Raw genomic sequence first — 57,671 nt, forward strand, 5'->3', positions numbered from 1 at the left:
TCGACAGGCCGGGGTATCAACATATCTGGCGTTGACTTTTGGCACGCTGTTGAGTTCTCAAGGAACGGACGCTTCCTTCGAAACCGTCTCACCGGCTTCTCCGGACGTTTGCCCTTTCGGTGTTTCCAACCTTACCAGAATCCTTTCCCGACTCGTTTCCGAGCTGATTTCGGATTCCTGGCAATCGATCGTCCCCAGGCAGTAGAGCGCCCGGGCTCCCGATGCGGTGGAGATGTAAACGTACTGGAGCGGGGCGCCTGGAGGCAAATCGAGGCGCCCCGCTCACCCGCGGGCCCTCACAGGGGCCCTGACGGAAGGTCAGACCTCGACGACCACCGGGAGGATCATCGGGCGACGGCGGTAGGTGTCCGAGACCCACTTGCCGACCGTGCGGCGCACCAGCTGCTGGAGCTGGTGGGTCTCCGCGACGCCGTCCTGCGCGGACTTGGCGAGTGCCTCGTCGATCTTCGGGAGGACCGCGGCGAAGTCGGCCTCGTCGATCCCGGAGCCCCGGGACTGGAGGTGAGGTCCGCCCACGATCTTGCCGGTGGTGCTGTCGACCACGATGAAGATGGAGATGATGCCCTCGTCACCGAGGATGCGGCGGTCCTTGAGGGAGGACTCGGTGACGTCACCGACCGAGAGGCCGTCGACGTAGACGTAGCCCGCCTGGACCTTGCCGGTGATCTTGGCCTTGCCGTCGAGCAGATCGACGACGACGCCGTCCTCGGCGATCACGATGCGGTCGTGGGGCACGCCGGTCGCCGCACCCAGCTCCGCGTTGGCGCGCAGGTGGCGCCATTCGCCGTGGACCGGCATCAGATTCCTGGGCTGGCAGATGTTGTAGAAGTACAGCAGCTCGCCCGCGGAGGCGTGCCCGGAGACATGGACCTTGGCGTTGCCCTTGTGGACGACGTTGGCTCCCCAGCGGGTCAGGCCGTTGATCACGCGGTAGACGGCGTTCTCGTTGCCCGGGATGAGGGACGAGGCCAGGATCACCGTGTCGCCCTGGACGATACGGATCTGGTGGTCACGGTTGGCCATCCGGGAGAGGGCGGCCATGGGCTCGCCCTGGGAGCCGGTGCAGACCAGCACGACCTCGTCGTCCGGCAGATCGTCGAGCGTCTTGACGTCGACGACGAGGCCGGCCGGGACCTGGAGGTAGCCGAGGTCACGGGCGATGCCCATGTTGCGGACCATGGAACGGCCGACGAAGGCGACGCGGCGGCCGTGTTCGTGGGCGGCGTCCAGGATCTGCTGGATGCGGTGCACATGGCTGGCGAAGCTGGCGACGATGATCCGCTTCTGGGCGCTGGAGAAGACCTGGCGCAGCACCGAGGAGATCTCGCGCTCGGGGGGCACGAAGCCGGGGACCTCGGCGTTGGTCGAGTCGCTCAGCAGCAGGTCGATGCCCTCTTCACCGAGGCGGGCGAAGGCCCGCAGGTCGGTGAGGCGGCCGTCCATCGGCAACTGGTCCATCTTGAAGTCGCCGGTGTGGACGACCATGCCCGCAGGGGTGCGGATCGCGACGGCGAGAGCGTCGGGGATGGAGTGGTTGACCGCGAGGAACTCGCAGTCGAAGGGGCCGATGCGCTCGAGGTGCCCTTCCTCGACCTCGAGGGTGTAGGGCCGGATGCGGTGCTCCTGGAGCTTGGCCTCGATCAGGGCGAGGGTCAGCTTGGAGCCGATCAGCGGGATGTCGGCCTTCTCCCGCAGCAGATAGGGCACGCCACCGATGTGGTCCTCGTGGCCGTGGGTGAGGACGATGCCGTCGATGTCGTCGAGGCGGTCCCGGAGGCAGGTGAAGTCGGGGAGGATCAGGTCGATGCCGGGTTGCTCCTCCTCGGGGAAGAGGACGCCGCAGTCGACGATCAGAAGCCTGCCGCCGTATTCGAAGACGGTCATGTTGCGGCCGATCTCACCGAGGCCGCCCAGAGGGGTGACGCGGAGGCCACCCTCGGGGAGCTTCGGCGGTGGGCCAAGCTCGGGATGCGGATGACTCAAAAGACACTCCTTACCACGCGCGCCACGCACCCGCCTGGGCACGTGGCGCGCGATATTCATGATGCGCACGCAGACGCACGTGTCGTCCGTACGTGTCGTGCTTGTTCCAAAGGGTCATGCACTGTCGTGCACTGCTGCCGTTGTCCGGCGGTATGCAGTTGTTGAAGTCTGGGACCTACAGATGTACCCCGCCGTGGGCGAGATCGTGCTTGAGCTGCTCCAGCTCCTCGGGGGACAGCTCGACCAGCGGAAGGCGCAGCGGCCCTGCCGGGAGGCTCAGGCGGGCGAGCGCGGCCTTGGTGGTGATGACGCCCTGGGTGCGGAACATGCCGGTGAAGACCGGGAGCAGCTTCTGGTGGATCTCGGTCGCCTTGGCGACGTCGCCGCTCAGGTGCGCCTCCAGCAGGGCGCGCAGCTCGGGCGTGACGACGTGGCCGACCACGGAGACGAAGCCGATGGCACCGACGGACAGCAGCGGGAGGTTGAGCATGTCATCGCCGCTGTACCAGGTGAGGCCGCTGGTCGCGATGGCCCAGCTCGCGCGGCCGAGGTCGCCCTTGGCGTCCTTATTGGCGACGATGCGCGGGTGCTCGGCGAGACGGACGATCGTCTCGGTGTTGATTGGGACCCCGCTGCGGCCCGGGATGTCGTAGAGCATCACCGGAAGATCCGTGGCGTCCGCGATGGCGGTGAAGTGCCGGTACAGACCCTCCTGCGGAGGCTTGCTGTAGTACGGCGTCACCGCAAGGAGGCCGTGCGCGCCGGCCTTCTCCGCACCGCGGGCCAGCTCGAGGCTGTGTGCCGTGTCGTTGGTGCCGGCCCCGGCGACGACATGCGCCCGATCCCCTACGGCCTCCACGACCGCCTTGACGAGCTGGGCTTTCTCCGCATCGGTGGTGGTCGGGGACTCGCCCGTGGTGCCGTTGACGACAAGGCCGTCGTTGCCGGCGTCCACCAGGTGGGCGGCGAGCTGCTGCGCGCCGTCGAGGTCGAGCGCGCCGTCCGCGGTGAACGGCGTGACCATGGCGGTCAGGACCCGCCCGAAGGGCGTCTGCGGTGTGGAGGTCGGAGCCATAGGGTCCACGCTACTCGCAGCGCACCCCGCGACGCTCCCTCGGGGCTGCCGAGGCGGCGCCGATCCGCCGGGGAATCCGCCGGGAAAGCGGTGAGGTGCCGGTATCGAGTGGGCGGTGAAGAGGGGCCCCGGCACTGCCTGCTCGGGGGTTCAGGCAGTGCCGGGACCGCACAATCACCCTAAATGAACTTCTTCAAACGCCGCAATGTGGACACCTCCCGCACCCCGCCGACCGGCGGGTAGGGGCGCGGTAGGGGTGAGGCCCAGCTTCTCCGGGGCAGCGGCGCCCGCGGCGCCCGCCGCACCGCCGGGGTGAGCGTCAGGGCGCGATGCGGCCGTTGGCGTTGAACGCGGCGTGGGTCAGGGGCATCAGCTTGGCCCACTGCGCCTCCATCAGCTCCCCCACCATCTCGATCTCGCGCTGCGGGAAGCTGGGCACCTTGGCCTGCTCGTGCTGGGTGCGCAGGCCGAGGAAGTGCATCAGGGAGCGGGCGTTGCAGGTTGCGTACATCGAGGAGTAGAGCCCCACCGGCAGCACCGCACGGGCGACCTCGCGGGCGACACCGGCTGCCAGCATCTCCTCATACGTCTCGTACGCCTTCCGGTAGACGTCCGCCATGGAGCGGCTCGTCAGCTCGTGCTGTTCCTCGGTGCCCGGCACGAACTCGTACTTGCCCGGGCGGCCCTGCTGGACGAGCTTGCGGGATGCATCCGGGATGTAGAAGACGGGTTGCAGCCGGCGGTAGCGGCCCGACTCCTCGTTGTAGGACCACCCCACGCGGTGGCGGTGGAACTCCCGGAAGACGAAGAGCGGGGCGCTGATGAAGAACGTCATGGAGTTGTGCTCGAAGGGGCTGCCGTGGCGGTCCCGCATCAGGAAGTTGATCAAGCCCTTGGAGCGCTCCGGGTCCTTGGTCAGCTCCTCCAGGGACTGCTCGCCCGCGGTGGAGACCCGGGCCGCCCAGAGCACGTCGGTGTCGGATGCGCTGTGCTTGACCAGCTCGACCGTCATATCGCTGCGGAAACTGGGGGCGGGCGAGGCGGGGGTTTCGGTCACCGGCTGGTCCTTCCACGTACATCTGCCAGAGCGGGGCCAGCCTAAGGGGAGGGTCCGACAGCCGGAGTTGCGCGGGGAAGATAGCCCGCTTTGATCATGCTTAACCGGACAAACGAGTCTCATGGCGAAGAAACGCGACCCCGGTGACATACCCCTTGGTCCCGGTTGATATTTTTCACATGCGTCCATCGACAGCGGGCACTCTGCCGCCGACCCGGACGTTCACTCCATAACCAGCCCAGAACGATCACGCAGGAGCACACCTTCATGTCCCGCCGCGGAGAGTCAGTCCCGTTCAGCTTCATAGCTGAGGCCGATCGGTTCCGCAGCAATGTCACCCCGCCGCCCCCTGCCCGTCGAAGCTTCCGCCAGGTCGCAGGCAGCGCCCTGGTGGGGCTGACCGTCGTCGCCGGGCTCGTGGGATCGGTCCTGCTCGGACTGCCGGCACTCAGCGACAATCAGAGCCCGTCGCATGAGCCTCCGGCAGCGGCCGAGGGCCGCTGACCCTTACAGCCACCCCCGGGAACGGCACCCGGGGGTGGCCGGGTCCATCCGGCCTCGCTAATGTCACCGCTCACACCGCTGCGGCGAGCAGCCGCGGGCCAAGCCCCTGTCGTGAGCGAGCGAGGACCTTGCCGTGCCCCTGCCCTTTGTGACGGCCGACCGCGAAGACGCCGTGCATGCGGCCCAGTCGGTGACTCTCGCCGAGGCCGACCGTGATCTGTGGCGGCGCCCCTACCGCCCGGGCCCCTGGCGGGTCGGTGGCGGCGCGCTGCTGTTGCTTCTCGCGTCCTATGTGCTCTTCTCCGCGCTGATCATCACCCTCGCCGGCGGATTGCCGAGCGGCGCGATATGCGCCGGTTGCGGGGTGCTGCTGATAGCCCTCGCGGTGCGGCTGCTGCGCGCCGGGGTGTGGGTCAGTTCGTACGGGCTGCGTCAGGTCGGGCTGCTCCGTACGACGACGCGGCGCTGGGCCGAGGTGGGCACGTTGCGCACCGTGCAGCGGCCCGTGCGGTGGCTGGGGCTGCCGCGTACTGTGCAGGGGCAGGCGCTGGTGCTGATGCCTGCGGGGCAGGCCGCTGGCCAGCGCGACGCTGCGGTTCCCGACGACGCTGAGCGGGCCCTGCTGACCAGCCACAACGCCGACTTTCTTTCCCGGCCGCAGGCTTTCGATCGCGCGGCCGATGTCATCGAGGGCTGGGCTGCCGAGTCGCGGTAGACGGAGAAACTTACGTCTTGCGGGTGCTTGCCGCGTGCAGGGCGATCGCGTGCTGCATCGCCTTACGGGCCCGGGGAGTGTCGCGGGCGTCGTGGTAGGCGACGGCGAGGCGGAACCAGGAGCGCCAGTCGTCCGGGTTCTCCTCCGTCTCGACCTGGCGTCGGGCGAAAACCGCGTCCGCCGAGGCGCGGTCGATACGTCCGGAGGGCGTACGTTCGAGCTCGTCGACGGGCAGCCCGCCCTCCGCCTCCAACAGCCGCGCCAGCCGTCCGGCACGCCGTGCGAAGCGCGTGGTGTGCCACAGGAACCAGCCCCCGATGAAGGGCAGCACCAGCACGGCGATGCCGAACGGGACGGTGACGGCGGTGCCCTGCTCGATCAGCAGCACGCCCCGGCTGCCGACCAGGACGAAGTAGACGACCAGGACGGCGGCCAGGAGGAAGTAGGTGATCTTCGCGCGCATGCTGCTGTGCTCCGTCGGTGCGGTCAGTCCAGATCGAGGAAGTGTTCGAGGCCGAAGGTGAGCCCCGGGGCGCCGGGAACCTTGCGTACGCCCAGCAGGACGCCCGGCATGAACGAGCTGCGGTGCAGGGAGTCGTGGCGGATGGTGAGCGTCTCGGCCTCGTCGCCGAAGAGGACCTCCTGGTGCGCGACCAGGCCGCGCAGCCGTACGGCGTGCACGGGGACCCCGTCCACGTCGGCGCCCCGGGCGCCTTCCAGCGACGTGGTGGTGGCGTCCGGCTGGGCGGGCAGTTCCGCGGCCTCGCGGGCCTCGGCGATGAGCTGGGCGGTGCGGACGGCGGTACCGCTGGGGGCGTCGGCCTTGCCGGGGTGGTGCAGCTCGACGACCTCGACGGACTCGAAGAAGCGGGCCGCCTGCTGCGCGAAGCGCATCGTCAGCACGGCACCGATACCGAAGTTGGGGGCGATGAGCACGCCGGTGCCGGGCGACTCGGCGAGCTGGGCGCGTACGGTCGCCAGCCGCTCGTCCGTCCAGCCGGTGGTGCCGACGACGGCGTGAATGCCGTTGGCCAGGCAGAACTCCAGGTTGCCCATGACGGCGTCCGGGCGGGTGAGGTCGACGGCGACCTGGGTGCCCGCCTCGGTCAGCGCCCCGAGCGGGTCGCCGCTGCCGAGGGCCGCGACCAGCTCCATGTCGTCGGCACCCTCGACGGCCCGTACGGCCTCGGAGCCCATCCGGCCCTTCGCGCCGAGGACGGCTACCCGCAGCTTGCTCATTGTGCTCGTTCCTTACGTGTCAGAGAGGGGGGAGGGGCCGGGGACCGTCAGGCTCAGGCCACGGCCTCGTGCAGATGGGCGGTCTGGCGGTCGGTGAGCCGCCCGATGGCGGCCACCGAGGGGCGCCGGTCCAGCACGTCGCGGGCCACGTCGCGGACGTCGTCGGGGGTGACCGCGGCGATCTTGGCGAGCATGTCGTCCGTGGACATCTGCTCGCCCCAGCACAGCTCGCTCTTGCCGACGCGGTGCATCAGCGCTCCGGTGTCCTCCAGGCCGAGCACCGTGGAGCCGGAGAGCTGTCCGACGGCGCGGCGCACCTCGTCGTCGCTCAGCCCGTGGCGCGCGACACTGTCGAGCTCCTCGCGGCAGATCTTGAGTACGTCGGGCACCTGGCTGGGACGGCAGCCCACATAGACGCCGAAGAGGCCGCAGTCCGCGTAGCCGGAGGTGTAGGCGTAGGTGCTGTAGGCCAGGCCGCGGCGCTCGCGGATCTCCTGGAAGAGCCGGGAGCTCATGCCGCCGCCGAGCGCGGTGCTGAGCACCGCGAGTGGCCAGCGGCGTTCGTCGTGCCGGGAGACGCCGGGCATGCCGAGCACCAGGTGGGCCTGCTCGGTCGGCCGGTCGAGGAAGTCGACGCGGCCACCGCTGCGCAGCGTACGGCTGCCCGAGCGGGGTCCGACCGGATCGGCACCGGCCGTGCGTTCCAGGGCGCCGGCGCGGTCGAACGCGGCCCGCACCTGCCGTACGACCTTCTCGTGGGAGAGGTTTCCGGCGGCGGCGACCACCAGCCGGGTGGGGTCATAGTGCTTCCTGTAGAAGCGGGCCACCTGGTCGCGGGTCAGTGCGTTGACGGTGTCGACGGTGCCCAGCACGGGGCGGCCCAGCGGGGTGTCGCCGAACATGGTGTGTGCGAACAGATCGTGGACGCAGTCACTCGCGTCGTCCTCCGTCATCGCGATCTCTTCGAGGATGACGCCGCGCTCGGACTCGACCTCGGCCGGGTCGATCACGGAGCTGGTGAGCATGTCGGAGACGACATCGATGGCCAGCGGCAGATCGGCGTCCAGGACCCGCGCGTAGTAGCAGGTGAACTCCTTGGTGGTGAAGGCGTTCATCTCGCCGCCCACCGCGTCCAGCGCCGCGGAGATCTCCAGCGCGCTGCGCCGCTCGGTGCCCTTGAAGAGCAGGTGCTCCAGATAGTGCGTGGCGCCGCTCAGCGCGGGCGTCTCGTCGCGGGAGCCGACGTGCGCCCAGATGCCGAACGTTGCGGAGCGGACCGTCGGCAGGGTCTCGGTGATCACCCGGAGCCCGCCTGGCAGCACGCTCCTGCGGACGGTTCCCGCGCCGTTCTGCCCCGGGATCAGGGTCTGGGTGCGGGTCTTTTCGCGGGTCTTGGTACGGGCGACGGCCCGCCCTGCCGGGATGGCGGGGCGGGCCGTCGTACGGAACGTACGCGTCACTTCGCGGTCTCGTCCTCGGTGTCGGGGGAGCCGGCCTCGGACGCGTCGGAGCCGCTGTCGGACTCGGACTCGTCCAGGACGGGGATCAGCGAGAGCTTGCCGCGCTGGTCGATCTCGGCGATCTCGACCTGGACCTTCTGGCCCACGCCGACGACGTCCTCGACGTTCTCCACCCGCTTGCCGCCGGCCAGCTTGCGGATCTGCGAGATGTGCAGCAGACCGTCCTTGCCGGGCAGCAGCGAGACGAAGGCGCCGAAGGTGGTCGTCTTCACGACGGTGCCCAGGTAGCGCTCGCCGACCTCGGGCATCGTCGGGTTGGCGATGCCGTTGATCGTGGCACGCGCTGCCTCGGCGGCCGGGCCGTCGGCGGCACCGATGTAGATGGTGCCGTCGTCCTCGATGGTGATGTCGGCGCCGGTGTCCTCCTGGATCTGGTTGATCATCTTGCCCTTCGGGCCGATGACCTCACCGATCTTGTCCACCGGGATCTTCACCGTGATGATCCGCGGCGCGTTCGGGGACATCTCGTCCGGGACCTCGATGGCCTCGGTCATCACGTCGAGAATGTGCAGCCGCGCGTCGCGGGCCTGCTTGAGGGCCGCGGCCAGCACGGAGGCCGGAATGCCGTCCAGCTTGGTGTCGAGCTGGAGCGCGGTGACGAACTGCTTGGTGCCGGCGACCTTGAAGTCCATGTCGCCGAACGCGTCCTCGGCACCGAGGATGTCGGTCAGCGTCACATAGTGCGTCTCGCCCTCGATCTCCTGGGAGATCAGACCCATGGCGATACCGGCGACCGGGGCCTTCAGCGGCACACCGGCGTTCAGCAGCGACATCGTGGAGGCGCAGACCGATCCCATGGACGTCGAGCCGTTGGAGCCCAGCGCCTCGGAGACCTGCCGGATCGCGTACGGGAACTCCTCGCGGGTCGGCAGCACCGGCACCAGCGCGCGCTCGGCCAGCGCACCGTGGCCGATCTCGCGGCGCTTGGGGGAGCCGACGCGGCCCGTCTCACCGGTGGAGTAGGGCGGGAAGTTGTAGTTGTGCATGTAGCGCTTGCGGGTCACCGGCGAGAGGGTGTCCAGCTGCTGCTCCATGCGGAGCATGTTCAGCGTGGTCACGCCCAGGATCTGGGTCTCGCCGCGCTCGAACAGCGCCGAGCCGTGCACCCGCGGGATGGCCTCGACCTCGGCGGCCAGCGTACGGATGTCCGTGACGCCGCGGCCGTCGATGCGCTTCTTCTCCTTGATGACGCGCTCGCGCACCAGGGTCTTGGTCAGCGAGCGGTAGGCGGCGGAGATCTCCTTCTCGCGGCCCTCGAACTGCGGGAGCAGCTTCTCCGCTGCCAGCGCCTTGACGCGGTCCAGCTCGGTCTCGCGCTCCTGCTTGCCCGCGATCGTCAGCGCCTGCGCGAGCTCGTCGCGGACGGCCTCGGTCAGGGCATCCAGGACGTCGTCCTGGTAGTCCAGGAAGATCGGGAACTCGCCGGTGGGCTTGGCGGCCTTCGCGGCGAGGTCGGCCTGCGCCCTGCACAGCACCTTGATGAACGGCTTCGCGGCCTCCAGACCGGCGGCCACGACCTCCTCGGTCGGTGCCTCGGCGCCGCCCTTGACCAGCTCGATGGTCTTCTCGGTGGCCTCGGCCTCGACCATCATCACGGCCACGTCACCGTCGGGCAGCACACGGCCCGCGACGACCATGTCGAAGACGGCCTCCTCCAGCTCGGTGTGGGTCGGGAAGGCGACCCACTGGCCCTTGATCAGAGCGACGCGGGTGGCGCCGATCGGGCCGGAGAAGGGCAGTCCTGCCAGCTGCGTGGAGCAGGAGGCGGCGTTGATGGCGACCACGTCGTAGAGGTGGTCGGGGTTGAGCGCCATGATCGTCTCTACGATCTGGATCTCGTTGCGCAGGCCCTTCTTGAACGAGGGGCGCAGCGGCCGGTCGATCAGCCGGCAGGTGAGGATCGCGTCCTCGGACGGGCGGCCCTCACGACGGAAGAAGGAGCCGGGGATCTTGCCCGCGGAATACATCCGCTCCTCGACGTCGACCGTCAGGGGGAAGAAGTCCAGCTGGTCCTTGGGCTGCTTCGAGGCGGTGGTGGCCGACAGCACCATGGTGTCGTCGTCCAGGTAGGCCACGGCGGAACCGGCGGCCTGCTTGGCCAGCCGGCCGGTCTCGAAGCGGATGGTACGGGTACCGAAGGAGCCGTTGTCGATGACGGCCTCGGCGTAGTGGGTCTCGTTCTCCACCAGGAAAATCTCCTCGTCTGCGTCCGCAGCTCGTTGTCGCGGCGGACTGTGTACTCAGGAGCGCTCCCGGTGCGGGCCGGTCTTCGATCGAAGCTCCCGGTGCCTCCGCGGGTGTTCCACGGGTCCGGGGGCCACTACCGAGGACCGGCGTCTCGGGTGCGCTCCCTTCTCATGCTGTCGGTGGTGTCTTACTGCTTTGTCTCGCGACTTTGTCTCGCGTGACAAGACTACAAAGGTTCTACGTTCCGCGAGATGCTGTCGTACTGCGATACGGCGAGCGGCCGTACTGCGATACGGCGAAGGGAGCGGCCCCCGGGTCCGGGAACCGCTCCCTCCGTCACGTTCTAGCGGGCGCCCGCCGCGCCGCGGCGGATGCCGAGGCGCTCGACAAGCGCACGGAAGCGCTGGATGTCCTTCTTCGCCAGGTACTGCAGCAGGCGGCGACGCTGGCCGACCAGCAGCAGCAGACCACGGCGCGAGTGGTGGTCGTGCTTGTGGGTCTTCAGGTGCTCGGTCAGGTCGCTGATGCGACGGGAGAGCAGCGCCACCTGGACCTCGGGGGAGCCGGTGTCACCTTCCTTGGTGGCGAACTCGGAGATGATCTGCTTCTTCGTCGCGGCGTCGAGAGACGACACTCGTACTCCTCGGGGTTCTGGCCGCCGAGCGCCCCTGGTCTGCATCACAGGGGAGTCTTCGATACTCGGGAGGCCGGTACAGGGTATCAGTGGCTAGCTGGTGAGACTGCGGGCCGCCGAGTAGACGTTCATCACCGCCAGGCACAGCGGTACCAGCGTGAGCAGGACGAACGTCTCCAGGATCTCCACGAAACGGCCCCAGAAGGGGGTCACGCCCTTGCTCGGAACGGCCAGACCGATGGCGACGGCCAGCACCGCGGCACCGGCGAGCGCGGCGCTCAGCCACACGGTGCGCAGCGCGTCACCGCCGGTGGGAAAGTCCCCCGCCAGTCCGACGCCGAGCAGCAGCAGCGCCGCGAGACCGGCGATCAGGGAGCTACTGACCTGCGAGGTGTAGCGGAAGAGGCGGGCGCGCAGCAGCATCGCGATGCCGGTGGCGAGGGCGAGCAGCTGCCCCCAGCCGGACGTGGAGAAGCTGAGCACCGCCGTGGAGACGACGACCACGGCGGCGCAGCCGCCGACCAGACCGACCAGCAGCTCGTGACCGCGCCGCGCCTGCGCCGCGATCCGCTCGGCGTCGATCGCCCCCTGGGTCTCCGGCGCCGCGTCCGGGTCGGCGTCGTAGTCGCTCATCTGGGGCCGGGTGGCCTCGAAGCCGATCGGCAGCCGCGCGAAGCGGGTCGAGAGCCCCGGCAGGAACGCGAGCACGCCGACGGCGAGGGGCGCGCAGATGGCGGCCGTCTCCACCGGGGGCAGGTCGGACACGATCGCGATGAAGGTGATCAGGGTGCCGATGGTCGAGGTGAAGGCGGCGGCGACGAACGGGCCGTCCCCGTTGGGAGTGAGCGCGATCAGGATGGCGGACGCCAGCAGCACGGTCACACAGCCGAGCAGGAACTGGAGCCTGCCGATGCCCAGCCCCTCTTCCAGGGGCAGCAGGCCGCTGCCCGCCACCATCAGATGCGGCATGGCCGCAAGGCCGAACGTGACGGCGGTGGGCCGGTCGTCGTAGACGCGGGCCCGTACGGCGGACAGCGCCATCAGCAGCACACCGGTGACGGCCGCCAGAACGCCCGCCAGTCCGTGCATGTCGTGACCGGCCGGGTCGGAGAACCACAGCACGACCGCCATCAGCGCCAGCAGCACACCGCCGCCGATCAGTCCGGCGGCGCGCATCATGCCGTCGCCCCACAGCCGGCGGTCACGGGTGACGGCGGAGGCGACCGCGTCGGAGACGTCGTCGAAGACGGCGGGCGGCAGCGACTCGGCGAACGGGCGCAGGCTGAGCACCTCGCCGTCGAGAATGCGCTGGGCCGCGAACGAGCGGGAGCTGTCCAGGACCGTGCCGTCACGGCGCACCAGGTGGTAGCCGACGGGCGCACCCGCCGCCGGGCTCTGGCCGGAGAGCCGCAGAATCTCCGGGTAGAGGTCGGCGACCGGAATGTCCTCGGGGAGCGCGACGTCGATCCGGCTGTCGGGCGCGACGATGGTCACCCGGCTGAAGCCGGTGTCCAGGGCCGACCCGGCCGCCCGGCCGGACGGACCGGCCGCACCTCGGGCACCGCCGGAGCCCGGCTGCCCGCCGGATCCGGTGGCCGCGGCGGAAGCCGTCGTACTCACCTGTGTGTCCCCCTCGAAGAGCCTGCTGGGCGGCTGCCACGGTCACGGCGGCAGCGCGCGACACCCTACCGCTCCCGGTCAACTCACTGTGCCACTAGGATCGCCAGCCGCGGAGGGGGACCGTCCAGGAGGGGCCGTCACCACGGGGGTGCCCGCACCGAACCGTTCCTTCCGCCCAGGGACTCAGGGAACCTAGATGCAGGGAACCTAAGGGAACGCAAGGGAAATTGGTGCGCGAGTGACCCAGATCGTCGTCAAGCGTCCGCCTCGGGCGTTGCCTCCCGAAGTGCCCGGCGAGGAACTCCGGCTGGAACCGCCGCCCGAGCTGCCCAAGGGGCAGCAGGAGGGCATGTGGATGCAGGTTCTGCCGATGCTCGGCATGGGCGGCTCCAGCGTGTACTTCCTCATGCCCGGCATGAACTCCCACCCGATGATGAAGATCATGGGTGTCCTGATGCTGTTCTCGACGCTCGCCATGGTCATCGCCATGATTGTCCGGATGCGCCGAGGCACCCAGGGGGAGATGGCACAGTCGCGGCGGGACTACCTCAAGTACCTGGCACAGACGCGTCGCGCGGTCCGCAAGACGGCGCTCAAGCAGCGGGACGCCCAGTTCTATCTGCACCCCGCGCCCGACCAGCTGTGGTCCCTGGTGGCCGAGGGCAGCAGGGTGTGGGAGCGGCGTCCTTCCGACGTGGACTTCGGGCAGGTGCGTGTCGGACTGGGCGTACAGCAGCTGGCCACCCCGCTGATCAGCCCGGAGACGGCGCCGGTCGACGAACTGGAGCCGCTCACGGTCGGCGCGATGCATCAGTTCATCAACACCCACGCCACTGTCGACGGGCTGCCCATGGCCGTGTCGCTGCGGGCCTTCTACCACGTGACCGTCAGCGGCGACCCCGACTCGGTGTACGCCTCGGCACGCGCCCTGCTGTGCTCGCTCGCCGCGATGCACTCCCCCGAGGATCTGGTGATCGCCGTCGCCGCGGGCCGCGAGTCCTACGGTGCCTGGGACTGGGCCAAGTGGCTGCCGCATGCGCAGGTCAAGGACCAGGCCGACGGCGCGGGTACACGACGCCTGATCGTCGGCGACACGATCGAGATGGAGGAGCTGCTCTCCGCCCGGCTGGAGGGACGGCCCCGGTTCAGCTCCGCCGCCGAGCCGGTCATGGAAGCGCCGCACATCGTCGTCGTCCTGGACGGCACCTCGGTGCTGCCCAACTCGCTGCTGGCCGCACCGGAAGGGCTGCAGGGCGTCACCATCGTCGAGATCGTCCCCGGCGACATCGACGTGGCTCGCGGCGGCCTGTCGGTCGTCGTCGACCGGCGGGCCCTGCGCCTGGAGTCGGGCCAGGGCATGGTCTACGAGGGAACCCCGGACGCCCTCTCCTACGAGGCGGCCGAGGCGGTGGCCCGGCAGCTCGCTCCGCTGCGGGTCGGCTCCGGCGACGACGGCGACGAACCCCTGCTGGCCAAGCTGGAGTTCACCGACCTGCTCAGCCTGGGCGACGCCGCCTCGGTGGACGTCTCCCGCACCTGGCGGCCGCGCTCACAGGCCGAGCGGCTGCGGGTGCCCATCGGTGTGGGCGAGGACGGCCAGCCTGTGATGCTCGACCTCAAGGAGGCGGCGCAGGACGGTATGGGCCCGCACGGGCTGTGCGTGGGCGCGACCGGTTCCGGTAAGTCGGAGCTGCTGCGCACCCTGGTGCTCGGCCTGGCCGTCACCCACTCCTCCGAGACGCTGAACTTCGTTCTCGCGGACTTCAAGGGCGGTGCAACCTTCGCCGGTATGGCGCACATGCCGCATGTCGCCGCCGTGATCACCAACCTCGCCGACGACCTGACCCTCGTCGACCGGATGGGCGACTCGATCCGCGGCGAGCTCAACCGGCGCCAGGAGATGCTGCGCGACGCGGGCAACTACGCCAACATCCACGACTACGAGAAGGCGCGCGCGGCCGGCGCCCCGCTCTCCCCCATCCCGTCGCTCGTCCTGGTCATCGACGAGTTCAGCGAGCTGCTCACCGCCAAGCCGGACTTCATCGACATGTTCATCCAGATCGGCCGCATCGGCCGCTCGCTGGGTGTGCACCTGCTGCTGGCCTCGCAGCGGCTGGAGGAAGGCCGGCTGCGGGGGCTGGAGACCTATCTCTCCTACCGGGTCGGTCTGCGGACCTTCTCCGCCGCCGAGTCCCGCGCGGCGCTGGGCGTGCCCGACGCCTACCACCTGCCCTCGGTGCCCGGTTCCGGCTACCTCAAGTTCGGCACCGACGAGATGACCCGCTTCAAGGCCGCGTACGTCTCCGGCGTCTACCGCGCGGGCGGCGACAACCTGCCGGCCGGCCCGCTGGCCCCCAACCGGCGGCCCGTCCTGTTCACCGCCGCCGAGGTGCCCGTACAGCGGCCCGACCCGGACGCGGCCCCCGTGCCAGCACAGCCCGTCACCGGCGCCGACGACGACGCGCTCGCCGACACCGTGCTGGACGTGGTCGTACGGCGCCTCGAAGGCCAGGGCACACCGGCGCACCAGGTGTGGCTGCCCCCGCTGGACAGCGCCTCGCCGCTGGACGAGCTGCTGCCGCAGCTCAGCCCCGTGGAGGGCCGTGGCCTGACCGCCGCCGACTACCCGCGGCAGGGGCAGCTGGTCGTCCCGGTCGGCCTGGTGGACAAGCCGTTCGAGCAGCGGCGCGATCCGCTGTATCTGGACTTCGCCGGCGCCGCGGGCCACATGCTGGTCGTCGGCGGCCCGCAGTCCGGCAAGTCCACCCTGATGCGGACCCTGATCTCCTCGTTCGCCCTCACCCACACCCCGGCCGAAGTGCAGTTCTACGGGCTCGACTTCGGCGGTGGCGGCATGTCGGCCGTCTCCGGGCTGCCGCATGTGGGCGGCATCGCCTCCCGCCTCGACCCCGAGCGGGTGCGCCGTACGGTCGCCGAGGTCTACGGCATCCTCAACCGCCGCGAGGAGTACTTCCGCGCCAACAACATCGACTCCATCTCGACCTACCGCAGGCGCCGCGCCCGCGGTGAGATCACCGACCAGCCATGGGGCGATGTCTTCCTCGTCATCGACGGCTGGGGCAACTTCCGCAACGACTACGAGGGCCTGGGCGACGTCGTCAACGACATCGCGGCGCGCGGCCTCGGCTATGGCGTCCACCTGGTCATCACCGCCTCCCGCAACATGGAGGTACGGGCGGCCCTGAAGGACCTGCTGATGAACCGGCTGGAGCTGCGGCTCGGCGACACCATGGACTCCGAGTTCAACCGCAAGGTCGCCGCCAACGTCCCGCCCGGCGTACCGGGCCGCGGCCAGACGATGGACGCGCAGCACTTCATGGCCGGCGTCCCGCGCATCGACGGCGTCGGCTCCGACGACGAACTCGCCGACGCCAGCGCCGAGATGTGCAACACCATCAGCGCCCACTGGCAGGGCGACCCCGCACCGCAGGTCAGGCTGCTCCCCCGGGAGCTCCCGGCCGCCCGCCTGCCCGGCGGCGGCGCACACCCCGAACGCGGCGTTGCCTTCGCCATCGACGAGAACAACCTGGAGCCGGTCTTCGTCGACTTCGAGACCGATCCGTTCTTGCTCGTCTTCGGCGAGAGCGAATCCGGCAAGACCGCGCTGCTGCGGCTGCTCGTCAAACAGATCACCGAGCGGTACTCGGGCGACGAGGCGAAGATCGTCGTCGGCGACTACCGGCGCTCGCTGCTCGGTGCCATCCCGGACAGCCATCTGCTGGAGTACGCGCCGATGTCCAACACGATGGAGACGCATATGAACGCGCTCCGCGATCTGATGGACCGGCGCGCTCCGTCCTCCGACGTCACGCCGCAGCAACTGCGTGACCGCAGCTGGTGGACGGGCCCGCAGATCTTCGTTGTCGTCGACGACTACGAGTTGGTCGCCACCTCCAGCGGCAACCCGCTGGCCGTCCTCACCGAGCACCTCCCGTTCTCCCGCGATGTCGGCGTTCGCTTCCTGATCGCCCGCAGCTCCGCCGGCGCCTCCCGGTCGATGTTCGAGTCCTTCATGACCCGCATCAAGGAGCTCGGTGCCCAGGGCGTCGTCCTCTCCGGCGACCCCAACGAAGGCGATCTGCTCGGCAATGTCCGACCCCGGCCCATGCCGGCCGGCCGCGGTTTCTTCGTCTCCCGCAAGCGGGGGACGCCGCTGGTGCAGTTGGGCTGGCTGCCGGACGAGACCTGAGCTGGGGCCTGCTCATCGGACGCGGTGCATGGTTGCGCCGCGTCCACGTAGGCTGACACTCCGAAGCCGGGTGCTCCGCATGCCGGAGAGACCGGAGAAATACCGGAGTTGCCGGAGAAAGGAGAACTGCTGTGGGTACTCAGCAGGAAAAGGAAGAGCTGTACGCCATGGACATCTCCGACGCGGTATGGGAGAGCGCCCCCGGCAGTCCGGAGGACGAACGCGTCGAGATCGCCCACCTCCCCGGCGGCGCCGTCGCCATGCGCAACTCGAAAGAGCCGGACGTAGTGCTGCGCTACACGGCCGCCGAGTGGGAGGCGTTCGTACTCGGGGCACGGGACGGGGAATTCGACTTGGAGCCGATGCCGCACAACGGGGGAAAGTCGGCGGAGCCTCACGACGGCGGTGCTTCCCGCTGACATGACACGCGGGTGAGGAACGCCGCTGGCAGACGGCTCTTGCTCGCCGACGCGAAAAGCCGACGCAATACGGAAAACAGGTGACAGGGCCGCCTCTCGGCAATTCCTGTCACCTGTTTTGCCGGACTACAGCCCCTTGATCTGCTCGAAGAGACTAGCGGCCTTTTTATCCGTGGCCTGATACTGCGGGCTACCGTGGCGAATCACTTTCTCCACGGCGGCAAGCTGAGTGCTGATGTCGTTCGCACGCGCTTGCCACTGCTTCTCGATCGCGTTGAACATCTCCCTGGCCTCACCGTCCCAGGCCTGGTCAACCTTCTTGACCTCCGCCCACAGGTCTCGCATCTGCTGCTCGACCAGCTTCTTGCGAATGTTGATCTGCTGAGCGATTTCGTCGAGGTGGGAGTAATTGACCTTCAGCGAGCTCAGCGGGTCCTCTGCCATGCTTTCTCCGATCGCGATACGGGACTATCCAGCGGGCCGACAGTGATGCAGCGCCTTCGCGCCGCATCGCTGTCAGTACATACCGAGCTTGCTGGCGGCGTTGACGCCGTTGTAGTTCGAGTTGGAGCCGTCCAGCTTGCCCTCCAGCCCAGCGCTGATTCCGCCGAGTTTGCTGTCGGCATCGATGCCACCGCCCGCAGCACTACCGTTGACGTCGATGTGCTGGAACTGCTGGAGGATTTCATCGTCGTTGCCGACACCGAGCTTGGCGGTCGCCTGGGTCGCATCGATGATTCCACTCAGCATCTGATTGATGGCGTGGTGGTCGTTGTTGATGCTGTTCTGCGCCTTACGGAAGGCCGCCGCAGCCGCACCCTGCCAGCCCGTGCCGCTGCCTACCATTCCGATGAGCGTCTGAAGTTGGCGCACGTTGCCGGTCAACTGCCTGTGGATTTCGTCGATGTTCTTCTTGAAGGTAGTGAATTCATCGAAACTAATCTTCTGGCCATAGCCTGCAGCACTTGCAGCACCATCTACCATGGATGTGACCCTCCCTGTCTTGGATTGTTCGCTCTGTGTACGACGCGCCCCGCTACCGCGCTAGTTCCGCCTCAGACGTACGGCAGCGAAGCCGCACCCCGCGAGGACGACGACTCCTGCCGCGATGCCGAGGGCGGGCAGGAGCCAACCACCGTCCTTCTCCTTGGACTTCGAGTCTGCCACCTTTGCCTGACCGGGGGCAGCCTCTTTGTTCGAGTCTTTGCCTGCGTCCTTGGCGTGCGAACTCGACGACTTCGACTTGGTGTGCAGGGTCCGCGCACCGGTGAGCGGGCTGATGTCCGGATCGCCGGGATCGCCCTTGTTCTCGAGGAGGTTGATGCGAGGACGGACGGCACCGAACCCCACCCCCTTGCCGGGGCCCTTGTCCGGATCCTTGAGGCCGGCCGTCTTGATCAGGACGCGGCTCACCTGATTCGCCGTCCAGTCCGGGTGCTTGGACCAGATCAGAGCGGCGGAGGCGGAGGCGATTGCGGTGGCCATGCTGGTTCCCTGCTGGGAACAGTACCTCTGCTTCTTGCCGTCACACCATCCCGGAATGTCCACTCCCGGCCCAGCGACAATCGTCTGTCGACGGGAGGAGAAGTCGGCGATCTTACCGGACTTGTCGGTGGCTCCAACAGCCACTACATCCCAGTAGCCGGCGGGAAAGTTGATGTTGTTCCCCTTCTGGGCGTCATTTCCCGTGCCTGCCAGGAGGAGTTTCCCCTTCTTCACCGCGTAGGAAATCGCCTTTTTCATGGCCGGATCAGGAACGCCAGCGAAAGACATGTTGATGATCTGAGCATCGCTGTCGGCAGCTGCCCTGATGGCCTCCCCAACGTGGTCCTTCGTTTGGTCGGCGTTCTTCATCTGATCCAGATTCGTCCGGACAGGAATAATCTTCGCGCCCGGTGCGAGTCCCTTCAGCGTGCCGCCCTTCCCAGAACCCGCGATGAGTTCGGCCACTGTCGTCCCATGGCCGAGGTCATCTCGCGTTTCGTCACCGGGAGCACCGGAGAAGTCCTTCCCTGGAAGCACCTGGCCTTGGAGCGACTGAGTGGACGAGTCAACGCCGGAGTCGACGACAGCTACTTTGATTCCCTCGCCAGTGCTGACCTTCCACATTTTCTCGGCTTGCATCGCCTTCAGGTACCACTGCTGAGACTGAGCATCCTCCGCGGTGGCAGTCGGAGCCAGCCCGACCATGCAGACCGTCCAGGCTCCGACTGCCGCAAGTCCAGTGAGGAGGCGATGCTTTGTTCGCTGTTTCCGAGATGTTGCTGCCATGGTCGCTCTCACTGGATTACTCGATCACTGGCGGCACGCTGCCACGCCGCCCGGTCGACCTGTTCCGCTCCTCTTCTGACAGATAGTCCGGTCGCGGCCTCTCGCGCCGCTGATCCTGCGGCTTGTTCCGCGGCGACGGGGGCTGACCGCCAACGACCAGGCCCGTACCACCGGGAAAGAATCCGCGCGAGTCTCCCTCTTGGTGCGAATCGCCGTTGCGAGGCTCCCCGACAACGCCATCCCGGTTGGTTGCAGCCCTCCCGCTTGCCGCGCGCTGTCCGCCGCTCTGGCTGGCCGCTCCTTCTGCACCCCCACCGCTGACGGGCGGGACCATGCCCGTGGGGCGCCGAGGCACCGTCGAACCCTGTCCGTCGATGACCATCCCCCGCGGCACCTGGGAACTCGACGCGTTCGAGCCGGATCCAGGCCGGCTGGGGGTGCCGCCCACGATTCCGCCGCGTTGGCCGGCCCGAGAGGAACCGGAAGTCGTTCCACGTCCCCCGGCGTTCGGCCCCATCGCGGCCGGAGGAACACCCATCATCCCTGGGCGGCCGAGTCCTCGAGGTCCGTTGTTGCCGACTTGCTGACCTGTCGGTCCTGGCATGACTGGGCCGACAGGTCCCGGCCTCATCGGACCCGGGCGCCCGACAGGACCGTTCGGGCCCGTTTGCGCGGTGCGTCCCGTGTTCGGGGCGGGAGGCGGCGGGACAAACGGGCGCGGTGGGCCGGTACGAGCCGTGGCCGGAGGTCCGACGGGCCGTGGTGGTGGGGCGCTGCCGGGACCAATTCGACCGGGCGGCGGCCCTCCCGTTGGAACAAAGGGGCCGGGACCAGGGGGTGGGCCGCCGGGCGGCGGACCGGGCGGACCGGTCACCGGAGGTACCTGCGGCGAGGGGCCACGGTCCATCGGCTGTACGACGGGAGTAGGCGGAGCGCTGTCAATATTCGTGGCAACAGCCGTACCCGGGCGGACGGGATCCTCGGGAAGATGAGGCGCGACGGGGTCAGCCCTGCTGATCGCCCCGTCGCTGCCAGGCACATAGGCCGGACCCGCCTGATCAGAAGCACCCCGGCCAGGGCTGCCAGCGGCATACGGGGCCGCTGCCGCCGTCTCTTGGCCGCCTGCCGGGTCGCCGCCGACAGAGGAGCGAGGAGGCTTCCAACCGGGAGGCGGCGGCGGCCCCTCGAAGACCGGCTTGTCCTTCTCCGCCGTCTGTATGTGCTGGAGAGCCACCCGATAGTAGGAGCTCAGCTTTTCCGCCTGGCGGACGGCCTCTTTGTGTTTGGGATCTTCCTTCGGGGGTTTGTCGCTGCCCTTGGAGTCGGAGTCGTCACCCTTCTTCGACGAGTCACCATCTTCGTCCTTGTCCCGCTCGGGCATCGAGTTCTGGACCATGGCCAGGCCGATGCCGGCCCCCTTGAGATGCGAACCGACCATGCCCGCGTACTCACTGAGCTTGATGGTGTTCTTCCGAAGATCATTGGCCCAGGTGTCGAACGCCGCCTTCTTCGTTTCACCCTCCCAGTCGGGATCGGTCTCTTCGAAGTAGGTCTTCAGTTCCCTCTCGGCATCCTTGATGGCGCGGGCAGCGTCCCAGAGGGCTTCTCCGACGTCCTCCAGGTCTTGGGGAACGCCGGCGTCGACGAGGTCCTTCAACTGGTTGAGGCGGTACTTTTCGAAATCGGTCGCCGAGCCCGGTGCGGCATTCCGTGAAAGCAGCAGAGGAGCGCCGGCGGTGTAGGGAAGCAGGGGGTTCTGATCCGGCTGGAAGAGAGGGTTGTACTCCATCGGGATGAGGGCGTCCTTCGGCATCTCATCAGCCGAGAATCCCCTCCCGGAGTCCGAATCAACCGATTCGTTCTTGTCGCCCTTGCCACCCATGGGTCCTCCTGGTTCCGGGCTGATGTGGCCGACTAGTAACTCACGTCGCTGTTGCCACCGTTGGGCGCTTCCTTTGCAGGCACATCCCCGCGCTTGTCATGCTTCTCGTGCCCACCCTTGCCAACATTCTTGACCTTTTCAGTCAAGGCTTCCGTTCGGGCCTGGATCTGCCAAAACCGCTGCTTCTCAGCCTCGTCCACCTCGTCCAGGCGTCCGTCGGCGTGCTTGACCGCGATGCTCATCGCGTCGATCTGAAGCCGCAGTGTCTCGGAGAGAAGAGCGAGGGTCTCGTGCACCTCGCTGTACTTGGTGAAGAGGTCGTCCGCTTCGGTGAAGGGGATGTTCTGACCACCGAGTGACTGCCGGCTGACGCGTCTGCACGAAATCTTGTGTTTCGCGGCAGGCGAGGTGTCCAGGTCTGTGATGACGCCGTCGATGCGCTTCTTCAGCTTCTTGAGCGCTTCCGCGCGTCGCTTGAGGTCCGACTTCGAGTTCGGCAGTTTCTTCTCCGACGACACGACTGGCGGCGGCGTCTCCTTGCCGTCCGGCCCCAACTGCCCCATGGGCTCCCCCCTTCTGCCCCGTTTCGCCGCTTGCTCGGCGGTCTTCGTGGTCCGTCGAACAGGCGCTCAGGTCACTGTAGTAGCTGGATGCGGCTCGTCCCAACTGCAAATGAGCTGCTGACAGTTGCTCGTAGCAGGACCGTAACGTGTGACACTCCTGCTGCACATACCCCTTTTCTACCAGTGGCCACCGACATCGACGGGCCGACGGAGACCAGCTGGCCGGCGGTCAGCGACTGGGCGCCGGGTGCTTGCGGCGGCGCCGGTCGCGGTAGATGAGCGAGGTGCCTGCTACGACCGCTACGAGGGTGCCGCCTCCTACAAGGACGTAGGTTCCGAGCCTCTCGTTCCGTTCTTGCTCGGTTTCTCCCAGCTGAAGCTTGGCCGGTGTCGGTTTTTTGGCCGTTTCGACGCCTTCTTGGGCCACGGGGCGGTCAATGCGCTTGTCGTCCTCGGTCAGGGCGGCCACCGGGTCGATGACGCCCCAGCCGACGAGGCGGTCGCGGCCGGGGATCGAGCGCTCCGCGGTCTGCTCGATCTGGGCGACGATGTTCTGCTGGGACCACTTGTCGGGGCCCTTGTTGTGCTTCGCGCGGAGGAGGGCCGCCACGCCCGCCACATACGGGGCGGAGAAGCTGGTGCCGTTGTCGACGCAGTGGCCGCCCTTGGGGACGGTGGAGACCATGTCGACGCCCGGGGCTGCCACGTCAACGAAGTCACCCGCCTGGGAGAAGGGGGCGCGCTCGTTGTTGCGGTCGGAGGAGGCGACCGCGAGGACGCCGGGATAGGAGGCGGGGTAGGTCTTCTTGTCCTTGCCGCCCAGTCCGTCGTTGCCCGCGGAAGCGACGACGACGACGTTCGCCTGGACGGCACGCTGTACGGCGAGTTCCAGCGAGGAGTCCGCCCGCAGGGCCTCGGCGGTGTCCTGGGAGATGTTGATGATGTCGGCGTCGGCCTTCACCGCGTAGTCGATCGAGTCGGCGAGGGTGGCGGCCGTGCCGCTGCCGTTGGCGTCGTTCTGCTTGATCGGAATGATCGTCGCCTTGGGGGCGAGCCCCACAAAACCGGTGTTGTCGGCCGGGCGTGCCGCGATGATGCCCGCGACCTTGGTGCCGTGACCGACCTCGTCCGTGGTGCCGTTGGCCTTGCCGCGGGGGGTGGCCTGGCCGGTCTCGTCCTTCTTCGGCTTCTTGGGGAGCAGGTTCTTGCCCGCCTTGGCGTCGACGGCGTCCTTGAGCTGCTTGTTCACGATGTCGACGCCGGTATCGATCACGGCGACCCGGACGCCCGCGCCTTGATTGGTGTCCTTCCACAGCTCGTTGAGGAGGACCCGTTGGAGCGACCACGGGCGACCGTCGTACGGCTTGGCGGGGAAGCTGCACTGGGTACTGGCGTCTGCGGCGGCGGGCGGGGCGACGGTGACCGTCAGGGTAGAGGCGGTGACGGCCGTTGCTGCGGCCATCGCTGCCAGGCGGCGCGCCCGCCGCAGTCCGGTGGTGCCGTGCCGCGTCGCGCGGCTGGGCGTTTTCTTACCGCTGCTGGGCATCGTGCTGTGCATCGTCGTCACCACCCTCAGGAGCCCTGCGGCTGGAGTGCGTCACCGGTGGACAGTCGCGGCCCGGTGGGCAGGAAAGCGGCCCACTCGGCGGGGACGGGCGCGGGCTTGACGCCCTCGTACCCGAGCCTGCGCTGCGCGTTCTGGCCCTCGGGCTGCTGCTCCTGCTTGGACTTCTTACGGTCCTTGCCGATGCCCGAGTCGCCCTGTTCGCTGTCGGTGTTGTTCTGCATCGCGTAGCGCAGCCCGGTGTCGGTCACCAGGAAGATGCCGCCGTCGCGGGGGCTGCGGCCCTTGAACTGGCGGAAGAGCTGGCCGGTTCCGGGGGTGACGTAGGCGCTGGAGGTGCCTGCGGGGAGCTGCTCCGGGAACTCTTTGCCCACCCAGGTGCTGAGCGTGGTGGCGCCGCTCTTGCCGTTGACCTTGCGCAGTACGTTGCAGGCGACGTTGCGGCTGCCCGTGCCGGGGCCGGCGGAGTTGACGGCGTAGCTCTTCTCCCGGGGCCACTTCAGGGAGTCGCCGAACGTGCCGGACGAGGTGAAGGCGCTGGCGTTGACCTTGATGGCCTCACCATTCTGGTTCAGCTGCAGCAGCTGCTTGGAGGAGAGCAGGAGCTGCGCCATGAAGTCGGTGATCCGCAAGACCTTGCCGGACAGGACGACGTAGTGCTGCATGTGGTTACCGGACGCCGACTGGATCACGGTGCCCACCCGGTTGGTGTTCGGGTCGAGGCCGGAGATTCCGGCGTCCGCGCCGATCCGGCCGGGCACCTGCGGGAAGGAAATGTGCTGGCCGGTGTGCAGCGTGGCCAGCCACTCCCGGGAGGCGCGCTGGGGCTTGCGGTTGCCCACCAGGATGGTCAGCAGTGTCTTGTCCTGCGCGATGCGGTACTTGCGGCCGGACTTGTCGACGACGTACAGCCGGTCGTCGGGGCCCTGGACGAAGGCGAGCTCGCCGCCGCGCAGCCGGTTCTCGCCCTCGAGCTTGTCCTGGTCGCGGTCGGCCAGTACGAAGGCCGCCTTCTGGACGGCGCGGTCGCCCTGGCTGGGCCGTTCGCAGACAGCCCAGCGTTTCTTCTCACCCGCCTCCTTGCCCTCGGGGAGCCGGTCGGGCGCGTAGGGGATGCCGAGGGTTGCGCCATGCGGTATTTCGCCCTTGTCGAGGACCTTCTCGTCGACCTTGACGACCTCGCCCTTGCCCGGGTCGAGGAGCAGCTTGGCGGAGGCGAGGTTGAGCACCGGGTGGAGCTGTGCCTTCCCGTCGGTCTTCAGCACCACGTAGCGGGTGGTGGACTCGGAGCCGATGATGACCTTCTCCGCCGGTGTGTCCCAGCCTTCGGGGGCCTTCGGTTTGAACATGCCCCAGGCACCGAATCCCGCGAGGATCAGCACGCCGACGACGATGCCGGGCAGGATGCCGCGCAGCGGGCGGGGGGCACCCTCCTCGGTGCCTGTCGGTGACGGCTGGAGAAACGCCGCCACCAACCGCTTCTTCGCGAAGGTATAGGCATTGAGCTCGTCGCGCCGTGATGCCATGAGTGAAAGACGCTCCCCTTGAGTCCCTGCTGTCCCCCGCACCGTCCGGCCCTGACGGGCCCTGACGGCCCCGGCCGGTCCGGAACGGTACCGCTCACCGGTCCGCGCGACGCCCGCGAGCGCTGCCGATTGTCGGACCGGGCCCCTACTATGCCGGTTGGGCATTGCCTTGTGCCGCTCCGGTATCGTGATCGCACGCCCAACGCCCCCGACGAGTGGGGTTAATTCGGACATGAGGGGGCCTTCTCGGATGGGATCTGCGACGCGGGCGCGGGGTGCGGCCGGCACCGCGAGGCGCTCTGGGCCGGGTGCGCCCCGGCGCCCGGGAGCTGCCGCGTCCGCAGCCCGGTCACCCCAGCCCAGGCCCCGGGTCCCTGCCTCGACGACGCTGCGCACCACATCGCGCACCAGCCGTCTGGGACCGCTCCAGCTGCAACAGCTGGTGCTGCTGGAGCTGGCCGCCGCGGTGCTGTTGGTCGCCGCTGCCATCGACCGGCTGCTGCTGGTGCCCGCCGTTGTGGTCGCTGCCGCGCTGGTGGCGCTGGCGGTGATGCGCAGGCACCAGCGCTCGGTCCACGACTGGTTCAGCACACTGCTGGCCCTGCGTGCCCGCAGACGAGCCGCGGCCCAGCCGCTGACGCCCGCCATGGTGCTGGACGAGGAGGGCGAGCGGGTCGACGCCGGCTTCCTCCCCCTGGTGGAGTGCGCTCCTGCGCTGCGTACGTACGCCTACATCGACAAGAAGCGGCGCACCATAGGGATGCTGGGCGACGGCACTTTCCTGACGGCCCTGGTGCGGATAGAGGCTGCACCCAGCGCGCTGCGCCCGGCTTTCGGGGCGCGCGCCCTGCCGCTGGAGCTGATGCACGACGCGCTGGACGTGGACGGCATCACGCTGGAGTCCGTCCAGGTGGTGCAGCACGTGCAGCCGGCACCCGCGCCCCATCTTCCGGAGCAGTCGGTGGCGCGGCGCAGTTACGGGCCGTTGCAGGAGCAGACGGGATCGCCCGCGCTGCGGCTGACGTGGGTGGCGCTGAAGTTCGACCCGGAGCTGTGCCCGGAGGCGGTCGAGGCCCGGGGAGGCGGTCTGGAGGGCGCCCAGCGCTGTCTGGTGCGCGCCGCGGACCACCTGGCCAGCCGGGTGACCGGGGCCGGTTTCGTGGCGACCGTGCTCAACGAGCAGGAGCTGATAGCCGCGGTGGCAACCTCGGCCTGTGTGAGCCCGGTGGCCACGGCCAGGGCCAGCCGGCCGGACGCGGCTCCCGCACGGCGTACCGCCGAGTCCTCGCGCGCCTGGCGGTGCGACGACCGGTGGCACACCACGTACGGCGTCGGCCGCTGGCCCGAGTTGGGACGCGCTGCCACGCCGCTGCCGCGCCTGGTGGCGCTGCTGACCTCCGCACCGACGCTCACGACGACGTTCAGCCTGACGCTGGGCCGCTCCGCGCGGCGCAGCGCGGTCACGGTCAGCGGCCATGTCCGCCTCACGGGCCGCTCGGACAACGAGTTGGCGGCGGCCCGGCGGCAGCTGGAGCGGGCCGCACGCTCGGCGCGGGTCGGGCTGGTGCGGCTGGACCGGGAGCAGCTGCCGGGCGCTCTCGCAACGCTGCCGCTGGGGGGTGTGCGCTGATGGCGAGCCGCTACACGCAAGGACTGCTGGGTCCGCGCCGTACGGAACATGCCGTGCCCGCCGACCATTTGGGCGCACTGTCGCTGCCCATCGGTGACGACGGCGTGGTGGTCGGGAACGACTCGGAGGGACGCCCCCAGGTGGTCGGCTTCCACCACCCGACCCCGTACGACGTGGTGCTCATCGGCGGCCTGTGGACGGCACAGGTGCTGGCGCTGCGGCTGGCCGGGACGGGCGCGCGGGTCGCGGTGGAGACGGGCCGGGCCCAGGTGTGGACGAATCTGGTGCAGGCGGCGGGCGCCGGACAGGAATGCATCACGCTCTACGACGTGGGACGTGTGCCGCCCATGGGCCCCACCGTGAGCAGTCCGGTGCTGGTCATCCGGGACTGCGGAATGCGGCCTCCGCGTGGCCGGGTCGCCGCCATGCCGTGGCAGTCGGTACTGACGCTGCTGCCGTATCTGAGCCCGGTCGCTCCGCGGTTGCTGCGCGGCGCGGCGCTGTCCGGCATCCAACGGGTCTCGCCGGACGAGGCACAGCAGATCGGGCGCATCATGCAACTGCCGCGCCAGGAGGTGGAGGCGCTCTCCACCCTGGGCGACGGTGTCACGCTGTGGTGCACTCGGCGCGAACGGCAGTACGCGCTCACGCAGCCGACCGACGCCGAGACGGGGCTGTTGGGGACGCCGCGACGGCTGGACTGACACGGGTCTCGCACGAGTCACACACGATCTGGACCGACGCCGGTCGCAGGACCGCACTGCCCGCGTGACAGTTGCGATGATTAGGCTGGACTGACGCGCGTAGGCGGGCGCGCGGCAAACCGGGGTGAATGACCACAGCAGGAGGCATTGTGAGCAGCGACCGGGACGAGATCCGCGTCCGCGGGACCATGCCCGGCTCCGACCAGCTCGACGCGGAGGCGGATGCCGAGAGCGAGACGGAGTCGACGGGCCAGTTCACCATCGACTACACGCCGCCTGCCTGGTATACGCAGGACGCGGCCAGCAGGCCAGAGGCCCAGGAAGCGCCGCCCCCGAGCGCGCCCACGCCGACGTACGGACCAGGGCCGGGGCAGGGGCAGGAAGAACACTCGGGAGTCGGATCAGACTTCAGTGGTTCACGATTCAACGACGGTGACTGGTGGGCGAGTTCACCGGCCCCGTCTGCTCCGTCGGTCCCGTCAGCGGCGGACGTTCCGCCCCGGTCCGGCTACGAGTCCCCTGAAGCGGCGGGGTCTTCCGGCATTTCCAGCTCCCCCGAAAGCGAAGCGCCGTCTGCCGATCTGCCCGCCTTCCCCTCGCTGAAGCCGTTCAGCGAGCAGCGGGGAGAGGAGACGGAGGACGCAGCGGGAGCGGCGGAGGCCGGAGGAACGGCGGAAGCCGGAGAAACGGCGGAAGCCGGGGGCTACGGAGACGAACGGGAGCAGCCGTTCGGCAGCACTTCGTCCCCTGTGGATGCTTTGGCGGACGTGGACACTTCGGCTGAGGCGGGCACTTCAGCGCACGTGGACGCTTCGGCGCACGTGGACGCTTCGGCGCACGTGGACACTTCGGTCGCGCGGGACGAGGAACTGCGCAGGGAGCCCGAAAGCGAGCCGGTGGTCAGCGCGGCTGACGACCTCGGACCTGACTCCTTCGGTCCGGACGCGGCACGTTCGGACGGCCGGCGCGAAGACGACCAGTACGACGAAGACGACCAGTACGAACGCGAAGTCGGCCGACGCGAAGACGATGAAGCGCCGCGGAGCACCGCCTCGCCGAGCTGGCGAGCGCCGTCCGTGACCGAGCCCGCATCCGGTTCCGAGCCTCAGCCCGGGCCGGAGCCGGAGCCGGAGTCCGCGAAGCTGGTACGGGAGCCGGAGGCGTCGGAAGCACCGGAGGTCCCGGAGGTCGCGGAGGGGCCGCGAGCTCCGGGTGACGCCGAAGACGGCGCCACCATGAAGTTCTCCGCCGCCGCGCTGCGCCGCGAGATCGCCGCGTACGCCGCTCAGGAGGAGCGCAAGAGCGACGAGGCCGCCGCGACCGCGCAGCCGGAGGCCGATCCCCAGCGGGACACCGACCGCGCGTCGGCGGAGCCGATGAACAGCCCGGCAAGTGAGGTGCCAGCCGGTCGGGTTGAGAGCGCCTCGACCGCGCCGGACGCCGGGGGAAGCGACCGCGCGGACAGCGATGCGGAACCGGCGGAGCCGCGGGATGCGATTCCCGCCGCGTACGACTTCGGCCTGGAAGCCCCCTCTCGCGAACGCCGGTATGCCGAAGCGCCGTCCGCGCAGGCTCCTGCGGAGCCGCAGGACGCGGAGCCGCGGGATGCCGTGCCGCCCCACCCCCTCTCCCCCGCTCCGCCGCAGGAGGCGGGCCCCTGGTCGGGCTCGCCCGGCGAGGGCAGTGGCAGCACTGCGGGGGGCGCGCAGGAGCTGCCCCCGCTGCCGCCGGACTTCCAGCCCGCTGCCTCCGCACCACCGCAGGGCGGCGCGTGGCCGGGCGCGGCACCGCAGCAGTCCCACACTTCGCAGAGTCAGAACCAGAGCCCGCAGGCTCCCCAAACCCCGCAGGCTCCCCAGAGCCCCCAGCAGCCGCAGCCCTCGCAGCAGGTGCAAGGACAGCAGCCCGTCCAGCAGGCCCCGGAAAGCCGCTACGGCTACCCGCAGGCGGGACAGCAGCAGCCGCAGGGCGGCCCCGGGATGACACCCGCACAGCAGCAGCCCGTCCATCCAGTGCCCGGCCAGGCCCAGCCCGGGCAGCAGTACCAGCCCGGGCCGAACCAGCCCGTGCCGCCGCACGGCCGACAGCAGGCCGCACCGGACGGGCTGCCCGCCCCTCAGGCCCCGGCACCGCAGCCGCACGCTGGCCGGCCTCAGCCCGGTACGCCCCAGCAGGGGCAGGGGCAGGGACAGCCGCAGGGGCAGGGACAAGGGCCAGGGCAGGGACAGCCGCAGGGCCAGCTGCCCGCCCCACGTCCGGCCCAAGCCCAGCGCCCGCAGGCTCAGCTCCCCCAGGCGCAGGCGCAGCCCCAGGCACCGACACCGGCGCAGGGCCAGCCACCCGCACAGGCACAAGCCCAGCCACCGGTACAGGCACAGCCCCCGGCACAAGCGCAGCAGCCACCGGCCCACGCACAGCAGCCCGCCCAGAACCAGCCGCCGGCCCAGAACCAGCCGCCCGCGCAAGCACAGCAGCCCGCGCAAGCACAGCAGCCCGCGCAAGCACAGCAGCCCGCCCATGCACAGCCGCCCGCGCAAACGCAGTCGCCGCTGCAGCCGAATCCGGGCGCTGTGGACCCGCGTCGGGTGGACCAGTCCGGCTCACCGCTGGGCTACACGGCGGCAGTTGAGCTGTCCTCGGACCGGCTGATCAACAACAAGAAGAAGCCGCGTCCGCAGTCGGGCAACAAGCCCTCGCGTTTCAAGTTCGGCGCCAAGAAGGAGGAGGCCGAGCGGCAGCGCAAGCTGGAAGTGATCCGTACGCCGGTGCTGTCCTGCTACCGGATCGCCGTCATCAGCCTCAAGGGCGGGGTCGGAAAGACGACGACCACCACGGCTCTGGGCTCCACGCTCGCCAGCGAGCGCCAGGACAAGGTGATCGCCATCGACGCCAACCCGGACGCGGGCACGCTCGGCCGCCGGGTGCGGCGCGAGACCGGCGCCACCATCCGGGACCTGGTCACGGCGATCCCGTACCTCAACAGCTACATGGACATCCGCCGGTTCACCTCCCAGGCGGCGTCCGGGCTGGAGATCCTGGCCAACGACGTCGACCCGGCGATCTCGACGACGTTCAACGACGACGACTACCGCCGCGTCATCGACGTGCTGGGCAGGCAGTATCCGATCATCCTGACGGACTCGGGAACGGGCCTGCTCTACTCCGCGATGCGCGGCGTGCTGGACCTCGCCGACCAGCTCATCATCATCTCCACGCCGTCCGTCGACGGTGCGAGCAGTGCCAGTACGACGCTCGACTGGCTCGCCGCGCACGGCTACTCGGAGCTGGTGCAGCGGAGCATCACGGTGATCTCCGGGGTGCGCGAGGTCGGAAAGATGATCCGGGTCGAGGACATCGTGGCGCACTTCGAGACCCGGTGCCGCGGCGTGATCACCGTGCCGTTCGACGAGCACCTGTCGGCGGGCGCCGAGCTGGACCTGAACATGATGCGCCCGAGGACGCGGGAGGCGTACTTCAACCTGTCCGCGATGGTCGCCGAGGACTTCGCACGGGCCCAGCAGGAGCAGGGCCTGTGGACGGCCGACGGCAACAGTCCGCCACCGCAGCTCGCTCCGCCGATGCCCGGCCAGGGCGGCATACCGGCACAGCCCGCTCAGCCCGGGCACCCCGGTGCCGCCGCCAGTCCGCCACCCGCGCAGCAGCAGCCGCCGTACGGGGCGGGCGGGGGTTACGGGTACCCGGGTCCTGCGCAGCCCGGCCAGCAGCACCCAGGGCAGCCCGGACACCCGGGGCAGCCCCAGCCCGGCAGCGGCTGGCAGCAGTAGCGGTGGCCGCAGACAGCCGGTAGCCGGGGGAGCCGTGAAGGCTTGTAGCCGGGCCGGCCCGGCTGTACAAGCCTGCAAGCCGGGCGCATACGGCCGGTCACAGCCGGAGGGCGGCGGACAGTGTCCGCCGCCCCTCCGCCGTGCTGTACCCGCTCGGCGCGGCCGACGCTCGGCCGGACCCGGCGGGCCGACCAGAGTCAGTCCTGCGTCGGCGGCACCAGTCGCCGGGTTTCCTCGACGTCCTGCGCCATCCGGTCCTTCAGCGCGTCAAGGGTGGCGAACTTCTCCTGGCCGCGGATGTACTCCACGAAGTCCACGGCCACGTGCAGCCCGTACAGATCCAGGTCGACGCGGTCGATGACGTGCGCCTCGACGGTGCGCTCGGTGCCGTCGAACTGGGGGTTCGTGCCGACGGAGAGCGCGGCGGGCATCGCCTCGCCCGCCACCGTCAGCAGGCCCGCGTACACGCCGTCGGCCGGGACGGCGGTGTGCGGCAGCGTGTCGACGTTCGCCGTGGGGAAGCCGAGGTCGCGGCCGCGCTGCGCTCCGCGCACCACGATGCCCTCGACACGGTGCGGACGGCCCAGCACCTCGCTCGCGCCGCGCACGTCGCCCTCGGCAACCAGCCGCCGCGCCATCGTGGAGGAGAACGCGTCGCCGCTCTCCATGCGCTCGAAGAGGTCGACGACGATCACGTCGTAGTCGTACGTCTCCCCCAGCTCGGCCAGGGACTCGACGGTGCCGGCCGCCTTGTGTCCGAAGCGGAAGTTGGGGCCTTCCACGACGCTGCGCGCATGCAGTTTGTCCACGAGGACCTTCACCACGAAGTCGGCGGGCGACAGCTTGGAGAACTCTGCGGTGAAGGGCAGCACGAGGACGGCGTCCACGCCCAGCTCGCCCATGAGTTCGGCACGCCGGTGGTGCGGTGCGAGCAGCGGGGGGTGACTGCCCGGCCGCACGACCTCGCTGGGGTGCGGGTCGAATGTGACGACGACAGCGGGGACGCCCAGCTCCCTGGCACGCTCCACCGTCCTGCCGATGATGAGCTGGTGCCCCCGGTGCACCCCGTCGTACGAGCCGATGGTGACGACGCTGCGCCCCCAGCCCTCGGGGATGTCCTCCAAGCCACGCCAGCGCTGCACGTCTGCTCCTCGTCGCTACCTGGTTCGCCAGTGCCTGTGCCGATGGTGATGATGACGGGTCTTGCCGGTTCAAGGGTGCCATGCCCCGCCGTCCCGGCCCGCACGGACCCACCTCCAGGCCACCGGCACGACGCGAGCACGGATCCGGCCCCGCCCCGGAGGTCAGACGTGTTCGTCCAGCATGTCGCACACTCGGCGGGCGCGGGGCCCCACAACAGCCGTCCACAACTCCGGCTCCCGTGCCACCCAGGCGCTGACGGCCCCCGCGAACCCGGGCAGCTCACGCGCGAAGCGGGCGAGCGCCCGGTCGAAGGAGGCCGCACCCTGCGCAGTGGCTGCCATTCGCACCCCGATACGCCGCACCAGCTTCTCCTCGGGCGTTCCGCCCCGCTGCCGTGGGACGGTCGTACGCCGGGCCACGGCGTCCAGCGCGGCCTCCAGGACGGATTCGTCGCGCTCGTGGTCGAGCAGGAGATCCAGCAGTTCGTCGCGCAGCGGCCCCTCCCCCTCGCCGAGCACATGGGCGAGACCTGCCCGGAATGTCGGCTCCTCTTCCTGCAGCAGCTCCGCCACAAGTGGGCGCAGCACGGCGCGGGCGCCTGGGCCGTGTCGCAGTCGGTGTTCCACGAAGGCGGCCACGTCGTCGCGGGCCCGCCACGGGCGGAGCACGGCGTGTTCGCGTACCAGCAGAGCAGCGCGCCGGGCCAGTGCTGGAGTGCGCACTTGTGCGAGTGCCCGCACGGCCTGCGACTGTGCTGCCGGGTCGGCAGGCCGGGTGAGCAGCGCCTGATAGGCGGCGAGCACCGGCTCCGGGTGGGTGCCCAGTGCGGTACCCAGAGCAGCCGCCAACTCGGCGTCGCCGGTCTCGGTGAAACAGCGCAGTGCGGCCCTCATATGCCGGGAGCGGCTGTGCGGGTCGCGTACGAGGATGGCGAGAGCCGCGGTGCGCAGTGCGCGGTCTTGGGGGCGGCGCAGCAGTGCGAGCGCGGCGGAGCGCAGCAGTTTGCAGTCGGAGTCGGTGCTTACCCGGCGCGCCGCACGCACCCCGTAGACGGCCGCGGCTGTCCGGCGTCCGTCGGTGCGGGTGTCATGTGCCCACCGTTCGACGGCTCGGCACATTGCGGGGAGCTCGTCTTGCACCAGCTCGGCCAGGAGCTCGTCGGCGCGCAGGTGTGCGGCGTCGACGAGGGCATCGGCCAGCTCGTCCGTGGCAATGTGCCGGTTGGTGTGCAGCAGTGCCTGGGCGGCGGTGGCAACAGTGGGCACAGTGTGCCCGTCCGCATCCGTGCGCCGCCGCAGGGGCCGCAGATCGCTGAACCACTCGCACAACAGCGGCTGCACGGTGCGAGGTTCGGCAGTCAGCAGTTCCTTGAGAACGTCCAGATAGCGGCCCTGTTCGCACGGCCGGTCCGCAGGTACGTCGGTCGGCAACAGGTGCCGCAGCAGCTCCGCCTTCCCGGCGGCTTCCAGGGGGAGTCCGCGCCAGAAGCAGGGCCCGAAGCTCTCCCGCACCATGGCGCTGTCCTGCCGCTCGGCCACCCGCTCCGCCAGGCTGCGCAGGACGGGCGTGTACGGGCACGCGTCCGGCATCCGCGGCAGCGTCTCGCGCAGTAGGTGCACGGCCCACCACGCGGCCTCGCCGTCCGGCACACCGTCGTCCAGGCCCGCACCCAGCGTCTCGCCCAAGGCGTCGGCCAACCGGCGCAGGCGCGGGGCGAGCACCTCCGCGCCGTCCCGCCGGTCGCACAGCAGGAGCGCCTGGACGACGGGACCGGCGCGATGGCGGGGCACCCGAACCGCACCGTCCCCGGCCCCGCTTCGCCGGGGCACGAGTGTGTCCAAAGCCACGTCCAGGTCGAGATGGCAGCCCTGCAACCAGTCGGAGAACTCCTCGTCCACGAACCGGTAGCCCTCTCCCGCCGGGGCCAGCGCGCCCTCCGTCAGCACGGCGGAGGCCCAGCCGCAGCGCCAGGGAAAGAGCTCGTCGAACGCTGCGGGGCTCAACTCGCCCTGCCCGGACCCGAGACAGCGGCGCGCGGCCTCGTGCAGCCGGCCGGCGACGCGGGCAGCGAGACGCCGGACGGAGCCCGGGTCCGCAATGTCGCCACCGACCGCTGCTCCTGCCGCCCGCTGCGGCACTCCGATGTTCCGTTCCCCCTCACCGCGCGACATCAGGCGCTGTGCGATGCGCAGACACAGCAGATCCAGGAAGGCGGCGAAGATCTCATGACGGGCGGGGGCCGGTTCCGACACCTCGTCCCGGCCCACGTCCTGTGCGCCCGGCGCCCGCGATACGCCCCGCCCGCACAGGGCACCCTGCGCCGCGCGCACCTGGGCGAGCATCCGCATCGCCAGCGGGTGCCCGGCATCGCCGGGCGCGAGTGCACCATCCGGCAAGCCGTAGGCGGCCAGAGCCCGTGCGGCCGGCCGGGGCGGCAGATCGCCCACCCGCACACTGCCGTTGGTCCCGGCGAGCGCGTAGAGCATGTCCTCGGGGAAGAGCGCGGCCGCCTGCTCCCAGTGCTCGGGGCGGCACGCGACCGCCAGCCGCGCACCGGTGGCCCGCAGCCAGCTCGCCGTACGGACGGTCCACTGCCGCAGCGTGTGCACGAGCTGGGGCGGCATCTCCTCCGGTGCGTCCAGCAGCACCAGCAGCGGCCGGCCGGCAGCGCAGGCGAGACGCGCGACCACATCGGGGTTGACCTCGCACAAGTCACCCGTCGACGCGGCCCCGGTTCCGTCCCGCATACCAGGAGCCGCAACGGTCCGGTCGGCCGCTGCCAGTGCGCGGCCGACCGCCTCCCGGATCCCGGCGTCCTGCGGATGCAGCTCGGCGCCGCGCAGCCAGACACTCGGAGCGGGCTCGGCAGCACGCGCCCGGCGGGCCGCGACGGAGGCGAGCTCGGTGGTGCGGCCCGTCCCGGGGGCGCCCACCAGCGCGATCACGGAGGCCCCGCTGTGTGCGAACAGGTCGAAGTGCTCGGCAACTTCGGGCCGGGGCACCGCATGTGCGCACCGCTCCACCGCGGGCCCCACCGAGGCCGCGGCCAGCCGCAGCACCCCGGCCAGGTTCAGATCGGGGCCGAACCCGGGCGCGGAGGCACCGTTTTGCCGCAGCAGTACGCCCAGTGGACCGTCGGGCGCCGGCCCGCCCGCCGCGTACAGCGGTACCGCGAAGGGCCCGGGGCGTCCGGACGTTGCGTGCAGTGCGGTGCCCAGAACGCCGAGGACGGCCCCGCTCGCCGCGTCCACCACGGGGGCACCCGACGCCTTCCGGGACAGCCGCAGCGGGACGCTGACGGACTCGGGCAGTTCGAGCAGCAGTGCCCGCTCCATGGCGTGGTAGCGGGCGGTGGAGGTGTAGGTGACCGACACGGTGCCGGTCAGCGTGGCGGGGAGTGCTTCGTCCTCGGTCAGCAGGACGGCTCGGGTGCCCGGGTGCGGTCGCTCTGCCCCGATGACCAGCGGATCGAGGCACAGCCCTGCCGTACGGATCAGCGCCAGGTTCCACTCGGGCAACGGCGTGATGTCACAGCTCGCCGCGATGACCGAGCTCTCTCCCGCGTGCAGTACGGCACGACTGAGGCCGTCCACCGCCTCGTGGCTGGTCACCACGGTTCCGAGGTCGTCGGCGACGAAGCCGAGGCCGCGCGGCCGTCCCGCCAAATCGCTGAGGCGCACCAGCGTGGGTCTCCCGCACACCGCCGACATCGCTCGAACCTCCGCGCTGGCCCTCACCACCGCGTCGACCGTAGAGCGCAGTTGATCAGCGGCAACAGTCCCGGCGCCGAACGCGCCCCCACCCGCGCCCACGCTTCACCCCGAGCGCCCGGCCACCCGGGTGAATGCGCCGGCGCCCAGGGATATCCCCGGCTCATCACCTGCCAGGGGACGGGGAAGCCAGCGGCACGACAACGGGAATGTCACCCACACGAAGACGGCCTCGCCGCACTACCGGCGACGAAAACTCCCCCACACGAAGACGGGCCCGTCCCCCACAAGGAGACAGGCCCACCAGACCCCGTGAAGCAACAGCCGTCCCTCACACGAAGACAGCGAGGCTCTTCGCCCTGCCGCCCCGCTCTTCCACCAGCGCGATGAGCTGCCCGCCAGGTCCGAAGACCGCGACGGGACCGGGTCCGACCCCGTCCACCGGCATCCGCAGCTGGACGCCGTTCCCGATGCGGCGTGCCTGTTCCTCGTCGACGTCCCAGCGGGAGAACGCGGCGGCTGCGGCCTCGCCCAACGGCAGGACGGGCAACGGCTCTTCGGCGTCCACGAACTGCTGCAGCTGCTCCAGTGTGTGCGCGCCGTCCAGCCCGTACGGGCCGACCCGGGTGCGCCGCAGCGCCGTCAGATGCCCGCCCGTGCCCAGTGCCGTGCCCACATCCCGGGCGAGCGCCCGTACATAGGTGCCGGACGAGCACACCACCGAAACCAGCAGGTCGGTGACCTGTGTGCCGTCCTCGGCGGTCTCCTCGCGCACTTCGTGCACGGCGAACGAGGAGACGGTGACCTGCCGTGCGGCCAGCTCCACCTGCTCGCCCTCGCGCACCCGCGCATAGGCACGCCTGCCGTCCACCTTGACGGCGCTGACGGCTGACGGGATCTGCGAGATCTCTCCGGTCAGCGCGGCCACCGCGGCATCCACACGCTCCCGGTCCAGATCCTTGGCGCCCCGCGAGGCGGTGATCTCGCCCTCGGCGTCCTCCGTGACGGTCTCCTGGCCGAGCCGGACGGTGGCGACGTACTCCTTCTCCGTCAGGGCGAGATGGCCGAGCAGCCGGGTGGCCCGCTCTGTGCCGACGACCAGCACACCGGTCGCCATCGGATCGAGGGTCCCCGCATGGCCGACGCGCCGGGTGCGGGCCATACCGCGCAACTTGGCCACGACGTCGTGCGAGGTGAACCCGGCGGGCTTGTCGACGATGATCAGCCCGCCGGGACCGTTGTCTCTCTTACGTGCCACGGATCAGGCGCTCTCGTCCTCGCCGTCGGGAGCATCCGAGCCCTCCGGGAGATCCGCGTCGTCGGCAGCGGACTCGCCCGGCTTGCGGTACGGGTCGGGCTCACCGGCGTACGCGGCACCCGAGGACGCCTTGCGGACTTCCTCGTCGGCGGCCCGTGCCCGGGCCAGCGCCTCGTCGATCGTCTTGGCGGTCTCCGGCAGCGCGTCCGCCACGAACGTCAGGCTCGGCGTGTGCTTGATGCCGGCCGCCGAGCCGACGGCGGAGCGGAGCACGCCCTTGGCGCTCTCCAGACCCGCGGCGGCGGCCTTGCGGTCCTCCTCGTCGCCGTAGACGGTGTAGAAGACCGTTGCTTCCCTGAGGTCGCCGGTGACCCTGGTGTCCGTGACGGTCACATGTGTGCCGAGCCGCGGGTCCTTGATCCCTCGGTGCAGCTTCTCGGCGACCACCTCACGGATGAGGTCCGCCAGCCTCTTCGCCCGCGCATTGTCGGCCACTGGTCCGTCTCCTTGCTCTGCGCCATGCGCTCACGCGCTGCTGCGTTCCTGCGTTGCTGCTTTTCTGCCACTGCTGCGCTGCCGCCGCTGCTCCTGCTGCCGCGTTAGCTGCGACTGCTGCGCCCACTTCGGCTGTGCGTCTATTCATCGTCGTCGCCGTGGAACCGCCGCCGCACGGACAGCAGTTCCACCTCAGGACGCGCGGCGACCAACCGCTCGCAGCGGTCCAGCACGTCGCTGAGATGCCCCGCGTCCCCGGACACCGCCGCCAGCCCGAGATGGGCTCTGCGGTAGAGGTCCTGTTCGCCCGTCTCCGCCACGCTGACCGCGTACTTGCGTTGCAGCTCGGCGACGATGGGGCGGACGACGGAGCGCTTCTCCTTGAGCGACCGCACGTCGCCGAGAAGCAGATCGAAGGACAGCGTCCCTACGTACATACAGTGCGGGTCAAGCCACCCGTGGGGCCTTGGGTCGCCGCCCAGCGGTGGCTGGGGGCGTAGGAGTCACTGGCACCGTACACGCAACGGCCGGGGCCGATCGACGGAAATATCTTCCGCCGGTCGGCCCCGGAAACGAGGGAGCGGGTCAGCCGCGCGGCTTCTCCCGCATCTCGTACGTCGCGATGACGTCGTCGACCTTGATGTCGTTGAAGTTTCCGAGGTTGATACCGCCCTCGAAGCCTTCGCGGATCTCGGTGACATCGTCCTTGAAGCGGCGCAGGCCCTCGATGTTGAGGTTCTCCGCCACGACCTTGCCGTCCCGGATGACGCGCGCCTTGGTGTTCCTGCGCACCTCGCCGGACCGGATGATGACACCGGCGATGTTGCCCAGCTTGGACGAGCGGAAGACCTCGCGGATCTCCGCCGTACCCAGCTCGACCTCTTCGTACTCGGGCTTGAGCATGCCCTTGAGGGCCGCCTCGATCTCCTCGATGACCTGGTAGATCACCGAGTAGTAGCGGACGTCCACGCCCTCGCGCTCGGCCAGCTGCGTCGCGCGCCCCTCGGCGCGGACGTTGAAGCCGATCACGATGGCGTCCGAGCCGGTCGCCAGGTCGATGTCGGTCTCGGTGACCGCACCCACACCGCGGTGCAGGATGCGCAGGTCCACCTCTTCGCCGACGTCGAGCTGGAGCAGCGAGGACTCCAGGGCCTCGACCGAACCGGACGCGTCGCCCTTGATGATGAGGTTGAGCTGCTGCACCTCGCCTGCCTTGAGCACCTTGTCCAGGTCCTCCAGGGAGACGCGGCGGGTCCGCTTGGCGAAGGCCGCGTTGCGCTCGCGCGCCGCGCGCTTCTCGGCGATCTGCCGGGCCGTACGGTCCTCGTCCACCACCAGGAAGTTGTCGCCGGCGCCCGGGACATTGGTCAGACCCAGCACCAGGACCGGCGTCGAGGGATCCGCTTCCTTGATGTTCTCGCCCTTGTCGTCGAGCATCGCGCGCACCCGGCCGTAGGCGTCGCCCACGACCATGGTGTCGCCGACCCGCAGCGTGCCGCGCTGGACCAGCACGGTCGCCACGGCGCCGCGGCCGCGGTCGAGGTGGGCCTCGATCGCGATGCCCTGCGCGTCCTGGTCGGGATTGGCCCGCAGGTCGAGCGAGGCGTCCGCGGTCAGGACCACGGCCTCCAGCAGCTCCTCGATGTTCAGGCCCTGGCGCGCGGAGATGTCGACGAACATCGTGTCGCCGCCGTACTCCTCGGCCACCAGCCCGTACTCGGTCAGCTGGCCGCGGACCTTGGTCGGGTCGGCACCCTCGACGTCGATCTTGTTGACCGCGACGACGATCGGCACGTCGGCCGCCTTGGCGTGGTTGAGCGCCTCGACGGTCTGCGGCATCACGCCGTCGTTGGCCGCGACCACCAGGATCGCGATGTCGGTCGACTTGGCACCGCGGGCACGCATGGCGGTGAACGCCTCGTGACCAGGGGTGTCGATGAAGGTGATCTTGCGCTCTTCACCGTTCACATCGGTCGACGCCTGGTAGGCGCCGATGTGCTGGGTGATGCCGCCGGCCTCGCCCTCGATGACGTTGGTCTTCCGGATCGCGTCCAGCAGCCTCGTCTTACCGTGGTCGACGTGACCCATGACGGTCACCACCGGCGGACGCGGCATGAGCGCCGTCTCGCCGCCCTCGTCCTCGCCGAACTCGATGTCGAAGGACTCGAGAAGCTCGCGGTCCTCCTCCTCCGGGCTGACGATCTGGACGATGTAGTTCATCTCCTCGCCGAGGAGGTGCAGCGTCTCGTCGGAGACGGACTGGGTCGCGGTGACCATCTCGCCCAGGTTGAACATCACCTGGACCAGGGACGCCGGGTTGGCGTTGATCTTCTCCGCGAAGTCCGTGAGCGAGGCACCACGCGACAGCCGGACGGTCTCGCCCTTGCCGCGCGGCAGCATCACACCGCCGACCGACGGTGCCTGCATCTGCTCGTACTCTTGGCGCCGCTGCCGCTTCGACTTGCGGCCACGACGGGCCGGACCGCCGGGACGGCCGAACGCGCCCTGTGTGCCGCCACGGCCGCCGGGACCACCCGGACGACCGGCGAAACCGGGACGGCCACCGCCGCCCGGACGGCCTGCGAAACCGCCGCCGCCACCGCCGGGACGGGCACCGCCGCCACCACCGGGACGACCGGCGAAGCCGCCGCCACCACCGGGACGGCCACCGCCGCCACCACCCGGACGGGCACCGCCGCCACCACCGGGACCGCCACGGCCGGGACCCGGACGCGGGCCCGCGGCAGGACGCTGCGGCATCATGCCCGGGTTCGGGCGGTTACCGCCGCCACCGCCCGGACGCGGACCGCCACCCTGCGGGGCCTGCGGACGCGGCATGTTGCCCGGCGTGGCACGGCCGCCACCCGGAGCCTGCGGACGCGGACCCGCCTGACCGGCGCCACCCGGGCCCTGGCCCGGCTTGGGCGCACCGGGCTTCGGAGCGCCCGGCTTGGGGGCACCGCCGGAACGGGGCGTCTGCGGACGCGCCATACCGGTGGAGCCACCGGAGGTGAAGGGGTTGTTGCCCGGACGCGGCCCGGAGGGACGCCCACCCGGCTTGGTCGGCTGACCCGGCTTCGGGGCGCCGCCCTGCGGACGGCCCTGACCGCCGGGCTTCGGGGCCTGGCCCGGCTTCGGGGCCTGGCCGCCCGGACGCGGCGCCTGGCTCGGCTTGGGGCCGCTCGGCGCGGCGGGCGGCGCCTGGAAGTCAGGCTTCGCGGGCGCTGCGGGCTGTGCGGGCCCCGGCTTGGGAGCACCGGGCTTCGGGGCGCCGGGCCTGGGGGCCTCGACAGCGCCCGTCTCGGCCTGTGCGGGGCTCGGGGCAGGGGTCACCGGAGCCTCGGGGCCCGGTTTGGGGGCACCGGGCTTCGGTGCGCCCGGCTTCGGCGCGCTCGCACCCGGCTTGGGTGCGGCGGGCCTGGCGGCTGCCTTCTGGGGCGCCGCCGGCTTCGCTGCGGACTTCTTGGCGCCACCGCCGGAGCCCGCGTCGAACGCGTCTGTCAATTTGCGGACTACCGGCGCCTCGATTGTCGAGGACGCCGAACGGACGAATTCACCGAGTTCCTGGAGCTTGGCCATGACGACCTTGCTCTCCACTCCAAGTTCCTTGGCGAGTTCGTATACCCGGACCTTAGCCACTTCGCTCCTTACGGCCCGGGGGATCGTCCGCCGGACCTTCGCTACTGATGCATGGGCGTACTCATCGCGTACTCATCGAGTGCTCATCGCAATCTCGACCTACTTCCCACTCGCGAGGTACCTCTCCCCGCACGGAGGTTCCGTACGGGCTCTCTTACGGTGCTTGCTGTGCGTTCCGCTCCACGTGCTCCCGCAGCTCCGCGAGGTCGAACGGACCCGGGCCCCGGAAGGCCCGGTTGAATGCCCGGCGCCGGACGGCCTGCTCAAGACAGGACGAAACGGAGTGCACATAAGCACCCCGACCGGGCAGCCTACCGCGAAGATCGGGGATCAGGCTTCCCCCGATCAGCACCACTCGCAGCAGAACATCCTTATCGGCGCGCTCCCGGCAGCCCACGCAGGTCCGCTGAGGGCACGCCCGACCACGCGTCCGGCCAGACACTGCCTAAGTCTACCTCCCCGAAGCCCCGAAACCCCGTGGGGGGTAAGGGCCCCGTTACTCATTCGCAGCCGGTCCGCAAGGCTCCGGCCACGTATTGTGACCGCGCTCAGCCCTGCCCGGCGGAACGGTCCTGGGACTGGCCGTCCCCAGCTGTTTCCGCGGTGTCCGGGCGGATGTCGATACGCCAGCCGGTCAGGCGGGCGGCGAGCCGGGCGTTCTGCCCTTCCTTGCCGATGGCCAGTGACAGCTGGTAATCGGGCACGGTGACCCGAGCGGAGCGCGCTGCCAGGTCCAGGATCTCCACCTTGCTCACCCGCGCCGGGGAGAGGGCGTTGGCGACCAGCTCGGCCGGGTCGTCGGACCAGTCCACGATGTCGATCTTCTCGCCGTGCAGCTCCGCCATGACGTTGCGCACACGGCCGCCCATCGGGCCGATGCAGGCGCCCTTGGCGTTGAGCCCGGAGCGGGTGGACCGTACGGCGATCTTGGTGCGATGGCCCGCCTCGCGGGCGATGGCCGAGATCTCCACGGAGCCGTCCGCGATTTCCGGGACCTCCAGCTCGAAGAGCTTCTTGACCAGGTTCGGGTGGGTGCGGGAGAGGGTCACCGACGGACCTCGGACGCCCTTGGCAACGCGGACGACGTAGGTACGCAGCCGGGTGCCGTGCGCGTAATCCTCGCCCGGGACCTGCTCCTGCGGCGGCAGGATGGCCTCCAGCTTGCCGATGTCCACCAGCACGCTCTTGGGGTCCTTGCCCTGCTGGACGACACCGGCCACGACATCGCCCTCACGGCCCGCGTACTCGCCGAAGGTGACCTCCTCCTCGGCGTCTCGCAGCCGTTGCAGGATGACCTGCTTGGCCGTCGTCGCGGCGATCCGGCCGAACCCGCTCGGGGTGTCGTCGAACTCCCGTGGCTCGGCGCCCTCTTCGAGCTCCTCGGGGCTCTCCTTGGCCCACACCGTGACGTGGCCCGTCTTGCGGTTCAGCTCGACGCGCGCGTCCCGCCTGCTGCCCTCGGTGCGGTGGTACGCGATGAGGAGGGCCGACTCGATCGCCTCGACCAGCAGGTCCAGAGAGATCTCCTTCTCCCTGACCAGCCCACGCAGGGCACTCATGTCGATGTCCACGGCTACGCCTCCTCGTTCTCGTTCCCGGCGGCTTCGGCGTCGCCGGCCGCGGAGGTGCGCCGCGGCTTCTCCGCGGCCTTGCGGTTGAACTCGATCTCGACCCGCGCCTTGGCGATCTCGTCGAACGCGAGCCTGCGGGCCGTGGGCTTGCGCCCCTTGACCCCGGGCACCTCCAGATCGACGCCCTCTTCGTCGACAGCGGTGATGCGAGCGGTCAGCTCGCCACCGCCGGCCGCCTCGGTGAGCTGTGCCTTGACGAGCCGCCCGGCGGCGCGGCGGTAGTGCCGCTGCTCGGTCAGCGGGCGGTCGGCCCCCGGGGAGGTGACCTCCAGCACGTACGGGGCGCCGCCCATCGCGTCGCTCTCGTCGAGCACTTCGGAGAAGGCGCGGCTCAGCTCCGCGCAGGTGTCCAGCTGGACCCCGTCATCAGCGTCCACGACGACTCGCAGCACGCGTCGCTTTCCGGCCGGGGTCACATCGATCTCTTCGAGATCCAACCCCCTCTTGCTGACGAGAGGTTCCAGCAGTCCGCGCAGCCTCTCGCTCTGGGTGGTGCTCATCCGGGTGACTCCTCGGCCGCGTGTGCTGTTGTAGGGGGCCTCGTGACAGGGGCGTGTCGCCGACCAAGCCTATCGTCTGTGGCGCGTTGCGCCGACCCGGTCGGAGAACGCGCGGCAGTGCACGGCTGTGCCGCCGCGGCAGCGCTGTCCCGGGCGCCGTCGGCAGACGTCCTGTCCGGCGCCGCTGTCCGGCGTCCGGGTGCGGACCGGCCGGGCAGGGGTGGCCCCGGACAGCCGCGGGAAGAAGCCCGGGTACCCTCGCGGGGCGTGACCAGCGCCCCACTGCGGTCACAAGTCCGGGCGAGGCCGCAGTCCGTCTGGCCGTTCGTTCGCCCACATCCAGGGAGTGCACATGTCGCTCACGCCGTCACCGGCGGCGGCACGACCACGCCGCAGATCGCTGCTCACCGGCGCACTGGGCGCCACGGGAGCGGCGTTCGGCCTGCCGCTCGTCGCGGCCTGTACGGACGAGGAGGCGCCGGGCAGCGCCGACGGGGAGCGTGCGGACGCGACGCGACAGCTGCGCAGGAGGGCCGCACACGAGAGCGAGCACCTGCTGGCCCGCTACGACGGCACGGTCAAGGTCCATCCGGCGCTCGCCGCGCGAGTGCGCCCGCTGCGCGACGAGGTGGCCCGCCATGCGCGAGTGCTGCGCGGCAGCGAGTCCGGCACCGAAACGCCCTCCCCACATCCGTCCGCCTCCCACGGCTCCCGGCCGCCCTCCGGCTCGCCGGCCCCCAGCCGGTCCGGGCAGCCGGACGGCGGACCGGACGGACCCTCCGAGCGGCCACCCAGCCCGGACACGGCGTCCGTGCCCAGGACCGAGAAGGCGGCGCTCGCGGCGCTGGCCAAGGCCGAGCGGCGACTGGCCGCCGCACGTACGAAGGCACTGGGCGGTGCCCCGCCCGAGTTCGCCAGGCTGCTGGCGTCGGTGGCCGCCTGCGGCTCGGCCCACGGGTACCTCCTCGACGAACACGGCAAGAAGGCGGACGGCGACAAGAGCACGGGCGGCGACGACAGCCCGGGCGGTACCAGCGAGGGAGAGGCGGACGGATGAAGGAACTGACCGCCGCCCAGGCCGCGTTGCGTGCCGAGCACGCCGCCGTCTACGGCTACGGGGTCGTCGGCGGGCGGATCGGCGAGGACCGCAAGAGCGAGGTGCGCGAGTGCTACGAAGCACACCGGGCCCGCCGGGACGCGCTGCGCCGTACCATCCGCTCGCTGGGCGGCGAACCGGAGCCGGCCGCGGCCGCCTACGCGCTGCCCTTCGCGGTGCCCGACAGCGAAGCCGCAGTACGGCTCGCGGCCCAGCTGGAGGACCGCGTCGCCGGGGTGTACGCGGACCTGGTGCGGGCAAGCGAGGGAGCGCGGCGGCGCGCGGCGGCCGACGCGCTGCAGGAGGCCGCGGTCCGTTCGGTGCGCTGGAAGGGCAGCAGCGTGGCCTTCCCGGGCCTCACCGAGCTGGGCGCCGGGGACTCGCCGGCCTCCCCCTCCGGGGCACCGAGCGGTTCGAGCGCCCCAGGCACGCTGTGACCCCGCCGGACGCGTACGCCGTACGCGCCCCTTCGAAAGTGCTGAAGACGAGTACTGAAGAAAAGTACTGAAGAAAGGCCCGTCCGGAATGGCTTCCGTGCTGCCCCTCGAACCCCCGCAGCGGCTGCTGCGCGCGCTGGCGTCCCAGCAGGGCGCCGCTGCGGCCACCGCGGCGCAGAACTGGCTGGAGGGGCTCTCCGCACTGCTGGAGCGGTGGCTTCAGCAGTGGGAGCTGGTGGCCGACCGGGTGGTGACACCGGGCGGGCGCAGCAGTGTGGTGGTACTGGTGCGGCAGGCGGACGGTACGCCGGCCGCGCTGAAGCTGCTCGCCCCCGACGGAGCGCCCGCACCGGTGCGGGCAGCGCGCGAGTACGAGGTGCTGACCGCCTGGCACGGGCTGGGTGCCGTACGGGTGCTGCGGGCCGCGCCGGAAGAGGGCGTGCTGCTGCTGGAGCGGCTGCGCTGCGAGGTGTCGCTGCGGTCACTGCCGGAGGCGAAGGCGACGCTGGAGGCGGTCTCGGTGGTGCGGCGCCTGTGGGTGCCGCAGCCTGCGGGCCACAGCCTGGAGACGGTCGCCGAGCACACCGCCGTGGAGGCGGCGCTGATGCGCTCCTCGGTGCCACCGGACGCCGAGCCACTGGTGGCCGCCGCGCTGGAGGCCCGGGAGGCGATGCTGGCCGAGCCTGCCGAGGGCGATCCGGTGCTGCTGCACGGGGACTTCCGGCAGGGCGCCGTGCTGGCCGCCTCCGAACGCGGTGAGCGGGCGCACTGGCTGACCGTGGGGCCCGACCCCCTGGTGGGCGAGCCCGCCTACGACCTGGCGCGGCTGGTACGGGACCGGCTGCACGACCTGATGGCGTCCAGCGGTGCCCCTGCCGCCACCCGCCGCCGCGTCAACAAGCTCGCCGACTCACTGGACGTCCCCCGTGAACGGGTACGCCGGTGGACCCTCTACCGCGCGGTCGAGTCCGCATGCCGGCAGTACGCGGGCGGCAACACAGCGGACGCGGAGATGCTGCTGGAGTTCGCCGCCTGGCTGTGACCGCGGGCCCCTGCTGTCACAGGGGCCCTTTCCGCACCGGCTCGGTGAGCGTTCAGCCCTGGGTGAGCCGGGCGACCGCCTCGTCGATCGGCAGCTCCTCGCGCTCGCCCGTACGCCGGTCCTTCAGCTCCACGCGGCCGTCCTTGATGCCCCGTCCGGCGATCAGGATCGTCGGTACGCCGATCAGCTCGGCGTCGGTGAACTTCACGCCCGGGGAGACGCTCGTACGGTCGTCCACCAGCACCCGCACGCCCGCCGCACCGAGCCGGTCGGCGATCTCCAGCGCCGCCTCGGTCTGCTGCGCCTTGCCCGCGGCGACCACGTGCACATCGGCGGGCGACACCTCGCGGGGCCAGCACAGGCCCTGCTCGTCGGCGTGCTGCTCGGCGAGCGCCGCCACGGCGCGCGAGACGCCGATGCCGTAGGAGCCCATGGTGACGCGGACCGGCTTGCCGTCCTGGCCGAGCACATCCAGCTCGAACGCGTCGGCGTACTTGCGGCCCAGCTGGAAGATGTGGCCGATCTCGATGGCGCGGTCCAGCTCGATGCCGGCACCGCACATCGGGCAGGGGTCGCCCGGCTCGACAACGACGACGTCGAGGTACTGGTCCACCTCGAAGTCCCGGCCGCACACCACGTTGCGGGCGTGCTTGCCCTCCTCGTTGGCCCCGGTGATCCAGGAGGTGCCGGGGGCCACTCGCGGGTCGGCGAGGTAGCGGAACGCCTTGCCCGCCATGCCGCCCTGCGGGCCCACGTAGCCGCGGACCAGATCCGAACGGCCCTCGAAGTCCTCCGCGGTGACCAGCTCGACCGTGGCGGGCGCCAGCTGCTCGCCGAGCTTGCCCAGGTCCACCTCGCGGTCACCGGGGACGCCGACCGCGGTGATCTCGCCGTCCACCTTGACCAGCAGGTTCTTCAGCGTCGCCGAGGCGGGGACGCCCAGGTACTCGGCGAGCGTCTCGATGGTGGGGGTGTCCGGGGTGTCCAGCTTCTCCACCGGGCCGTGGCCCTCGGCGGAGGACGGCGGCACGGTGATCGAGACGGCCTCGGTGTTCGCCGCGTAGCCGCACCGCGGGCACTGCACATAGGTGTCCTCGCCGGCCGCGGCGGGGGCCAGGAACTCCTCGGAGGCCGAGCCGCCCATGGCGCCGGAGACGGCCGAGACGATGCGGTAGTCCAGGCCCAGGCGCTCGAAGATGCGCTTGTAGGCGACGCGGTGTGCGGCGTAGGACTCGGCCAGGCCCTCGTCGGAGACGTCGAAGGAGTAGGAGTCCTTCATCGTGAACTCGCGGCCACGCAGGATGCCGGAGCGGGGGCGGGCCTCGTCCCGGTACTTGGTCTGGATCTGGTAGACGGTGACCGGGAGGTCCTTGTACGAGGAGCACTGGTCCTTGACGACCTGCGTGAAGATCTCCTCGTGGGTGGGGCCGAGGAGGTACTCGCCGCCCTTGCGGTCCTTGAGGCGGAAGAGCAGGTCTCCGTACTCCTCGTAGCGGCCGGAGACCTCGTAGGGCTCCTTGGGCAGCAGCGCCGGGAGCAGCACCTCCTGGCCGCCGATGGCGTCCATCTCCTCGCGTACGACACGGGTGACGTTCTCCAGCACCTGCTTGCCGAGCGGGAGCCACGTCCAGATGCCGGCGGCGGTGCGGCGTACGTACCCGGCGCGGACCAGCAGCTTGTGGCTGAGCGTCTCCGCGTCCGCCGGGTCGTCACGCAGCGTCTTCAGCATCGACCGGGACAAACGCTGGACACGGGCTGCCATGGGGACTCCTGCTCGGGGCTGTACTCGCGATGAGTGACGGAACACGTCGATGCGGAGCCTATCGGCCCGGACCGGCAGCACGGAAACGAGATGTCAGCCCCGCGCCAACGGCAACCGTGCCCCCATCACCACGTACGGCTGCGCAGCGCTCGGGAACTGAACGCGGCGGGCCAGGTCGCGGTAGCCGAGGCGGCGGTAGAGGGCGCGGGCGGGGCTGTCGGTGTCGAGGGCGGAGAGAAGGGAGCGGGGCTCGGTGGCCGCGTCGGTGAGGCGGGTGATCAACTCGCGCCCGATCCCGCGGCGCTGGAAGGCGGGGTGCACATGCAGCTCGGTGATGACGAAGGTGTTCTCCAGCCAGTCCTCGTGGCCCTGCTGGCGCAGATAGGGCTCGACCACCGTCGACCACCACTGGGTGCGGTCGTTCGGCATCCCGTAGACGAAGCCGACGAGGCGGCCCTCCTCGGTGGTGGCACCCAGTGCCCGCGCGCCCGGGGAGGTCATATGACGCAGGACGATGTGCCTGCGTACGCCGATCTCCTCGTCGGTCAGGCCGAAGGCGACAGCCTGGACGGCGAGCGCCTCGTCGACGCGCGCTGCGAGGTCGAGCGGGCCGATGACCACTCTCCGGGGGTCCGGGAGCTGCCCCCCGGCTGTGTGCGGCATGGCCGGGAGGCTACTTCCTTGGCCGTGTCCACGCGAAGAGGCAGCGCAGCGCGGCAATCGGGGCCGGGCGGTCTCAGAACAGGACGCTCATGAACGCGCCGACCTCGCGGAAGCCGACGCGGTGGTAGGCGGCGCGTGCGGGGGCGTTGTAGTCGTTGACGTACAGGCTCACGAGCGGGGAGACATCGCGCAGCGCATGACCGATGACGGCGGCCATCCCGGTCTCCGAGAGGCCCTCGCCGCGCCGCTCGGGGGCCACCCAGACACCCTGGATCTGACAGGCGTAGGGGGTGACGGCGCCGATCTCGGCCTTGAAGACGACGCGGCCGTCCTCGATGCGCGCGAGGGAGCGCCCGGTGCTGACGAGCTCGGCGATCCGCGCCTGGTAGACCAGCCCGCCGTCGCCTGACAACGGGGAGATGCCGACCTCCTCGGTGAACATCGCCACGCAGGCGGGCAGCACGAGGTCCATCTCGTTCTTGGCGACCCGCCGCACCAGCGGGTCGGGGGCGATGTCGTGCGGCATCCGGTCGGTGACCAGCAGCGGCTGGTTGGGCCGCACCTCCCGGGCCGGGCCCCAGTGCGGCTCCAGATATGACCACAGCGCCGCCGTGGGGCCTGCGGGCCCGACGATGGACGAGCAGCGGCGGCCCTGGCGGCGTGCCCGCTCGGCGAACGCGCGGACGGCCTCGGGGCCCGCGCACAGCGGGACGAGGTTGGCTCCGCTGTAGCAGAGAGCTGCCAGCCGGCCGTCCTGGTACCAGCCCCACATCTCGCCGCCGAGGCGCCAGGGGTCGAGCCCGGAGTTCTGCACACGGGCAGTGACGAACGCGTTGTTGACCGGCTCCCGGCGCAGAACGGCGAGCGCCTCCTGCAGCTCGGCCGGTTCGACGACCTTGGTGGAAGTGGTGGTCAACAACGGTCTCGGTGCCTCACCGTGCGGCCCGTGGGCGTAAGGAACGATCTGCTGGCACTGTACCTGTGCGCACAGAACGCCGCCGCCGCGCGGCCTTCTCGGCCTGCGCGGCGGTTGCTGCTGTGCTGGTCTCGCTGGCGGGCTGGTCAGCTCGCCGCCGTCACCACCGGCTCGCCGGAGGCGACGCCGTCCTTCTCCATCTGCTCGGCGATCTTCATCGCCTCGTCGATGAGGGTCTCGACGATCTTGGACTCGGGCACCGTCTTGATGACCTCGCCCTTGACGAAGATCTGGCCCTTGCCGTTGCCGGAGGCGACGCCGAGGTCGGCCTCGCGGGCCTCGCCGGGGCCGTTGACGACGCAGCCCATGACGGCGACGCGCAGCGGGACGTCCATGCCCTCGAGGCCGGCGGTGACCTCGTCGGCGAGCTTGTAGACGTCCACCTGGGCGCGGCCGCAGGAGGGGCAGGAGACGATCTCCAGGCCGCGCTGGCGCAGGCCGAGGGACTCCAGGATCTGGATGCCGACCTTGACCTCCTCGGCGGGCGGTGCCGAGAGGGAGACCCGGATCGTGTCACCGATGCCCTCGCTGAGCAGGGCGCCGAAGGCGACGGCCGACTTGATGGTGCCCTGGAAGGCGGGGCCGGCCTCGGTGACGCCGAGGTGCAGCGGGTAGTCGCAGCGCTGGGCCAGCAGCCGGTAGGCGTTGACCATCACGACGGGGTCGTTGTGCTTGACCGAGATCTTGATGTCGCGGAAGCCGTGCTCCTCGAAGAGTGAGCACTCCCACAGCGCCGACTCGACCAGTGCCTCGGGGGTGGCCTTGCCGTACTTCTCCAGCAGCCGCTTGTCCAGCGAGCCCGCGTTGACGCCGATCCGGATGGGGGTGCCGGCGGCGGAGGCCGCGGCGGCGATCTCCTTGACCTTGTCGTCGAACTGCTTGATGTTGCCGGGGTTGACGCGGACGGCGGCGCAGCCCGCGTCGATGGCCTGGAAGACGTACTTCGGCTGGAAGTGGATGTCGGCGATCACCGGGATCTGCGACTTACGGGCGATCGTGGCGAGCGCGTCGGCGTCGTCCTGTGTGGGACACGCCACCCGGACGATCTGGCACCCGGACGCCGTCAGCTCGGCGATCTGCTGCAGCGTCGAGCCGATATCCGAGGTGCGAGTCGTGGTCATGGACTGCACGGACACGGGCGCGTCTCCACCGACCGCGACCGTTCCTACCTGGATCTTCCGGCTGACCCTGCGGTCGGCGAGCTTGGCCGGAACGTCCGGCATTCCGAGCGAAATCGCTGTCATCAGCGTGCAACCCCAACGGTGTCGTTCAAGTCCCGGGTTCGGCGGGCTCCCGTTCCCCGAGATTACGGCACCGGCCTCGCCCGGAGCACATTGCTCACTGGAGAATGCGGCAAATGCTGACGCCCGTGCGATTTCGCACGGGCGTCAGCGCATGAGACACGTATCCCGTCAGCCGGTGAGTCTGACCGGATTCACCACGTCGGCCACCAGCACCAGAAGGGTGAAGCAGAGGAAGATACCGGCCACCACGTAGGCGACGGGCATCAGCTTGGCGACGTCGAAGGGACCGGGGTCCGGGCGCCGGAAGACCTTGGCCAGATTGCGCCGCAGCGACTCCCACAGGGCGCCTGCGATGTGTCCGCCGTCCAGCGGCAGCAGCGGCAGCATGTTGAACAGGAACAGGCTCAGATTGAAGCCCGCGACCAGGAAGAGCATGGTCGCCACCCGCTGGCTCGGCGGGATGTCGAGCGAGAAGACCTCGCCGCCCACCCTGGCGGCGCCCACCACGCCCATCGGCGAGTCCTGCTTGCGCTCGGCGCCGTCGAAGGCCGCGTTCCACAGGTCGGGCACCTTGCCCGGCAGGTCGATCAGGGCCTCCACGCCGTTGGCCATCATGTCGCCCATCCGGTCCACGGCCTGCGGGAAGGACTGCTGCACGATGCCGCTGGCCGGGGTGAAGCCGAGGAATCCGGCGGTCACGTACTCGTCGGGGACGTAGCTGCCGCGGCCGTCGGACTTGGCGACCTTGTTCTCGATCAGATCGGCGTGCAGCGTGTGCCGGGTCCCGTCCCGCTCGACGGTGAGGGTGGCGGGGCCCGTGGTGTCGCGAATGTGCTGCTGGAGAGCGCTCCAGTCCTCGACACGCTGCCCGTCGAAGGCGACGATCTTGTCACCCGGCTTGAGGCCCGCCGCCTTGGCCGGGGAGTCCTTGGCGTCCTTGGGGCACTTGTCGGTCTGCGCCGAGGCGGGGATCACACACTCCGAGACCGTGGAGACGGTGGTCGTCTGGGTGTTGACCCCGAAGGTCATCAGCACCGTCAGGAAGATCACCACGGCCAGGATCAGGTTCATGAACGGCCCGGCGAACATCACGATGACGCGCTTCCACGGCTTGCGCGTATAGAGCATCCGGTGCTCGTCACCGGGCTGGAGCTCCTCGTACGCGGCAGCGCGCGCGTCCTCGATCATGCCGCGGAACGGCGAGGAGGAGCGCTGCCGTACGGCGCCGTCGTCGCCCGGCGGGAACATGCCGATCATGCGGATGTAGCCGCCGAGCGGCACCGCCTTGATGCCGTACTCCGTCTCGCCCTTGCGCTTGGACCACAGAGTGGGGCCGAAGCCCACCATGAACTGCGGCACCCGCACGCCGAACATCCTGGCCGTCGAGAAGTGGCCCAGTTCGTGCCAGGCGATGGAGAACAGCAGGCCGACGACGAAGACGACTATGCCGAGGATGGTCATGAACGTCGTCATGCGCGGGCCTCCGCTGTTGCTGTGGCGGAACGTGCCGCCAGTTCACGGGCGCGGGCGCGCGCCCAGGTCTCTGCGGCGAGGACATCGGGAAGGGTGAGCCCGGTTCCGTCCGGCGTGCCGTGCTCTTCGACCACAGCCGCAACCGTATCCACGATGCCCGTGAACGGCAGCCTTCCGGCCAGAAACGCCTCGACGCACTCCTCGTTCGCGGCGTTGAAGACGGCGGGGGCCGTACCGCCCAGCGCGCCCACCCGGCAGGCCAGCGGAACGGACGGGAACGCCTCCTCGTCCAGCGGGTAGAAGTCCCAGGACATCGCCTCGGTCCAGGAGAAGACGGGCCCGGAGTCCGGCACCCGCTCCGGCCAGCCGAGGCCGAGCGCGATCGGCAGCCGCATGTCCGGGGGGCCGCACTGGGCGAGGGTGGAGCCGTCCGTGAACTCCACCATCGAGTGCACGGCGGACTGCGGATGGACCACGACCTGGATGCGGTCGAACGGGATGTCGTAGAGCAGATGCGCCTCGATGACTTCGAGCCCCTTGTTGACCAGAGTCGCCGAGTTGACGGTGATGACCGGGCCCATGTCCCAGGTGGGGTGGGCCATCGCCTCCTGCGGCGTCACATCGGCGAGCTCGCCTCTGCTCCGGCCCCGGAACGGGCCGCCCGAGGCGGTGACCAGCAGCTTGCGCACCTCAGCGCGGGTGCCGCCCATGAGGGCCTGGAAGAGCGCGGAGTGCTCCGAGTCGACGGGCACGATCTGGCCGGGCCGGGCCAGCGCCTTGACGAGGGGCCCGCCGACGATGAGCGACTCCTTGTTGGCCAGCGCCAGCACCCGGCCCGCCTCCAGCGCGGCCAGGGTCGGTGCGAGGCCGATGGAGCCGGTGATGCCGTTGAGCACCGTGTGGCACCGGGAGGCGGCCAGTTCCGTCGCGGCCTCCGGGCCCGCCAGCACCTCGGGCAGCGGCTCGCTCGTGCCGTACGCCTCCCGCAGCGCCGTCCGCAGCGCGGGCACCGTCTCCTCGCGGGCCACGGCCACCGTGCGTACCCGCAGCTGGTGCGCCTGCTCGGCCAGCAACTCCACCCGGCCGCCCGAGGCGGCCAGCGCGGTGACCCGGAAACGGCCCGGGTTCTTCAGCACGACATCGACGGCCTGTGTGCCGATCGAACCCGTCGAGCCGAGGATCACGATGTCGCGCGGTGCGCCCGCCTGCGAGGCTGCTGCCGTGCCACTGCCGTTGCCGGAGGGCTCGGTGCCGGGGTAGCGCAGATGCGGATCAGCGAGGGAGTCGGTCATGCCCCCATTGTGTCCGCTCCCCGGACCCGACCGGACAGCGCACCGGGTGCGAGGCCGGGTGCACGCGGCAGTCGGCGCGCGGGTGGGGGCACGCAGCGCCACAGCCGTGGGTCTTCCAGCACGCTGCGGGACCGCCTAGTGCCGTCTTTCCCGCCGAGTACGATCACGCTCATGCCGCCGAGCGATCAGAACAGGCTGCCGCTGAGTCAACGAAGTGGCATACGCGATCGTGTGGCGCCCACTAAACTCGATGATTTGGCCGGGAGCCGGGAGCCGGGAGCCGGGAGCCGGGAGCCGGGAGCCGGGAGCCGGGAGCCGGGAGCCGGGAGCCGGGAGCCGGGAGCCGGGAGCCGGGAGCCGGGAGCCGGGAGCCGGGAGCCGGGAGCCGGAAGCCCGGTGCGTGCTTTTCGTGGTCAGGACGGCGACCACGCTGCACCGGCTCCTCGACGCAGCGCCGGCCCTCGCGGGTGACCGGCGGATCCGGCCGTACGTCACGCTGGTGCCCGGTTCGGAGTTCGGTGCCGACGCCTTGGCCGCGCTCGACGGGCTGCGCGCGCGGCAACTGCCCTGGGAAGAGGCCACCCGGCGCTCGTTCGGGCTGATACTGGCGGCCTCCGCACGCGGTGAACTGCACCGGCTGCGGGGCCCGCTGACGCTGCTGCCGCACGGTGCGGGCTTCAGTAAACGGATGCCCGCCCAACCGGGCGAGCCGGGGGACGACGCGGCCAACGGGCTCCACCCCGAGCAGTTGCTGCGCCCCGACGGCGCCCCGCTTGCCCGGCTGCACGCCCTCGCCCACCCCGGTCAGCTCGACCGGCTGGCCGCACACTCGCCGCCGGCCGCCGCACCCGCTGCCGTCGTCGGCGACCCGACACTCGACCGGCTGCTGGAGTCGCAGCCACGCCGGGACCGCTACCGGCGCGCCCTGCGGACCGGCCGGCGGAGGCTGGTGGTGACCCTCTCCACCTGGGGCCGTGAGTCGCTGCTGGAGCGCCGCCCCGGACTGCCGCTGCGGCTGGCGACGGAACTGCCGTACGACGCCTACCAGACAGCTCTGGTGCTGCACCCGAACGAGCATGCGCGCAAGGAGCAGTTCGGGCTCAGCCTGGACCTCACCCCGGAGCGGAAGGCCGGGGTACTGCTGCCGCGCCCGTACGAGGAGTGGGCGGCGCTGCTGGTCGCCGCGGACTGCGTCATCACCGACCACGGCTCGACAGCGCTGTACGCGGCGGCACTTGGCCTCCCCGTGCTGGGCGCCTACGACGGCGGCACCGAACTGCTGCCCGGCACGCCCATGGCCCGGCTGCTGGCCGCGGTGCCGCGGCTGGACGAGCACGCGCCGTACGAGCCCCTGCTCGAACGGGCGCTGGCGGAGCACCGGCCGGAGACCGTGCGGGCGGTGGCGGCGGACGCCTTCGCCCGGCACGGGAGCGCGGTGGGAGAGCTGCGCAGGCACCTGTACGAGTTGCTGGACCTCACCCCGCCCCCGGTGCCGGCCGAACCTGAGCCGCTGCCGCTGCCGGTGGAGGTGGTGCAGCGGTCACCCGCTCCGTGGGCCTTCGCCGTGGACGCGGACGCGGACGGGAGCGGGGACACGGTGCGGGTGGTGCGGCGCCCGGTCTCGGGCCGCGCCGGTGACCATCTGGCGGCCGAGGAGGACTGGGCGGGGCTGCGCCATGTGCAGAGCGCCGGGCTGCTGTACCGGCACTGGGACGGGAACGCTGCCGGGGCCTCGGTACGGGAGTGGAGCGCGGAGGTGCTTGCCGCGTACCCGGGGTCGTGCCGTACGGCTGCCGCAGTGATGGCGCCAGACCGGTATGTGCTGCGGGTGCGGGACGGCGGGCTGCTGGATGTGCGGCTGGAATCCGCACCCAAGGGGGTCGATCCGGTCGCGGTGCTGTGCGGTGTGCACGCGTGGCTCATGAAGCGGCGTGCGGCCGTGCCCGCGGGGCAGCGGGTGCGGTGCGAGGTGGGAGGGCAGCGCGCGGTGGCGGTGTTGGGGCCGGTACCGGACGACGCGGGGGTGCCGGCGGAGGGGCTGCTCGGCTAGCCGCGATCCACCACGCCGCCCGCGTCGGCTTCGATGGCGCGGGCCTGAGCGCGGTGGGCCTCGGCTGTCTCCCGCTCCCCCGCCGACTCGGCGAGGTCGGCCAGTGCGTACAGGGCCGCGGCCTCGTCGTGGTCGGCGCCGCGGGTACGTGCGCTGGTGAGCGCACGCTCGTACAGCGCCTGGACCCGGCCGTCATCGGCAGCCGGCTCCAGTCGGCGCAGGGCGCGGGCGAGTTCGTAGGCGGTGAGCCCGGTCATCCGTTCGCGGTCCTGCTCCAGGGCCATCCGGTGTGCCCCTTCGAGCGCGTCGACAGCGCGCTGCGGCTCGCCCTGCCCGATGAGGGTCTTGCCGAGCAGATAGCTCTGCAGCAGGACGCCATAGGGGTTGCCGATCTCCTCGTGGATCCGACGGGAGGCCATGAACTGCTCTATTGCGCGCGCCGGATCACCCTCCGCGCAGTGCAGCAGTCCGCGGAATTCGAGGGTGGAGGCGCGCAGCTTGGGCTCGCCCTCCAGCGTCGCCGCGGCCTCCACGGCGCGGTCCACCATGGTGCGTGCTTCCGGCAGCCTGCCCACCTCCCAGAGGGCGCGGGCCAGTTGGCAGCACATCCTGGCCTGCGCCGCCACCTGCTCAGCGCGCTGCGCGGCGGCGAGCCCGGCGCGGAAGGCGTCGATGGCCTCCGCGTGGTGCCGGTGGTCCATGAAGTGCGTCCACATCGGCTCGCACAGGCTCCAGGCGTCGGTGTCGCCCTCCGGGTCACCGCGGTCGCCGCTGCCATGGGCGAGGTGCACGCACGCGTACAGCGCGGGTTCTTCCGCTCTCATCCAGCGGGCCGCGTCCGCCTTGTCGGCGAAGGGCACGTCCGGCGCGTACGGCAGCGGGGGCACGGGGGTGGCGAAGCGCATCCGGCCGCCCGCGATCAGTTCGTCGGCGCGTTCCGCCTGCCGCCGGTACCAGCGCACCACCCGGCGCCGGGCCGCTGGCGCCTCGCCCGGGTCGCTGTCGCGGCGGGCGCGGCGCTGGGCGTGAGCGCGCAGCAGATCGTGCATACGGAGACGTTCTGTCGCCCCGTCGGGCTCTGCGGCGCTGCCGCGCTCCGGGGCGCTGCCGCCCGCCGCTGCGCTGTCGCCCTCCCCAGCGCGGTCCCAGACCGCGATCAGGCTGGCGTGCTCCAACTCGCCCAGCGCGTCGTAGGCGGTGTCCAGGTCGGCGTCACCGAGCAGCGCCGCAGCCGACGCCGCGGTGAAGGACGGTCCGGGGTGCGCGGCGAGCAGCCGGTAGAGGCGGGCCGCGGGGGCGCTCAGCTCGCGGTAGGCGGCGTCCCAGACGGCTTCCACCACGGGCAGGCCCTCCTCGTCGAGTTCGGTGCGCAGCGCGGCCACCAGGCGCTCGGGCGGCCTGCGCCGGTGGGTGCGCAGATACCGGCCGGCGACGTGCAGCGCCGCGGGCAGTCCGCCGCACATCCGGGCGATCTCGGTGACCGTGCCCGGACCGCCGGCCGGGCGCGTGCCGTCCAGCACGGCGTGCAGCAGCCCTTCCGCCGCCTCGCCGGGCAGCGGGCCCAGCGGCACCTCCAGCGCGCCGGACAGGTCCACCAGGCGCTTTCGGCTGATGACGATGGCGACGCTGTCGGAGGAGACGGGCAGCAGGGGTTCGACCTCGCTGCCGTAGGCGACGTTGTCGAGGACGACGACGAGTTCGCGGCGTGCGGTGCGCTCCTCGTACTGACGGCGGCGCCCGGCGAAGTCCTTTGCCAGCCACGGTTCGTGCACACCCAGCGCGCGCAGCAGCACCGCCAGCACGTCCGCCGGGGCCACGGCGCCGTCCCGGCGTACGTCGTCCAGGTCGACATACAGTGCGCCGCACCCCCGCTCGCGGTACGTCTCGTGCGCGAGCCGCAACCCCAGTGCGCTCTTGCCGACGCCGCCGATGCCGCTCACGGCCACGACCAGCGGCCGCACCACCCCCGGGCGCCCGCGGCGCTGCCCGAGCGCCCGTGCGACATCGGCCCGTTCGGCGTCCCGGTCCTCGAAGTACGCCGCTTCGACCGGCAGTTGCACCGGAGGAGCGGTGGGCTCCTGCGGTGCGGCGTGCGTGTGGTGGTGCACTGCCCCGATGCTGGCCGCCTGGACGATCGCACCGGTGCTGACG

General features: G+C 70.6%; 44 protein-coding genes (1 of these 44 running past the window's edge). 13 read left to right on the forward strand and 31 right to left on the reverse strand.

What is annotated here, in order from left to right; genetic code table 11:
* Nucleotides 1–205: hypothetical protein (locus ACTWQF_RS00005; protein WP_443275840.1), on the forward strand; the 205-nt coding region annotated here is incomplete at its 5' end.
* A 113-nt stretch (nt 206–318) separates the two neighbouring features.
* Here the strand turns inward: ACTWQF_RS00005 and ACTWQF_RS00010 are convergent.
* The 3 genes from ACTWQF_RS00010 to thyX form a co-directional block, all read right to left on the reverse strand.
* On the reverse strand, nt 319–2,004 hold the full coding sequence (locus ACTWQF_RS00010; RefSeq protein WP_443275842.1) for a ribonuclease J: 1,686 nt from the start codon (nt 2,002–2,004) through the stop codon (nt 319–321).
* A gap of 175 nt (nt 2,005–2,179) precedes the next feature.
* On the reverse strand, nt 2,180–3,079 hold the full coding sequence (dapA, locus tag ACTWQF_RS00015) for a 4-hydroxy-tetrahydrodipicolinate synthase (protein ID WP_443275844.1): 900 nt from the start codon (nt 3,077–3,079) through the stop codon (nt 2,180–2,182).
* A 319-nt stretch (nt 3,080–3,398) separates the two neighbouring features.
* Entirely contained in the window at nt 3,399–4,136 is a 738-nt protein-coding gene (gene thyX, locus ACTWQF_RS00020; RefSeq protein WP_443275846.1) for an FAD-dependent thymidylate synthase, read from the reverse strand.
* A 267-nt stretch (nt 4,137–4,403) separates the two neighbouring features.
* On the opposite strand from thyX, the gene ACTWQF_RS00025 reads away from it, so the two are divergent.
* Together ACTWQF_RS00025 and ACTWQF_RS00030 are read left to right on the forward strand one after the other, a co-directional pair.
* A complete protein-coding gene (locus ACTWQF_RS00025; protein WP_443275848.1) occupies nt 4,404–4,640 on the forward strand; it encodes a hypothetical protein in 237 nt (78 codons plus the stop codon).
* 133 nt (nt 4,641–4,773) lie between these two features.
* On the forward strand, nt 4,774–5,355 hold the full coding sequence (locus ACTWQF_RS00030) for a hypothetical protein (RefSeq protein ID WP_443275850.1): 582 nt from the start codon (nt 4,774–4,776) through the stop codon (nt 5,353–5,355).
* A 10-nt stretch (nt 5,356–5,365) separates the two neighbouring features.
* On the opposite strand, the gene ACTWQF_RS00035 is transcribed toward ACTWQF_RS00030, so the two are convergent.
* The 6 genes from ACTWQF_RS00035 to eccD all read right to left on the reverse strand — a co-directional run bounded on the left by ACTWQF_RS00035 (nt 5,366) and on the right by eccD (nt 12,555).
* Nucleotides 5,366–5,818, reverse strand: coding sequence for a hypothetical protein (locus ACTWQF_RS00035; RefSeq protein WP_443275852.1), 453 nt, complete (start codon nt 5,816–5,818; stop codon nt 5,366–5,368).
* A gap of 23 nt (nt 5,819–5,841) precedes the next feature.
* Entirely contained in the window at nt 5,842–6,594 is a 753-nt protein-coding gene (gene dapB / locus ACTWQF_RS00040) for a 4-hydroxy-tetrahydrodipicolinate reductase (RefSeq protein WP_443275854.1), read from the reverse strand.
* Nucleotides 6,595–6,647: 53 nt separating this feature from the next.
* A complete protein-coding gene (locus tag ACTWQF_RS00045; protein ID WP_443275856.1) occupies nt 6,648–8,054 on the reverse strand; it encodes a M16 family metallopeptidase in 1,407 nt (468 codons plus the stop codon).
* Complete coding sequence (locus ACTWQF_RS00050) at nt 8,051–10,300, reverse strand: polyribonucleotide nucleotidyltransferase (RefSeq protein ID WP_443275858.1); 2,250 nt, start codon at nt 10,298–10,300, stop codon at nt 8,051–8,053. The genes ACTWQF_RS00045 and ACTWQF_RS00050 overlap by 4 nt, the downstream gene beginning before the upstream one ends.
* Before the next feature lie 344 nt (nt 10,301–10,644).
* The gene (rpsO, locus tag ACTWQF_RS00055) at nt 10,645–10,935 is read right to left on the reverse strand and encodes a 30S ribosomal protein S15 (RefSeq protein ID WP_016470189.1); all 291 of its coding nucleotides are present in this window, start codon (nt 10,933–10,935) and stop codon (nt 10,645–10,647) included.
* A 93-nt stretch (nt 10,936–11,028) separates the two neighbouring features.
* A complete protein-coding gene (eccD, locus tag ACTWQF_RS00060; RefSeq protein ID WP_443275859.1) occupies nt 11,029–12,555 on the reverse strand; it encodes a type VII secretion integral membrane protein EccD in 1,527 nt (508 codons plus the stop codon).
* 238 nt (nt 12,556–12,793) lie between these two features.
* Here eccD and eccCa point away from each other — a divergent pair, with 238 nt between their 5' ends.
* Both eccCa and ACTWQF_RS00070 read left to right on the forward strand, forming a co-directional pair.
* Nucleotides 12,794–16,765 carry a type VII secretion protein EccCa gene (eccCa, locus tag ACTWQF_RS00065; RefSeq protein WP_443275861.1) on the forward strand — a complete coding sequence of 1,324 codons (3,972 nt, stop codon included), beginning with the start codon at nt 12,794–12,796 and terminating at the stop codon, nt 16,763–16,765.
* Nucleotides 16,766–16,896: 131 nt separating this feature from the next.
* Complete coding sequence (locus ACTWQF_RS00070; RefSeq protein ID WP_443275862.1) at nt 16,897–17,184, forward strand: DUF397 domain-containing protein; 288 nt, start codon at nt 16,897–16,899, stop codon at nt 17,182–17,184.
* Between the two features lie 126 nt (nt 17,185–17,310).
* Here ACTWQF_RS00070 and ACTWQF_RS00075 read toward each other — a convergent pair whose 3' ends face one another.
* The 3 genes from ACTWQF_RS00075 to ACTWQF_RS00085 all read right to left on the reverse strand — a co-directional run bounded on the left by ACTWQF_RS00075 (nt 17,311) and on the right by ACTWQF_RS00085 (nt 19,374).
* On the reverse strand, nt 17,311–17,628 hold the full coding sequence (locus ACTWQF_RS00075; protein WP_443275864.1) for a WXG100 family type VII secretion target: 318 nt from the start codon (nt 17,626–17,628) through the stop codon (nt 17,311–17,313).
* Nucleotides 17,629–17,700: 72 nt separating this feature from the next.
* Complete coding sequence (locus ACTWQF_RS00080) at nt 17,701–18,168, reverse strand: WXG100 family type VII secretion target (protein ID WP_443275866.1); 468 nt, start codon at nt 18,166–18,168, stop codon at nt 17,701–17,703.
* A 60-nt stretch (nt 18,169–18,228) separates the two neighbouring features.
* The gene (locus ACTWQF_RS00085) at nt 18,229–19,374 is read right to left on the reverse strand and encodes a S8 family serine peptidase (protein ID WP_443275867.1); all 1,146 of its coding nucleotides are present in this window, start codon (nt 19,372–19,374) and stop codon (nt 18,229–18,231) included.
* A gap of 1,300 nt (nt 19,375–20,674) precedes the next feature.
* Between ACTWQF_RS00085 and ACTWQF_RS00090 the strand changes: the two genes are divergently transcribed.
* Entirely contained in the window at nt 20,675–21,169 is a 495-nt protein-coding gene (locus ACTWQF_RS00090) for a hypothetical protein (protein ID WP_443275869.1), read from the forward strand.
* 200 nt (nt 21,170–21,369) lie between these two features.
* On the opposite strand, the gene ACTWQF_RS00095 is transcribed toward ACTWQF_RS00090, so the two are convergent.
* The 3 genes from ACTWQF_RS00095 to eccB all read right to left on the reverse strand — a co-directional run bounded on the left by ACTWQF_RS00095 (nt 21,370) and on the right by eccB (nt 24,990).
* Nucleotides 21,370–21,900, reverse strand: a complete 531-nt coding sequence (locus ACTWQF_RS00095) for a hypothetical protein (protein ID WP_443275871.1) — start codon at nt 21,898–21,900, stop codon at nt 21,370–21,372.
* Nucleotides 21,901–22,129: 229 nt separating this feature from the next.
* Nucleotides 22,130–23,458, reverse strand: a complete 1,329-nt coding sequence (gene mycP / locus ACTWQF_RS00100; RefSeq protein ID WP_443275872.1) for a type VII secretion-associated serine protease mycosin — start codon at nt 23,456–23,458, stop codon at nt 22,130–22,132.
* A 14-nt stretch (nt 23,459–23,472) separates the two neighbouring features.
* Complete coding sequence (eccB, locus tag ACTWQF_RS00105; RefSeq protein WP_443275874.1) at nt 23,473–24,990, reverse strand: type VII secretion protein EccB; 1,518 nt, start codon at nt 24,988–24,990, stop codon at nt 23,473–23,475.
* A gap of 250 nt (nt 24,991–25,240) precedes the next feature.
* On the opposite strand from eccB, the gene eccE reads away from it, so the two are divergent.
* The 3 genes from eccE (at nt 25,241) to ACTWQF_RS00120 (ending at nt 31,109) form a co-directional block, all read left to right on the forward strand.
* Nucleotides 25,241–26,620: a type VII secretion protein EccE gene (gene eccE, locus ACTWQF_RS00110; protein WP_443275876.1), complete on the forward strand. Its 1,380-nt coding sequence runs from the start codon at nt 25,241–25,243 to the stop codon at nt 26,618–26,620.
* On the forward strand, nt 26,620–27,324 hold the full coding sequence (locus ACTWQF_RS00115; RefSeq protein WP_443275878.1) for a hypothetical protein: 705 nt from the start codon (nt 26,620–26,622) through the stop codon (nt 27,322–27,324). Before eccE ends, ACTWQF_RS00115 begins: the two co-directional genes overlap by 1 nt.
* A 149-nt stretch (nt 27,325–27,473) precedes the next feature.
* Nucleotides 27,474–31,109, forward strand: coding sequence for an SCO5717 family growth-regulating ATPase (locus tag ACTWQF_RS00120; RefSeq protein ID WP_443275879.1), 3,636 nt, complete (start codon nt 27,474–27,476; stop codon nt 31,107–31,109).
* A gap of 197 nt (nt 31,110–31,306) precedes the next feature.
* Here the strand turns inward: ACTWQF_RS00120 and ACTWQF_RS00125 are convergent, their stop codons facing one another.
* From ACTWQF_RS00125 to rimP, 9 genes are all read right to left on the reverse strand, one after another.
* The gene (locus ACTWQF_RS00125) at nt 31,307–32,251 is read right to left on the reverse strand and encodes a bifunctional riboflavin kinase/FAD synthetase (protein ID WP_443275880.1); all 945 of its coding nucleotides are present in this window, start codon (nt 32,249–32,251) and stop codon (nt 31,307–31,309) included.
* A 162-nt stretch (nt 32,252–32,413) separates the two neighbouring features.
* Nucleotides 32,414–35,932, reverse strand: coding sequence for a trypsin-like peptidase domain-containing protein (locus tag ACTWQF_RS00130; protein ID WP_443275882.1), 3,519 nt, complete (start codon nt 35,930–35,932; stop codon nt 32,414–32,416).
* A 361-nt stretch (nt 35,933–36,293) separates the two neighbouring features.
* Entirely contained in the window at nt 36,294–37,220 is a 927-nt protein-coding gene (gene truB, locus ACTWQF_RS00135; RefSeq protein WP_443275884.1) for a tRNA pseudouridine(55) synthase TruB, read from the reverse strand.
* Nucleotides 37,221–37,223: 3 nt separating this feature from the next.
* Nucleotides 37,224–37,715: a 30S ribosome-binding factor RbfA gene (rbfA, locus tag ACTWQF_RS00140; RefSeq protein ID WP_443275886.1), complete on the reverse strand. Its 492-nt coding sequence runs from the start codon at nt 37,713–37,715 to the stop codon at nt 37,224–37,226.
* 140 nt (nt 37,716–37,855) lie between these two features.
* Nucleotides 37,856–38,152 carry a DUF503 domain-containing protein gene (locus tag ACTWQF_RS00145; RefSeq protein ID WP_443244877.1) on the reverse strand — a complete coding sequence of 99 codons (297 nt, stop codon included), beginning with the start codon at nt 38,150–38,152 and terminating at the stop codon, nt 37,856–37,858.
* 148 nt (nt 38,153–38,300) lie between these two features.
* Nucleotides 38,301–41,354 carry a translation initiation factor IF-2 gene (gene infB / locus ACTWQF_RS00150; protein ID WP_443275888.1) on the reverse strand — a complete coding sequence of 1,018 codons (3,054 nt, stop codon included), beginning with the start codon at nt 41,352–41,354 and terminating at the stop codon, nt 38,301–38,303.
* Between the two features lie 154 nt (nt 41,355–41,508).
* A complete protein-coding gene (locus ACTWQF_RS00155; protein WP_443275890.1) occupies nt 41,509–41,796 on the reverse strand; it encodes a YlxR family protein in 288 nt (95 codons plus the stop codon).
* 106 nt (nt 41,797–41,902) lie between these two features.
* The gene (gene nusA / locus ACTWQF_RS00160; RefSeq protein ID WP_443275892.1) at nt 41,903–42,925 is read right to left on the reverse strand and encodes a transcription termination factor NusA; all 1,023 of its coding nucleotides are present in this window, start codon (nt 42,923–42,925) and stop codon (nt 41,903–41,905) included.
* A gap of 2 nt (nt 42,926–42,927) precedes the next feature.
* Nucleotides 42,928–43,485 carry a ribosome maturation factor RimP gene (rimP, locus tag ACTWQF_RS00165; RefSeq protein ID WP_443275894.1) on the reverse strand — a complete coding sequence of 186 codons (558 nt, stop codon included), beginning with the start codon at nt 43,483–43,485 and terminating at the stop codon, nt 42,928–42,930.
* Nucleotides 43,486–43,837: 352 nt separating this feature from the next.
* On the opposite strand from rimP, the gene ACTWQF_RS00170 reads away from it, so the two are divergent.
* The 3 genes from ACTWQF_RS00170 to ACTWQF_RS00180 all read left to right on the forward strand — a co-directional run bounded on the left by ACTWQF_RS00170 (nt 43,838) and on the right by ACTWQF_RS00180 (nt 46,060).
* Nucleotides 43,838–44,542 carry a hypothetical protein gene (locus ACTWQF_RS00170; protein ID WP_443275896.1) on the forward strand — a complete coding sequence of 235 codons (705 nt, stop codon included), beginning with the start codon at nt 43,838–43,840 and terminating at the stop codon, nt 44,540–44,542.
* Nucleotides 44,539–45,018, forward strand: a complete 480-nt coding sequence (locus ACTWQF_RS00175) for a ferritin-like domain-containing protein (RefSeq protein ID WP_443275897.1) — start codon at nt 44,539–44,541, stop codon at nt 45,016–45,018. Before ACTWQF_RS00170 ends, ACTWQF_RS00175 begins: the two co-directional genes overlap by 4 nt.
* 88 nt (nt 45,019–45,106) lie before the next feature.
* Nucleotides 45,107–46,060, forward strand: a complete 954-nt coding sequence (locus tag ACTWQF_RS00180; protein ID WP_443275899.1) for an aminoglycoside phosphotransferase family protein — start codon at nt 45,107–45,109, stop codon at nt 46,058–46,060.
* 52 nt (nt 46,061–46,112) lie between these two features.
* On the opposite strand, the gene ACTWQF_RS00185 is transcribed toward ACTWQF_RS00180, so the two are convergent.
* The 6 genes from ACTWQF_RS00185 to dxr form a co-directional block, all read right to left on the reverse strand.
* Nucleotides 46,113–47,822 carry a proline--tRNA ligase gene (locus tag ACTWQF_RS00185; RefSeq protein WP_443275901.1) on the reverse strand — a complete coding sequence of 570 codons (1,710 nt, stop codon included), beginning with the start codon at nt 47,820–47,822 and terminating at the stop codon, nt 46,113–46,115.
* A 93-nt stretch (nt 47,823–47,915) separates the two neighbouring features.
* Nucleotides 47,916–48,485 carry a GNAT family N-acetyltransferase gene (locus tag ACTWQF_RS00190; RefSeq protein WP_443275903.1) on the reverse strand — a complete coding sequence of 190 codons (570 nt, stop codon included), beginning with the start codon at nt 48,483–48,485 and terminating at the stop codon, nt 47,916–47,918.
* 73 nt (nt 48,486–48,558) lie between these two features.
* A complete protein-coding gene (locus ACTWQF_RS00195) occupies nt 48,559–49,404 on the reverse strand; it encodes a GNAT family N-acetyltransferase (RefSeq protein ID WP_443275905.1) in 846 nt (281 codons plus the stop codon).
* Nucleotides 49,405–49,547: 143 nt separating this feature from the next.
* Entirely contained in the window at nt 49,548–50,705 is a 1,158-nt protein-coding gene (gene ispG / locus ACTWQF_RS00200) for a flavodoxin-dependent (E)-4-hydroxy-3-methylbut-2-enyl-diphosphate synthase (protein ID WP_443275907.1), read from the reverse strand.
* 168 nt (nt 50,706–50,873) lie between these two features.
* Entirely contained in the window at nt 50,874–52,178 is a 1,305-nt protein-coding gene (locus ACTWQF_RS00205) for a M50 family metallopeptidase (RefSeq protein ID WP_443275909.1), read from the reverse strand.
* Complete coding sequence (gene dxr / locus ACTWQF_RS00210; RefSeq protein WP_443275911.1) at nt 52,175–53,470, reverse strand: 1-deoxy-D-xylulose-5-phosphate reductoisomerase; 1,296 nt, start codon at nt 53,468–53,470, stop codon at nt 52,175–52,177. Before dxr ends, ACTWQF_RS00205 begins: the two co-directional genes overlap by 4 nt.
* 409 nt (nt 53,471–53,879) lie before the next feature.
* Here dxr and ACTWQF_RS00215 point away from each other — a divergent pair, with 409 nt between their 5' ends.
* Nucleotides 53,880–55,520 (forward strand): translation initiation factor 2, encoded by a 1,641-nt coding sequence (locus ACTWQF_RS00215; protein WP_443275913.1) that lies wholly within the window; start codon nt 53,880–53,882, stop codon nt 55,518–55,520.
* Here the strand turns inward: ACTWQF_RS00215 and ACTWQF_RS00220 are convergent.
* Nucleotides 55,517–57,671: the 3' portion of a hypothetical protein gene (locus ACTWQF_RS00220; protein WP_443275915.1), read on the reverse strand. The gene runs 35 nt beyond the window's last position; the window shows 2,155 of its 2,190 coding nt (coding positions 36–2,190); its start codon lies beyond the right edge, outside the window; its stop codon occupies nt 55,517–55,519. The two genes, ACTWQF_RS00215 and ACTWQF_RS00220, sit on opposite strands and share 4 nt — an antisense overlap.

The sequence above is a fragment of the Streptomyces sp. 8N114 genome, from assembly GCF_052245835.1.
Taxonomy (GTDB): Bacteria; Actinomycetota; Actinomycetes; order Streptomycetales; family Streptomycetaceae; genus Streptomyces.

Bases quoted from the DNA above. Each gene is read 5' to 3' on its own strand.
- ACTWQF_RS00145 (WP_443244877.1), bottom strand. From the start codon at position 38,152: ATGTACGTAGGGACGCTGTCCTTCGATCTGCTTCTCGGCGACGTGCGG.
- ACTWQF_RS00035 (WP_443275852.1), bottom strand. From the start codon at position 5,818: ATGCGCGCGAAGATCACCTACTTCCTCCTGGCCGCCGTCCTGGTCGTC.
- ACTWQF_RS00205 (WP_443275909.1), bottom strand. From the start codon at position 52,178: ATGACGACGTTCATGACCATCCTCGGCATAGTCGTCTTCGTCGTCGGC.
- ACTWQF_RS00080 (WP_443275866.1), bottom strand. From the start codon at position 18,168: ATGGTAGATGGTGCTGCAAGTGCTGCAGGCTATGGCCAGAAGATTAGT.
- mycP (WP_443275872.1), bottom strand. From the start codon at position 23,458: ATGCACAGCACGATGCCCAGCAGCGGTAAGAAAACGCCCAGCCGCGCG.
- ACTWQF_RS00025 (WP_443275848.1), top strand. From the start codon at position 4,404: ATGTCCCGCCGCGGAGAGTCAGTCCCGTTCAGCTTCATAGCTGAGGCC.
- ACTWQF_RS00185 (WP_443275901.1), bottom strand. From the start codon at position 47,822: ATGGCAGCCCGTGTCCAGCGTTTGTCCCGGTCGATGCTGAAGACGCTG.
- ACTWQF_RS00115 (WP_443275878.1), top strand. From the start codon at position 26,620: ATGGCGAGCCGCTACACGCAAGGACTGCTGGGTCCGCGCCGTACGGAA.
- dapA (WP_443275844.1), bottom strand. From the start codon at position 3,079: ATGGCTCCGACCTCCACACCGCAGACGCCCTTCGGGCGGGTCCTGACC.
- dxr (WP_443275911.1), bottom strand. From the start codon at position 53,470: ATGACCGACTCCCTCGCTGATCCGCATCTGCGCTACCCCGGCACCGAG.
- ACTWQF_RS00170 (WP_443275896.1), top strand. From the start codon at position 43,838: ATGTCGCTCACGCCGTCACCGGCGGCGGCACGACCACGCCGCAGATCG.
- ACTWQF_RS00180 (WP_443275899.1), top strand. From the start codon at position 45,107: ATGGCTTCCGTGCTGCCCCTCGAACCCCCGCAGCGGCTGCTGCGCGCG.
- ACTWQF_RS00190 (WP_443275903.1), bottom strand. From the start codon at position 48,485: ATGCCGCACACAGCCGGGGGGCAGCTCCCGGACCCCCGGAGAGTGGTC.
- ACTWQF_RS00075 (WP_443275864.1), bottom strand. From the start codon at position 17,628: ATGGCAGAGGACCCGCTGAGCTCGCTGAAGGTCAATTACTCCCACCTC.
- ACTWQF_RS00095 (WP_443275871.1), bottom strand. From the start codon at position 21,900: ATGGGGCAGTTGGGGCCGGACGGCAAGGAGACGCCGCCGCCAGTCGTG.
- ACTWQF_RS00085 (WP_443275867.1), bottom strand. From the start codon at position 19,374: ATGGTCGGGCTGGCTCCGACTGCCACCGCGGAGGATGCTCAGTCTCAG.
- dapB (WP_443275854.1), bottom strand. From the start codon at position 6,594: ATGAGCAAGCTGCGGGTAGCCGTCCTCGGCGCGAAGGGCCGGATGGGC.
- ispG (WP_443275907.1), bottom strand. From the start codon at position 50,705: ATGACAGCGATTTCGCTCGGAATGCCGGACGTTCCGGCCAAGCTCGCC.
- eccB (WP_443275874.1), bottom strand. From the start codon at position 24,990: ATGGCATCACGGCGCGACGAGCTCAATGCCTATACCTTCGCGAAGAAG.
- ACTWQF_RS00175 (WP_443275897.1), top strand. From the start codon at position 44,539: ATGAAGGAACTGACCGCCGCCCAGGCCGCGTTGCGTGCCGAGCACGCC.
- rimP (WP_443275894.1), bottom strand. From the start codon at position 43,485: ATGAGCACCACCCAGAGCGAGAGGCTGCGCGGACTGCTGGAACCTCTC.
- eccE (WP_443275876.1), top strand. From the start codon at position 25,241: ATGGGATCTGCGACGCGGGCGCGGGGTGCGGCCGGCACCGCGAGGCGC.